Source organism: Anaerostipes sp., from assembly GCF_018381315.1.
In the GTDB taxonomy this organism is placed as follows: domain Bacteria; phylum Bacillota; class Clostridia; order Lachnospirales; family Lachnospiraceae; genus Anaerostipes.
Window position 1 is genome coordinate 1 of sequence record NZ_JAGZSD010000004.1, and the last position, 57,671, is coordinate 57,671.

Sequence of the window (57,671 nt, forward strand, 5' to 3'; positions counted from 1 at the left end):
CGCCTCACATTCCCTGGAAAACAGGGGATGCTTATAAAATGGATTGATTCTTGGATGGGGAGACTGTTCAATATACTTGTAGCCCCAGTCTGCCACCTGGTGTACCATCCGGTTGATATCCATCTGTTTTGCCAGAACGTCAACGTCAAATGCTATCTTCATAAGACATTTCTCCTTTCATAAGATTTATAAACCTGTCTTTTCTGCAATATATTTTCTTGCTTTTACTGCATATTCCAGAGGATTGGCAACTGCAGGGTCCTGCTCTGCTTCCACTACCACATATCCTTCATAACCGCTTTTCTCAATAATATCAAAGATCGGAGCGAAATCTACATCTCCGTCTCCCGGCACTGTAAAGGTTCCTTTTCTGACTCCTTTTAAAAAGCTCCAGCTTTCCTTTTTGGACTGTGCCACCACGTCAGAACGCAGATCTTTTAAATGTATATGCCTTGTTCTGTCTATGTATTTTCCAAGCACTTTGACAGGGTCGATTCCTGCAAAAGAACAGTGTCCGCTGTCAAACAGCAGATAAACAAGATCCGGGTCAACTTCCGCCATAAAACGGTCAATTTCTTCCTCCGTCTGAACCACAGTTCCCATATGATGGTGGAAAGTAAGCGTCATGCCTTTGTCTTTTGCGATCTTGCCAAGCTTATTTAATCCTTCTGCCAGCAGTTTCCACTCCTCATCATTCATCACATATTTTCCTTCAAAAATAGGCTGATCTTTTCCCTGGGTGCTGTAGCTCTGCTCTGATACACCGATTACTTTTGCCCCCATTGCTTTGAGAAAATCTGTCTGAGCGATAAATTCCTTCTCAGTTTCTTCATACGGCCTGGAGATTAGAAAACTGGAAAACCAGCAGTTGCAGATCTCAATCCCTCTGATATCCAATGCTCTTTTTAAAACATCAACATCTTTAGGGTACTTTCCTCCGATCTCTGAACCTGTAAATCCAGCCAGGGCCATCTCACTGACACACTGCTCAAAGGTATTTTCTTTCCCAAGATCCGGCATGTCATCATTGGTCCACCCAATCGGTGCGATCCCTAATTTTACTTTGTTCTTATCCAACATTTCTATCATTACCTCTTTCCTGTTTTCCTAAAGCTTCCCTGAGAGTTCCCTCACAGTCAGTTCTGCTATCATTTCTTTATATGTCTTATCCAGTTTATAGCACAATGCGATCAGCATCATCACAACCCATACCACAATCGGCACATACAGGTAAGTAGCTTTGATGACTGCAATAGCAGCCGGTGCCTGCTCAGCCGCTGTCTGGGCCATTCCGTTATATCCCACATAGGACAATGCAGCTCCAAGTGCGGCATTGGTAATGCCTGCCCCAAACTTCTGTCCAAAACTCATGGATGAGAACATAAGACCCTCAATCCGTTTTCCTGTCTTCCACTGTCCATACTCTATGGCATCACTGGGCAGTGAATACTGAACTCCATAGAACGGTGACATTCCGATACCACGAATGATAGAAGAGAAAATCGCCAGCGGCACACTGGTAATGTTAAATAAAAAGACAATCTGTCCGGCAATTCCCAGAAAACATCCGGCCACGATCATATTCCTTTTTCCATACTTGGGTATAAGTTTTGGAAGAAGAAGGATCACAAAGATCATTGGTACTTTCTCTGCCATTGACAGCGGCATAACCAGGTTTACATCGTTCAGTACATACTGGCAGTAATAGGTCAGGTCGATTCCAAGAATGATCTGGTAAATTGTATAAAACAGCATCAGTCCCAGAGAAATCAGAAAATATCTGTTTTTAACCATAAGCTTCAAAGCAGTAAAAACCGGAAGCTTTTCTTCTGTTTTTTCAGAAACCTTAACACGTTCTTTACAGCAGCGGAATGTGTTTAAAAGGATGAGGACAGAGATGACAGAAAACACTGCTGTGACAATAATCCAGGCAAGCTGGGTATTGTCAATTTTTACTGCCACCCAGTTGATGATCGGAAGCGTAAGTGCTGTAACGACCATACTTGCTGTAATGGACAGAGACATACGAATGTTGCTGATGGTCTCTCTCTCATGTTTGTCCCGGCTCATCAGAGACCCGAGGGTGTGGAACGGCTGGCTGATTCCCGTATACATAACTGTATTAAGTAAGTTATATGTAATGAACACATATGCTGCCTGCACAGTTTTTGTACCGTGCGGTACTGTCATCAACAGTACCGCGGCAATTGCATAGGGAATGACCAGCCTTAAGATCCAAACTCTGGATTTGCCATATTTGGAATGAGTCCGGTCGATGATCGTTCCCATAATGACATCAGAAACTCCGTCAAATGCCCGGGAAGCGAGCATGATCATACCAATGACTCCTGCGGAGAGCCCGATAACATTTGTATAGAAGTAAACCAGCAGAGTATTGGCCAAAGTATACACAACGGTCAGTGCAGGGTCACCTACACAGTACGCAAGCTTCTCTGACAACTTTACCTTGGCAAACTCGCCCTCTAATTCTTCATAATTTTCTTCCGCATTCATGTTCATCTTTAAAGTTTGTTCACTCATAGACATCTTTGTCCCCCTTATGCTTTATGCAAAGTATTTTGCTACGAAATCCCTTGTCACCTCAGCAGACTTTTTCACATTTTCGTCATGGGACATTTCATAATATTCCGGACGGAATTCTTCGATTGTACATACTCCGTCAAATCCGATCTTCTTTAAGGCAGCTGCGATTCCTGCATGATCTACTACACCTTCTCCCGGCCACAGACGTTTGTCATCGCCGCATGATCCAAGCGGCAGGTCTTCACAGTCATTCAGGTGGTATGCAAAAATCTTCCTGCCGTCTGCTGCTTCTAAATCTTCCAGCTTAGAACACATCTCATGGAAATGGAAGGTATCTACTGTGACACCAACATTGTCACGGTTTACAGTCTTTACTACATCATAAGCAGTGCCAAACTGATTGATAGAGCAGTTTGGTGCTCCGCAGAATTCCAGAGAAATTTTGATATCTTCCCCGACTTTATCAGATAAATAACGGAGACGTTCTGCAGCTTCTTCCTTAATTTCCGTAATGCTCTTATCCTTTACATCAAAAGAAGGAACTGTAATCAGCATCTTCATGCCGATAGCCTTGCATACTTCAATGATAAAATCAGTCTCTTCATCGATCTCTTTAACACCGGCTTCATCTCTCTGGTTAAAGAAAATCAGAGTATTGTAAGCCCATGGCTTTAAGTTGTGGTTTTTAAACCAGTCAGCAAGATCTTCCAGTGTATGTTCTTTCAGGTAATCCTTCACACAGTCAAATCTGATCTCTATATAATCAAAACCATATTTTTCACAAGCTTCCAGGTCTGCCATTAAAGACTGTCCTTTACACTCTAATGCAGTTGCTTCATTAAATCCAATTTTCATTTCTAAATCCTCCTGAATTATGTATAGATCCTGTATATGCCCTTGGGGCGGTACCGCGGCCTTTCCGTTTTATTTATAAAAATCCGGTTTTTCAGCTGTCACGATCGGTTCAATCTGCCCTGTTTCCTGAGCTTTTACCAAAGCGTCTGCTGTCACAGCTGCCAGATATCCGTCCCAGGCAGTAGGTCCGTTAATCACTCCCTGCTCTGCACAGTCAACCCAGTTCTGCACTTCTGTATCATAAGCATCTTCAAATCTTACAAAACAGTCTGTATCAATCGCCGCAGATACAGATGCATTCTTTCGGATGCTCGGATAAGAAGGCTCAGCCATCTTGATCGCACCGTCTTCACATACGACTTCACAGTTAATGTCATATCCAAATTTGCAGTTAACAAACACTTCTACATCGATGCAGATTCCCTTTTTTGTACGGAGAAGCATGATCTGAGGATCCTTTAATTCAGAATGAGAGTATTTTGTTACTTTCGGCATGATGACCTGAGCACTTTCATATTCATCATCTACCAGCCAGTGCAGTGTATCAATCTCGTGGATCGCTGTGTCATGAACTGCCATCGGAGTGTTATAGTTTGTGCCGACTTCCGGATTTCTGTGTGTACAGTGGAGAATCAGCGGCTCACCGTATTCTCCGGACTGAAGTGCCTCTTTTACCTGAACATATCCTTTATCATATCTTCTCATAAATCCAAGCTGAATCAAATGTTTTCCTGAAGCAGCCTCTGCATCTACAACCTTCTTGCAGTCGTCTGCTGTTGTTGCCAGAGGTTTTTCACAGAAAACTCTTTTCCCAGCCTCAATTGCCTGAAGCAAAGAATCTGTGTGGGCAAAACCAGGGGATACGATAAATACAGCGTCCACGTCAGGATCATTGATCAGATCTTTTCCGTCTGTATATACCTTAGCTCCTCCAGCCAATGCAGCTGCTTCCTTTGCTCCTTCTTCAAAAACATCAGAAACTGCTGTTACTTTTGCTCCCTGGATCTTGTTTGTAAGCCGTTTGATATGGTCTTTTCCCATTCCGCCGCATCCGATTACACCTACATTTAACATTGTTCTACCTCCATATGTTTGTTTATTGATTACTTGTTTCATTTAGATTGTGAATTCATGATAACATTGCGTGCGCGTGCACGCAATCAACAACATGCACAATAATTCCAATAAATCTTTAGATAATTTCACCTATACTATTCTATTTGCACAAAAAAATACAACACCAGCAGCTGATATTGTATTTTTATTTATACAATTTGTATAAACCTTCTCTTTTATATGGTTATATTTCGATAATATTTATATTATATTTTGATTAACATTATAAATTACATCTTGTTTTAATCACAATATCCGTATACCAAAACTCTCCCTGTCTTGTAGGATTACCGCAGAGCGTATGAAATAATTCCATAACAGACTCATATCCCTGGACATAGGAATTCTGTCTCAGGATAAAGTTAATCACGCCGTGTTTTAAGTTTTGGCGGTTCTCGCCTTCATAGTCATGTGCGATTACTTTGATCTTCTGGTCAAGCCGATACTTCTTCAACGTATCACAGACCCCGCTTTCTCCCTGGGCTGTAAGATAAATCCCGGCAAGATCCGGGGTCTCTTCCAGCTGTTCTTCCAGAAGCTTTCCCGCCACCCAGTCGTCATCATATGCGTATCTCGGCTCCATTACCTGCACTTTGGGATAATGATGTACAAGTTCATCCATAAACCCTCTTGTACGCTCCATAGTCGCCACATTTTCCTGAGATCCCGACAGAATCATTACTTTGGCGTCCTCCGGAATGATTTCTCCCATAAGCCCCCCGGCTACCCGCCCGCTGGCATAAGAATCCTGTCCGATAAAACAAAGTCTCTTTGTATCTTCCAGATCAGAGTTAATGGTTATGACGGAGACCCCGTCTTTTTCTACGAACTCATCAATGGTTCTTTTCAGCAGTTCATCATCGGCGGGAACCAGCGCGATTCCTTTTACTCCGGCCTCCCTGAAATCCTTCATTGTCTTCAGAAGTTTTTTTACATCTCCGCCGTGAATACGTTCTACAAACACATGTCCCCCAAAGCGTTCCACCTCTTCTTTTGCAGATTCTGTCCCTTCCAGCACTGCTTTCATAAACGGGGTCTCTGCATATTGTATGATAACTCCGATCTGCAGGGCATAATTGGCTGTAGAAAGTGCCTTTGCCGCCATGTTGGGCTGATACCCAAGTTCTTTTGCTATTTCTTTGATCCGTTCTGCCACTTCCGGCCGGATTCTTCCCCTGTTGTTCAGTGCCCTGTCCACCGTACCTCTGGATACACCGGCCAAATCTGCAATCTGCTGTATTGTTACTGCCATTCTTCCTCTCCTCCCGCGTTCCCGTGCACGCATTTCTGGTATTATTATATCACAGCGTGACAAATATGCAATAACAAAGCGGGCATGTCCACCTCAGCTCCCCAAACACTCACTCTTTCAGGGACTTGTTCACTTTGCGCACCTAATGCGGTTTGCCAAAGGCAAATAGTTTCTCTGTACATTTGTGCGCATCCTGCACGAAGCGTTTTTTATTTCATAGGACGCACTTTCCTATGAAATAAAAAAAGAAGTCCGCTGTTTCATCAGCAGACCTCTTCTTTTAACAAAATATAATTTTAGTACATAGCTGTACGTACTGACATGATATGTAAGTTAAGCGTATTTCATAAACTCTTATTTACAATTAAAAATCCCGATATGGCGTTTTACATTGTCATAAACGCCTTTTACCATAGCTTCGTTCATATCAAAATAATTATGTTTTCCCTCTGTTTTGATATATTTTTCTACTTCCTTTGTCAAACTGTTGAAACTTGCCGTTGCAATATTGACTTTACAGATTCCAAGAGAGATCGCCTTTCTGAAGTCATCATCTGTAATACCGCTTCCCCCGTGGAGTACCAACGGTTTGTTTGTGATGTTCCGGATCTCCTCCAACACACCGAACTCCAGTGTCGGTGCCACAGGATAGTCTCCATGTGCATTTCCGATAGCTACAGCCAATGCATCTACACCAGTCTCCTCACAGAACACTTTGGCGTCCTGAGGATTTGTACACTGGATTCCGTGATCACTCTTTCCATCTTCACTTCCGCCCACAAGTCCCAGTTCAGCTTCCACTGTAGCTCCATACTGGGCTGCCAGTTCCGCCACTTCTTTTGTCTTTCTTATATTTTCTTCAAACGGATCTCTGGAAGCATCGAGCATGACAGAAGTAAATCCTAATTCCAACGCTTTTTTTACAGTCTCAATCGTCAGTCCATGGTCCAAATGTACTGCCACATCCACTTTTGCTTCCTTTGCAGCCTGCACCATCATAGGCCCCATAAGATGCAGAGGTGAGTGGGCAAGACGTACTTCTGCAATCTGAAGAATGATCGGCGTATTCATCTCTTCTGCTGCCATGACTGCCCCTTTGACCATCTCCATATTTCCAACACTGAATGCACCGCATCCTCTGTTTTCCTGTTTTGCCTGCTCTAATAACTGTTTCATTTTTACTAATGCCATAATCAATACTTCCTTTCTTTTTTATACCTACTGTAATTTTATCTGTGGCTGTAATTCCTGCCCCTCATGCTGCAGGGCCTCATGCTTTATCTCTTTTTCCAGCCTGCATAAAAACATAAACGCTGCTGCTGAAAAAATAAAACCAATAACAAATGTAGTGTTCACAGGATAATGCCCTGCGGAAATAACGTTTGTAATACATGGAGACAGTGCAGTGACAACAATGATCCCAAACATTACAATCCCATAGTTCTGTCCGGAATGTTTCAGGCCAAAAATAGAGCTTGAAAGGGATGGAAAGCTTCCCATAATACCTCCGAAACATCCATAAATCAGAATCACTGCCAGGGTAGTGAGCAGTCTCTGACCTGTCACTAGAAACAGCATTGCTGCCATAGAGAGCAGAATCACACCTTTGATACACCGGATTCTGCCGATTTTATCTGAAAGGGACGGAAGCACCAGCCTCATCCCTGCATTCAATATAGAGCCTGTCATAACTGATCCCACTGCAAGGGCTGTGCTGACACCCCGGTCAATCTGAAGTGTCTGTGACAGCGGCGAGGTCAGATAATATGCCATAAGCCCGCACATCATCGTGCATAAAAGATAGTAGAACTTCTTAGTTTTTACCATTTCTGCAGAAGTGTACTGATGACTCTCTCCGTAAGATACGGTTTCTTTATCCTCTGCAGCTGCATCCGGTTTCCTGATAAATAATGTACCCAGAATCCATGAAACTCCAATCAGAACCCCGACGATCAAAAACGCCAGCTGCGGTCCTCCTGCTTCCAGAAGACTTTTACTGACCGGTGCCATAATAAGACCGCAAATCCCGTTTGCCGTTATCACAACGCCGGAAGCAAAACCTGTTCTTTTCGGAAACCATTTTTGTGCTGTGGAAAGAATCGGTGCGTAGATCATGCCTGATCCAATACCCTGCAGTACTCCAAATGTTATGTACATCCATATAGGTGAAGGCAGAAGCATGTACCTTGAACTCAATACTCCAGCAGTAAGGATGGCCCCTCCTATAAACACAGCTGGTACAGGACCTTTTCTATCCTGAAGCCTGCCTCCTAAAATATTCCCCAATACAAAAAACATAGTAGGCAGATAAAAGCATATGGATGCCTGACCAGTGCTCCATCCTGTGGTTTTCATTACATACGGCTGATAAATAGACCAGACATGGGGATATCCGGTAAACAATATGGCGAAGGCTCCAAAGGCCATCATTACATTTCGTTTTTTACTGTTCATAACACACTTCCCAACTTTTATGGTTATATTTTGATTATCTTTTGGTATAATATTATCACTTGTTTTGTAAGTTGTCAATCACAAATCAAAAAATGGATTGTAATCTTGTGTTAAGATTACAATCCATTTTTATATCTATATATTTATTTAGCCTTTACCGCCCTAATCGCTTCCGTAAGTTTTGGTACGATCGTATTTAAGTCTCCAACGATACCAAGATCTGCAATATCAAAGATCGGGGCATCCTCGTCACGGTTGATCGCTACGATAAACTCAGAGTTTTCCATACCAGCTGCATGCTGGATAGCCCCTGAAATACCGCATGCCAGATATAATTCCGGACGTACTGTTTTTCCTGTCTGTCCTACCTGGCGGTCTGCGCTGATCCATCCTGAATCTACACATGCTCTGGAAGAAGATACCTCACCCTCCATTACATCCGCAAGTTCCTCTAACATTTTGAACTTATCGGCACTTCCGATTCCGCGTCCGCCGGAAACCAGAATATCAGCCTCAGTAATGTCAACGGATTTATGTACTGTCTTTACAGTCTCACGTACTTTCACATTCATATCTGCATCAGAAAATTCCACTTTAAATTCTTCAATTTCACCGCTTCTGGATGCATCACTTTCTAAGGCTTTCATAACACCCGGGCGGACTGTCGCCATCTGAGGACGGAAGTCTTCACATACGATAGTCGCCATAATGTTTCCTCCGAATGCCGGACGGGTCATCATGAGAAGTTTTGTCTCTTCATCAATAGCAAGTGCAGTACAGTCTGCTGTCAATCCTGTATGAATTCTCGCAGATACTCTTGGGGCAAGGTCACGCCCGATAGAAGATGCTCCGTAAAGCACGATCTCAGGATCTTTTGCATTGATTACAGCAGTCAGTGCTTTTGTATATGGCTCTGTCACATAATCTGCCAGCATGGCGTCATCTACAACAACGACTTTATCTGCTCCGCAGGCAACCAGTTCCTGTGCTTTTGCTTTTACGCCTGATCCAAGCAGTACAGCAACAACCTGCTGTCCAAGATCATTTGCCAATTCTCTTGCTTTGCCAATTAATTCGATTCCGACTTTCTGAAGTTCGCCGTCTCTCTGCTCAGCGAATACGTATACGTCTCTGCTCATTTCCTATTCTCCTCCTTGCTTAAATGATGTGCTTTTCCTGAAGTTTATCAACAATAGATGCCACTGCTTCGTCTGCTGATAAATCTTTTAAAATGGTTCCTGCACCTTTGGCCTGTTTTGTAAAGGATTTCTTTACTCTTGTAGGAGATCCTTTTAATCCGATATTGGCCTGATCCACAGTATCTTCTAAGTCTGCAAGTCCCCAGACTTTCACTTCTTTTTCTCTGTATGCATCAAATGCACCGTGAACTGTCATATATCTGGGAGCTGCCAATTCAGCCAATGCTGTAATCAGACAAGGAGTCTTTACTTCAATGATCTGGTGGCGGTCTTCAAACTGTCTCTGCACAACCAAAGTGTCATCCCCTTCAACATTCAGTTCTTCTACATAACTTACCTGAGGGATTCCAAGGTGTTCTGCGATCTGCGGACCTACCTGAGCGGTATCTCCGTCGATTGCCTGGCGTCCTGTAATAATCACATCATAATCTAATTTTTTAATTGCCGCTGCGATGGTGGAAGATGTCGCCCATGTATCTGCTCCCCCGAATGCTCTGTCAGATACAAGAACAGCATCATCGCATCCCATAGCCAGTGCTTCTCTCAGGGCTACATCTGCCTGAGGAGGTCCCATAGAAACAACAGTAACTGTGCTTCCCGGGCATTTTTCTTTTAGCTGGAGGGCAGCTTCAATTCCTGCCTTATCATCCGGGTTTATGATACTCGGAACACCATCTCTGATCAATGTGTTAGTCTTTGGATCTAATTTTACTTCAGTTGTATCTGGTACTTGTTTTGCACAAACAACGATTTTCATCTTTTATTCTCCTTCCGCTTTAAGCTTATCTTAATAATCCGCCGCCTACGATCATCTTCATAGCTTCAGATGTACCTTCGTAGATCTCTGTGATCTTGGCATCGCGGTACATTCTTTCAACCGGATATTCTCTGGAGTATCCATATCCTCCAAGAAGCTGTACAGCCGCTCTTGTCACTTCCACTGCCACATCGGATGCAAACAGCTTGCAAGCTGCTGCCAGCGGAGCATAATTTTCATGGTCATCTTTTGATTTTGCCGCTCTCCATACCATAAGGCGTGCAGCATCGATCTTCACCTGAAGCTCTGCAATCAGGAACTGTGTATTCTGGAATTTAGAAATTGGTTTCCCGAACTGTTTTCTTTCCTTAACATATTTGATCGCTTCATCTAATGCACCCTGTGCGATTCCCACAGACTGAGCTCCGATTCCGATACGTCCTCCTGCCAGTGCTGACATGGCGATCTTGTATCCTTTTCCTTCCCCTGCAATCAGGTTCTCTTTCGGTACTTTTACATCAACCAGTGCAACTTCACAGTTAGATGCAGCGCGGATGCCCATACGAGGAATATTTTTGCTGACTTCTAATCCCGGTGTGTTTCTGTCAACGATAAATGCAGACATTCCCCTGGTTCCTGCAGTTTTGTCTGTAATTGCAAAAATGATGAAGGTATCAGCAAATCCTGAATTTGTTGTAAATACTTTCTGACCGTTCAATACATAATGGTCACCGTCTAATACAGCGCTTGTCTTGACACCGCTGGCATCTGTACCTGCTCCAGGCTCTGTAAGTCCGAAGCATCCCACTTTAGAACCGTCAACCAGCGGACGCAGGAATTTCTGTTTCTGCTCTTCTGATGCAAAATCATTGATGCAGGAACAGCATAATGATGTATGTACGGAAATTGTGATTCCTGTGGAAGCATCTACTTTAGACATCTCTTCCATACAGAGTGTGTATGTTAATACATCTGCGCCTTCTCCGCCGTATTCTTTGGAATATGGAATTCCCATAAGACCGAATTTTTTCATTTTCTCAAGCAGTTCCATGCTGAATTCTTCTGTTTCATCCATGTCCCTAGCAATTGGCTTGATTTCTGTCTCTGCGAAATCTTTGAACATCTGCTGTGCAAGCAGCTGTTCTTTTGTCAATTTAAATTCAACCATTTTCTTTTTTCCTCCTGTTTGCTCTTACATTAGAACTTATTAGCATCCCTACTATTAGCCCGCCAATACTTTGTAAGCTAAATATTTGTGAGCTAATAGTATCACTTTGTGAAAGTTGTGTCAACAGCTTTCGTTAAATTATTGTCTATTTATATTGTATACATATCATCTTTGTGCAAACTGTTGAATATATTAAGGTAATCTTGTGAGAAAATACTATGATTACGCCATACAAATGTGAAATCATGAACTACTGAAAAATCTCTTAATTCCAATTTTCTCAAACTTCCGTTTTCTAATTCCTCTTTTACTGCTGCCTCATAAAGAAATGTAATGCCGCAGTTTTCTGATACGAGTCTTTTTATCATATGAAGACTGCTGATTTCGTGTTTTCTTTTAAAATCCCGCACATTTAAATTCCGCCCCTCCAGGCTTTTTTCCAATATCTCACGAGTACCGGACCCCGGCTCCCTCATGATCAAGGTCTCTCCCAACAGATCCTCCAATACATCCGGTTCCTTTTGAAAATGATAGGAACTTCCGCATACGGCCGTGTACGCTTCTCTGGAATAAATTCTGTAATCATACTCTCCTTTTTCAAAATATCCCTCAACCATGGCAAAATCAATCTCTCCGCCGTCCAGCTGTCCGAGAAGATCCTCTGTATTAGCGATTTTTACTGAAACCTCCGTATCCGGATTCTTCCTTATGTACTCTGCAACTGCTTTTGACAGGATAAAGTCTCCGATGGTTAACGTGGCCCCAAAATTTATTTTTCTTTTTTCCTGCTTCATCTCCTGAATGCTGCGTTTCAGATACATCTCATCATGATGAAACGTCATAGCTGCATTTCGAAACAAATCCCCTTCGGGAGTCAGTCTAAGTTTTTTCCCTGACATCTCAAACAGCTTGATCCCGTATTCCTTTTCCAGCCACTTTATATGCTGAGATACTGCCGGCTGTGTAATATTCAGCTGTCTGGCAGCCTTTGTAAAATTCATCTGCCTGCACACTTCAAGAAACGTAAAAATCCTAAAATCCAGCATTCCGCACTCCTTTGTAATTGTTTATACGTCTATGTCTATTATAACATACTGCTGTAATGAAAAAAGACATTCAGATACATGAATGCCTTTTGAATAATATGACTATTTAATAAAGTTTTTCTCCACTATCTCCAGTCGGCTCTGGAAAGGCCTCCTTCCGACAGTGAAGAAAAACTTATCTCTAAAAGGAACCTTCTGTTTTATGGCTGCCCTTCTCCAGCAGACATTACGTCCATTTTATATCCTTCGGATGAGCGTGCTCCGCACGATAAGGTATATATTACTGAACGTCCAGTTCGTCCAACAGCTGATTTAATCTCTTCGCTTCTTCCTCTGACAGGCTTTCGCTCAGCGCACTGATTAAACTGCCGGCTGAGCCGTCAAACCAGATATCCAGCATTGCTTCCGCCTGAGCTTTTCTGTAATCTTCTTTTTGAACCAGCGGAATAACATATGAAAATTTGCCCCGTCTCTCAACTTTCACGTATCCCTTTTCTTCTAAATCAAATAGAAATGTGCGCACTGTTGTCCTTTTATAATCTTTATTATAATTTTCCCGCAATTCTTCTATGAGAGTTAAGAAAGGTATTTCATCCTCTCCATAATTCCATACACATCTCATAACGACTTCTTCCGCATAGGTCAGTTTTCTTTCTTCCATCTGATATTTCTCCTTATTCCTTCTCACACATTTGCTTCACAGTTTAATTTTATATCTTATGGTTATACTATCATATATTTTTACAAATTTCAACTATTGTCATAGTCTTTTCACATTTATTTAGCCACCTCTGCTTCTGAATTATATCAATAATAATTTATTATTTAAATATAAAAATATATAATTTTATCTTATTATTCTCCCATGATATACTCATTTCTGTTGAAAATATTGTAAAAGAAAGAGGTTTATATTATGAATGTTATAAAAGAACACTTAACCGGAATCCTGCTCTGCATCGGAATCTCTGTGCCTGCATGGTTTCTTGGAAATCTGTTTCCGGTGATCGGGGGTCCTGTATTTGCAATCTTAATCGGTATGATCTTAACACTGCTTATTGAAGATAAAGGCCCAATGCAGCCGGGGATTACCTTTACTTCAAAAAAGATTCTGCAGTATGCAGTCATTCTCCTGGGGTTCGGGATGAACCTTACAGATATACTGGCAAAAGGAAAACAGTCTCTGCCCATCATCATATCTACAATCGCCACTTCTCTGATTGTGTCTTTCCTCTTATATAAGCTGCTTCACATGGACTCCAAGGTTTCCACTTTGATCGGAGTGGGCTCTTCTATATGCGGAGGTTCCGCCATTGCAGCCACTGCTCCTGTGATTGAAGCAGATGATGAAGAAATTGCCCAGTCCATTTCTGTCATATTTCTGTTTAATGTGATTGCAGCCCTGGTATTTCCTGCCCTTGGAAATATGCTGCACTTATCAAACGAAGGTTTCGGACTGTTTGCCGGTACTGCTGTCAATGATACTTCCTCTGTCACTGCCACTGCTTCTGCATGGGACGGGATTCACGGGAGCAATACTTTAAATGCAGCCACTATCGTAAAGCTTACAAGAACTTTGGCAATTATACCGATTACCCTTGTACTGGCCATTTACCGTGCCGGCAAAAAGGAAGAGGCTTTGGAGGAAAGCGGTTCTTCTTTCAGCTTAAAACAGGTTTTCCCGGTTTTTGTGCTGTTTTTTATTCTTGCCTCCGTGGCTACAACTGTTTTCTCTCTTCCTGCTGCCGTGACGGATCCGTTAAAGACATTGAGTAAATTTTTTATTGTCATGGCTATGGCTGGCATCGGTCTGAATACTCACATTGTGAAGCTCATAAAAACCGGAGCAAAGCCCATCTTTATGGGATTTTGCTGCTGGGTTGCCATCGCAGCTGTGAGTTTATTAATTCAAAGCATGATAGGTATATTGTAACATTTACATTGCTTCTCCTTCCGGCTCAAAGAAATAATACAAAACGGAGGCCTCTGTTCATTCGCAGAAGCCTCCGTTTTTTCTTCTTTTCCATTTTTACCATAATATAAGCCTGCCGGCTGCAAAGTTACAGCGTACTGGCTGAAACTGCCGGAACTACTTTGCTGATACTAAATCTCTGATGACCTCCCCGGCCGCGATAAGTCCTGCCACAGAGGGCACAAACGCAACACTTCCAGGAACTGCTCTTCTTCCTTCTTCTTCTGAAAGGTCAATCTTCGGCTCCAGTGCCTTTTCTGTGGAATAGACTACCTTCAGTTTTTTTACACCCCGCTTTTTCAGCTCTTTTCTCATAACCTTTGCCAGCGGACAGACTGATGTGTTATAAATATCTGTGACTTCAAACTTTGAAGGGTCCAGTTTGTTGCCTGCTCCCATGCTGCTTATAATCGGGACTCCGGCTTTCTGTGCCTGAAGTACAAGTTCAATCTTCGCAGTAACCGTATCTACCGCATCCACCACATAAGAATATCTGCCAAAGTCAAACTCCTCTGCGTTTTCGGGCAGAAAAAAGCATTTGTGGATATTTACCTTTGCCTCCGGATTAATATCCAAAATTCTTTCTTTCATTACTTCCACCTTCACCTTGCCGACAGTACTGTGGACAGCAATGATCTGCCGGTTGATATTAGAAACAGAAACCGTATCTTTATCGATCAGATCAAAGGTTCCGACTCCTGTTCTTGCCAATGCCTCTGCCACGTAGCCTCCCACGCCGCCGACTCCGAATACAGCCACATGAGAGTTTTTTAATTTTTCTTCTGCCTCTTTCCCTAAGAGCAGTTCCGTCCTGATCCACTGACTTTCCATGTCAATCTCCAATAATTTTAATCAGCACACGCTTGTCCCGTCTGCCGTCAAATTCATAATAAAATATCTGTTCCCAAGTTCCAAAATCCAGCCGGCCTTCCGTCACAGCTGCCACAGATTCCCGTCCCATGACCGTGCGCTTTAAATGTGCATCTGCATTATCCTCAAAGCCATTATGCTGATACTGGCTGTACGGCTTTTCCGGGGCCAGCTTCTCGAGCCACTTCTCATAATCATGATGCAGCCCGGACTCATCGTCATTGATAAAGACACTGGCTGTAATATTCATGGCGTTCACTAAAACCATGCCTTCTTTGATCCCGCTTTTATCTACAGCAGCCTGGACTTTATCCGTAATATTCACGATTCCCCGCCTCGAAGGCAGGTGAAAATGCAGTTCTTCCCTGTATGATTTCATAAAACCTCCTGGATATGATAACTGATGTATTTATAATTTTTTCTTGCTACATCATTTTAACGCATCCAATATTCATCCGCAACAGGAAAGAATTCTCCAGTTTACAGTTTCTTAGCTTCTGTTTCCGTATAAAAATTATCCTTATTTTCTTCTAAAAACTTTTGTGCTTTGCGCTGAGAGAAAAACCGGATTTTCACGCCCGTCAGATATCTGACTGCCTCATTCCATTCTTTCAGGCTATATTGGTCCGGCTGAACAGATCCTGCAATAAAACAAGCCACAGGGAACCAGAAAGATGTAGGCAGATCTGATAACTCCTGACATCCCGCTTCCTCTGCCAAATATTCAAGAAGATTGTTATTTTGCTCCTTATTCTTTCGTATCATTACTTACCTCCAGAGAACGATAAAGCAGACTTTTTCGTTCGCTCAATGTATACTGAAAGAAGCGGCATTATCTCTTATAAATTGGTTATTTTCAGCAGTTTTATGTATAAAATGAACTGAATGATAATCTCTACCATTTCATTTATTTCTTTCTGCGTGCCCACCTGAGGAATGTGTCCTGGGCGATATGCAGCTGCATGGCAGCTTTTCTGGAAGATATCTCACCGTTTTCCCACTGCTGTTTTAATTCGCCGAAGTTTTCCGGCACAGGCTTCCTGGGCCTTCCGAAATGGACTCCTCTTAATTTGGCCGCCCTGATTCCCTCCTTCTGGCGTTTTTTGATATTCTCCCTCTCTGTCTGAGCTACATAGCTGAGAATTTGAAGTACCAGATCCGCTATAAAGGTGCCTGTGAGATCATCCTGTTTTTTCCTCGTGTCCAGAAGCGGCATATCCAGCACCACAATATCTGCATGAATCTGCTTTGTGACAATCCTCCACTGTTCCAGTATTTCCCCGTAATTGCGTCCCAGCCGGTCAATGCTCTGAATCACCAGGACATCGCCCTCTCTGAGCTTTTTCACCAATTTCTTATAATTTGGCCGTTCAAAATTTTTTCCGCTCAGCTTATCCAAATATATTTTTTGTTTCTCCACCGCAAATGCTTCCAGCGCCAGAAGCTGCCTTGTTTCATTTTGGTCTTTTGTGGATACGCGGGCATACCCATATACATTTGATGCCATAAAGATCACCTCCAAAAAAATAGTATCCTGACTTGGCAGGATACTATTTATTATGGATCTTTATCTTTCTTTTATAAACATATGCTCCAGATACTCACCCTGGAATCTTTCAACAAAATAATCACATTTGCACAAAAACATGTAATAAACATTCAGCCCGCATCCGGACATTGTCTCGTAATTCCCCTGTCCCTTGGCAATGATTACATCGGCTTTTTCCAGTATCTCTCTGGCCTCACGGCTGATCTTATTCAGGCTGGTGCCCGCAATCCTGGTACCGTTTCCTATGACGTCGGCCACGTCGGACATTCCAACATGTTCTGCATCTTCTATGGAAGCATCGTTGGCCACGCCGGCTCCCCGCACAATGACTGTGACATGAAGCCGGGGATATAGTTTTTTCAGTTCCCGTATTAAAATTTTGTCTACTACGATTTCACCGCAGTTGTCTGTGACATAGACAAGGTTTTTGGCTTCCGAGAGATCCTTCCGGAAGGCCTGATAAACCTCCGGCTTAAGATCCTTGATCCCATTCTTAAATAAAAGGCTTTCCAGCTGCCCGCTGTCAATCTCCCCAAGAGCTATGTAATCAATATAATTCCCCGCCTGGGCCGCCTGAATGGCAGTGACGACAGGATCGTCAGAGGCTTCGATCCTCTGCTGAATCTCCTGTTCCTTTGAAAGCATCAGATCATTAAAATGCCGTTTCAGCGGATCAAAAGATGTCTGGCTCCCAAAGTACTGTTCATACACTTCTGTAAATTCAGCCAAATATTCCGGCGGAGACAGTTCCATCTCCTCATCCTCTAAAATCTTCTTAACCTGATCGAGAAACTGCTGTTTTTTTTCTTCCTCATGCTCCTGTTCCACTTTTCTCACTTCACTCTTAAACAGGCATTGCCTGCAAAACGTCCCTGTCCTCATACTATTCCTTTCCCTTATCCCTGAATCACTGCTTCATAAAAATCATAGAACTTTAACAACCGCATAAAAGTCAGCCGCTGCCGGACATATGGGGATACTCTTGCTGTCTGTTCTTTCATGTTCTGTTCCAGGCCAAGTTCCTTAAGCGAACAAACTCCGCCGGCCTGTTCCAGGTATGTCCTTAACTGTCCTGCCTCCGGCACCTGGCTCAGGATCTCTATAAGCTGGCCCTCTTTCTGTCTCAGAATAGAAGGAGATATGCTGTCCAGCAGGTTCGGTTGATTCTCTTCTATAATAATATCATCCAATTTTCTGCCTGCAAAGCACTTTCGTATCAATTCTTCCTCAAAAGGTACAGCATTTTTCAGCTGATACTCACCCTGTTTCAGATATTTGGCTGCTTCATGGTAGATGCCCGATGAAAGGATCAATCCAACCCCTACTTTTTCTCCGTGGTAAAAATCAAGATGGGGGTTGATGGCCTCCATCTCCCACAGATGGGACATGTGATGTTCTGTCCCTGAGGCAGGTCTGGAATTCCCGGTCATCTGGATTGCAAGCCCGGAAAGCAGCAGGCCGTACATCAGCTGTTCATAGGAAGAAACACTTCTTTCTTTTAATCCGGAGAGACTTCTGCACATGATTTCAAGAGCTTCCTCCTCCATTCTGCAGATCTCCGGACAGAAATACTCCCCTGTAATCAAATGTGCGATCTTCCAGTCTGCCAAAGCCGTATATTTCCCCAGCAAATCTCCCACACCGGAGGCTGTCAGCCGGAGCGGTGCGTTTTTAAGAATGGTGCTGTCCGCCACAATGATTTTCGGTGCGCAGGAAGGAACTGTCTTTTTAAATCCTTTGAGTGTCATCGCTGCCACAGTCGAAGTATATCCGTCTACACTGGCTGCCGTAGGAATGGATACAAAAGGGATGTCCAGTTCAAATGCACAGTATCTTGTAATATCGTGAATCGTTCCGGAACCCGCCGCCGCAAGTGCATCCGGCCGTTCCTGCCCCTTTAACTGCTCCATCACGTATTCCACACTGATTTCATCGGCATGGATGTCTGTACCCCTCAGCAGGATTTCAGAAAGCCCTGGAAACATACATGCCGCCTGTTTACCCGCAGCTTCATACGTATTCTCATCACAGATCATCGCAAGTCTTTGAAATCCCGCTTCTTTCAGGACCTCGGGAAGTTTTTGGACTGCACCTTCCTCCAAAAGAATTTTGTCAATCTCAATGCGGTGTTCTCTTTTACAGGAACAAGCCCCTTTAAATTGGTTTAAATCAACCTCCATTTTGAACCTCCTTTCATAGAGACAACAGGGACCTGCACCGCAAGTCCCTGGAAAATCGTGTCCGGTTATGTTATAATACTATCTGTAAGAAAGAAATGCTCTGCAGACGCTTCGCCCCAAATGAAGACTGTCTATGAGTGTTTCTTTTTTCTTTCTCATGATAACATTCATAATAACCCTTTCTGCATATGATCTGTAAAAAATTGATTTAACAGAGTACTGATCTGTTTCGGTGACTCTAAAACCTGCAGCTGTTTCATCTCATCTTCATCAGAGATCAGCTGGACTAATGTACTCAGCACCTCTACCTGCTGGCTCGGCTCCTTGACTCCCAGAACAAAGGCAAACTTGGCATTCACCTGTATTTCCGGCTCTCCCATATGCGAAAACAAAACCGTTTCTTTAAACCTGACAAAGGAGATCGATGCCTCAATTACATGCTCCACATCTGTATGGGGGATTGCAATCTCAAATGCCTCCGTCTTAAGCCCCGTAGGATATACTTCTTCCCGTTTTTTCAGCGCATCAGCAAAGCTTTCCCTGACCATGCCTTTTTTGCAAAGCCTGTTTCCGATCACTTCAAAAAATTGATTCCTGTCTTCAAACGTCTCATCAAGCCAGATGAAATCTTCTCTGAAAATCTGCTCCATGCTGTGCTCCTCCTTTATCTGCCGTCAAGATTCTTTTCCACTTCTTCATACAATTTTTCTGTTCCCATCCACGGATACAGAAGACACAGTCCCTGCAGCACCGGAAGAGATGTATTCAGATTGCCTGTGGCTGTGGAAATCACCATATCATGTCCCTGTTCCAGACCTTTGATATCGGTAACTTCGTATGTATTTACAAAAGTCACCTCAGCCTTTATGTCTTTTGTTTTCAAACCTTCCTTTAAAAGATCTGCTGCTTTCTCTGCTTTTTCTTTTTTCATGCCTCCGGCCAGCAGTAAAGAAGTCTCTCTCATAACATCACGCTCCTCTTAGAATTCTTCCAGGATGGCTTTTGTCCTGCTGATGCCGATCCGGTCAGATCCTGCTTCAATCATTGCAATGCAGTCTGCCAGATTGTTAATTCCCCCTGCGGCTTTAACGTGTACTTTCTCAGATACAGTCTCTCTCATCAGCTTAATATCTTCTGCCGTAGCTCCGGACGGTGCAAATCCTGTGGAAGTTTTGACATAAGCAGCTCCCGCTTCTTCTGAAAGCTCACAGCCCTTTTTAATTTCTTCTTTTGTGAGGAATGCGGTTTCCAAAATCACTTTCACAATCCCGGGTGTGGCGCTTACAACTGCCTCAATATCTTTTTTCACATCTTCATATTCGCCGTTTCTCAGAGCTCCGATATCAATGACCATATCCAGTTCCACTGCCCCTCTGGCATATGCATCGACAGCTTCCGCTACTTTTGAAAATGTGGTGTGTGCCCCGGAAGGAAATCCAATAACGGTTCCAATCTTTACATCGGTACCGTCCAGTACCTCTCTTGCCATATCCAGGTTGCATGGATTAATGCAGACAGATGCGCAGTGATTTTCCTTTGCAAACTGAAGTCCTTCCATGATCTCTTCTTTTGTCAGCTGCGGTTTTAACAGAGAATGGTCCACTTTGCTTAAAAACTCTTGTTTTGTCATCTTCATAATCTTTTATCTCCTTTTAATTATAATCTGTGTTTTTTAGCCAAATAACGAGAATATCTTAACGAACAGCCACGATATCAAATTGGCCCGGTCCAGGTTTCCGATCTGTGATGCTCCTGCCGGCATTTTGATTCCCGCGGTCAGTGCCATCTGTGTCTCGATTGGTGCCAGATTTGTAGCCATGAGCAGTACGCACGCCATAACAACAGTTCCCACGATCAGTGCCCGGATGACATTTCCTTTTGACATGGCCGTAATCAGGCATACGATAAACGGTATAACCGCCAGATCCGCAAAGGGCAGAAGCTTATTGCCGGGCAGTATGATTGCCAAAAATATGGTAATCGGCACTAACAAAAGCCCTACAGCGATAACGGACGGTTCCCCCAGGGATACTGCGGCATCCAGGCCGATAAAAATCTCTCTGTCTCCGAAATGTTTTGCCATAAACTCTCTGGCAGCTTCTGAGATCGGGATCAGCCCTTCCATCAGAATCGCTACCATCTTTGGCATTAAATACATAACCGCTGCCATGGTAATCGCAAGCTTTAAAACTGCATCTATTTTCTGTCCTCCCAGGATACCAAGTGCAAGACCGATGATCAGCCCCATTGACATTGGCTCTCCGAAGATACCGAAACGTTTTCTGATGGTCTCCGGGTTGGCATTCAGCTTATTCAGCCCCGGAATCTTGTCAATCAGCCAGTTCAGCGGCACTACAAGCGGCAGAAATCCAAGTGCTGTCAGGTGTGGAAAAGAAATGCCCGGCATTCCGAAAAACTTCTCCACATAGGGCTGAGTATAATCTGCCAGTATAAGCGCAAGAATGGAAAGTGCGCTGGCTGCAATAATTCCCATCGGAAGACTTCCGCTCACTGTTGTCACGGCATATCCTACGAATGCAAACTGCCAGTAGTTCCAAATATCCACGTTCATGGTTTTTGTAAGCTTCAGAGTCAGCATGGCGAAGTTGATCACCAGTCCGATTGGTATCATCAGTCCTGCTGCCGCCCAGGCCCAGGAAATGGATGACATGGCCGGCCATCCGATATCAATGACCTGCAAATCCAGCCCCAGCCGTTCGGTCATTGCCTGAGCCACTGGTCCCAGCTGATCCGTCAGCAGGGTGATAACCAGATTGATTCCGGTAAATCCGATTCCAATGGTAACTCCGGACTTAAATGATTTTGAAAACCCTGCCCTCATAATCAGTCCGAATACGAAAATAATAATAGGCAGCATAACCGTGGAACCTAATCCTAATATAAAATTTAATATTTCCATACAATTCCTCCCGTTGTACCTTTCAATCGTTTATGGTACTTTATGGCCCTTAACTGCAGTCCAGACCATGAACCACTGTTCCGGTGTAAGCCTGTATTTGAGAGCCTTGACCGGCCTCTCTGCCAATCCGATCTCCCCTGATCCTGTAATCGGGATCGGTTTTGCAGGATGTGAAAACAGCCATGCAAAGGCCACTTCATCAATATCCTCAGCCCCGATTTCCTCCCTGATGATTTCCAGTACCTCTCTGAGCCTTACCTCTTCCTCTCCCTCGCCTGTAAAGATTCTTCCTCCTGCAAGCGGAGACCAAAGCATCGGGTGGATCCTCTCCTCCATGCAGAGGTTCATCACACCGTTTTCCATGTTTTCCATCCTGAGCGGGGAAAGTTCAATCTGATTTGTGATCAGAGGCACGGTGAGATAAGATTTCAGCAGCCGGAATTCATCCGGCAGAAAATTAGATACCCCAAAGGTTCTGACTTTTCCTTCTTTTAAAAGAATTTCAAATGCTCTGCTGATCTCCTCCGGATTCATAAATGGACTTGGCCTGTGCAGAAGCAGTGTGTCCAGGTGATCTGTTCCCATATATTGAAGTGATTTTTCCACCTGCCCGATGATGTACTCTGTGCCGTAGTTATAATATTTGACACGCGCAGTCTCTGATTTGTATACGATGCCGCATTTTGAAATGATCTGCATCTTCTCTCTTAAATCCGGCCTTTTTTTGATGGCTTCCCCGAATTTTTCTTCTACTGTGTAGTCTCCGTAAATATCAGCGTGGTCCATCGTGGTGATTCCCAGATCCAGGCATTCCTCCAAATAGCGGATCAGTTCATCTGTGGAAAGATTCCAGTCCAGAAGTCTCCAAAATCCAAGAACGACTCTGGAGAATTCAAGACCCTCTGCCATAGTTACATATTCCATACTCTACCTCCATAAAATAGCCTTATTCTTTGAGCTTGTTTAAGATGTCCAGTATCTGCTCGTCCACTGCTTCCGGTTTGATCCCTGTCAGATAATTGATCGCAAACACGGATGGTGTTGTTACTGTTTCCGGAACTCTTGTGCTGGCAACAATCAGATCAAATTCCGGAGCCATTTTTTCTACCTCCACGATCTTGACCTGCTGCACCTTCACGACAAACCCGTTTTCCTCACACAAATTCCTTACCCGGTTGGCAATCACTGTGCTGGTAGCGATACCGCTTCCGCAGGCGATCAAAATATGATATTCTTTCATGCCTTCCACCTCCTTTCTCTTTTCTTCTTCTATTTTTAAAACTATACAACAGTCCTAAAAATCATTTGCTCAGATACTCTGCAGTATTCTGGTCTGTAATCAGAATATCAATGTATCCGGCCTCCAAAGCTGACTTGACGGAGGCATATTTTTCTTCACTCTCAACCACACAAATTTTATTCGGTATCTGTTTCAGCTGTTTCTCTGTAATTCCGATACAGCGTTCGGTAATATTTTCACAGCAGATCTCACTGTCTTTGTCCAAAAAGACTACAGAGACTACATCACAGATGGCGTCTTCTTTTCCAAGCTGTGCAAGGTCCTGTTCAGATATATAGCCGGATTTGCTGATGCTGCTGTCCTTGGCCAGAGGATTTCCGAGACTGAAGACTGCATATTCTGCCTGGGATGTCTTCTCGATCACTTTCTTCACCTGACCGTCATTGATCAGAAATTCCTTTTCCTCTTTACTGTTTACCAGAGCCGGGGCGATCAGGGACAATGATCTGCCTCCGGTCCTCTTAGCCAGCGTGGATGCTATGGTTGTTGCATGCATATCCAGCTCACTTTGTCCGTGTCCTCCGATGATAGGAGAAAATAAAAGGTCAGGATTGTTCATTTTCTGGATATAATCCGGTACCAGCCTCATAGTGGATCCCCATCCCACAGCAACCGTCACCTGTCCTTCCAAATGTCTTTCCAGGTAATACGCAGCTGCGGATGCCACCTGTTCTTTGGAAGAAGTTCCAATGGATGTGTCTATGATTACCACATCCTTTAACCCGTACTTATCCTTGACATCCTGTTCAAGCTCCGGATATACACCGGAGTAATCTATAATAATCCTTACAACCTCTTCTTCTTTAGCCTTCTGGAGAATCCGGGAAACCTTCATTCTGGACAGCCCTGTCTGTTTTGCAATCTGCTGCTGGGTCATATTTTCCTCGTAATATAGCTTGCTTATCAGCGTCATAGTTCTTCTCTGCATATCCATGTCATCACCCCTTTTTGTTCATTTGAACATATACTGTTATTTTGTTCATCTTTATAATATAACAGTTATGTACAAAAGTCAATACAATTTTATTTTCCAAATAATACCTCAACAAAAAAAGCATGAGCTTCTGTGAACTGCACAGATCTCACGCCTTTTTGTTCATGTATGTAATCTTAAAACAGAGAAAGAGAATGGCAGGCATACCTTAAGTCTGCCTGCCGCTCCTTGTATTATTCATTTTTCAGCAGATTTTGATATTCCGGATGCTTTTGAAACCAGCTGACTGCATAAGAACAGGTGGGGATCACCTTCATTCCTCTTTCGGCAAGCTGTTCTGCCGCTGCTTCCACAAGCTTTCCCGCAACGCCCTGACCTCTGAGGGAATTATCCACAAATGTATGGTCAATAACCGCTGTATCCACTGAAACTTCTGGAAAGGTGATTTCTGCTGTCATCTTTCCTTTTTCATCTTCAGCAAAAATCCGGTGTTCTTCATATTGAAATTCCATAATCGTCATCTCCTATTGAATTTAATTATAATCTATAGAATAGACACCATTTGTATTCTTCCCAATCTTGGAGACTTTAATGTAGTAGGTACCTGCCCCGTTTTTCAGCCGGTATCTCTTTTCCTTTTGTCCTGACAATTTATAAGTTTTCAGCGGCTTTTTTCTGCCTTTTTTGTAAATTGAAATCTTCAGCCTGCCGGAATTCATAACAACAGCTGTCTCAATATAACGTTTCTTCTTGGCAGTCTTTCTGTTTACCCGGTACCATCTGGAAGCTTTTTCTGTATCCGTGTAAAGATCTATCATCTGGGAATACAGGCTTATTTTCTTTGCCTTGGATTTTTTGGTCTTATATTTTTTTGGAATCGGAGCTGTAGAATAACCGACGATATACGGTTCTCCGGACTTTATTTTTACGGCAACTCTGTAGCTTCCCTTAGAAAGTCCATAAATAGATTGAACCAGGGCTTTTTCATCAGAAGCGGCAGCTGATTTAACCTTGGACAGCTTTTTCCATCCTGATTTTGTCTTTTTTTGTACATTATAGGATAATCGCTGCCCGCTTAGTGGAAGAGAAGGCTGAGTTACCAGAGCTCTTTTTTTGACTGTAAATTCATGATGGAAATAGTTTCCGCTTCCCGTCTGTAAATATAAATCATCTGGCTTTATAGTTTTGACATGATCTGTTGTCAGGATTGCTTCCACAGTAAAACTCTTACATTTGTCAGGGAGTTTCAATGAATATACGGTTCCGGCAGGAACGGACTTTATCAGGCCTCCTTGCTTCCGGTATTCCCTGACCTCTTTTCCGGAGGCATCGTACAAGGTTCCAAATGCTTCCACATCATCATCAGATTCTCCTGCGATCATTAAAACTCCTGCCTGATCTGCATATATTTTAACTGTTTTTCCCTGCCATGCTGAATTATATACATATCCATCCTCATCCGGAATTACTGCTAAACTGTTGTATCTCTTAACATGAATTTCGGCCTGATTTTTTCCTGAAACCTTCTTTCCCTTTTGGAAAATCTTTTCCCCATTTACAGATAGAAAATCCTTCCAATCTGTCTTGTCTTTTGCTGAAACCGGAATTCCAAAACTGCCTGCCGCTATCACAGCAGATAACAAAATCCCGGCCAGTTGTTTCCATCTTTTCTTCATAACCATTCCTCCTGTCGGCTTGTCTATTTGTTCATTATATCAAAGTCAAAGGAGAAATTTGTAACAAAACTGTGTTGGATATATTACAAATCAGTCAGGCTCCGTCCCTCCGAATGAGAGCAGATAAACCCCGTTTTTAAGTCTGATACCTACCCACGCCCCGTGCTCTCTTACATGAACTGTCCGGTACCATTTAGGCTGTCCCTGTTCTTTCAGGTTTTCAGGCTGAAAATCTGCCATTCCCCATCCTGCGCCGATCAATATCATTCCAACAATTAAAAATGCTGCTCCCAGCATTACACCTTTCTTTTTCATATTGCTGATACTCATGCTTCTGCACCTCTTTTCCTGATAACCACACCTGCCAGCCATCTGCTGAATCTTATGGTGACTCCCGTAAAGATCTTTGCTAAGATCCATGTCAGCAGGCCAAACAAAACAAAGATTCCTGCTAATGCCATTCCAACTCCAAGCTGCAGAACTCCTGCCGCCGGATTCTGAAATACAATAACAGCTGCACCTCCCATGCTGACCACCGAGAGCACCAGTCCCGCCGCTGAAAAAGCACCGGTACATACCGGAATACACCAGATCACAATATAAGCAGACAGAACAAGCAGTACAGCGGCCAGCAAAAGACATATTCCTGCCAGCGCCAGGGAACCCCAAAGCGGAAACCCAAGAATCAGCAAAACGCCAATCAGCCCTTTCATTCCCCGGGACATCCGGCTCCCTGCCTTATCTCCCTGTTCCTCTAATATCTCCTGTGCAATCAGCCCCGGATTACCGACTTGTTCTACGGCGTCTTCCTCCGTGTAACCGTCTTCCATATAATCATCAATCATTTCGCTGTAGTAAGAAAGAGACTTTTCTCTCTCACTTTTTCCAAGACTTTTCAAAAGCCGCTTCAGGCTCTCTAAAAACTCTCCTTTACTCATTCTCCACTGCTCCTTTCACAAACTCATAAATCCCCGTAATCTGCTGCCACTCATCTAAGAATTCTCTTGTATGATCTCTTCCCTTTTCTGTGATCCTGTAATACTTTCTCAGCCTGCTGTTATGCTCCACTGTATAGGTATCCAAATATTTATTGCTTTCCAGCCGCTTCAGAATAGGATACAGTGTAGATTCTGAGATCTTGATACATCCCGATACGTCTTTAATGATCTGGTATCCATAAGAATCATCCTTACAAAGGGCGGCCAAAATACAAAACTCTAAAAAACCTTTCTTCAACTGTGCATTCAATCTATCGCCTCCTTATGCATTATACTATATATTACATAGTATAATGTGTCAAGAGGTAATTTCATTATTATTTGTGAGCATCCTGCATGGAGTGCTTTTTATTGGATAGGGGATTCTGAGGGAATTTCCTATCCAATAAAAAGGCCATAGTTCTTCTGCGAACCATGGCCTAACCTAAATATATCTTTAATAAAAACTTAATCCATTAACTCATATACTGCATTTCCATATGCATCTACATAAGATATATAAGTTCTTCCCCTGAAATCAAAGTTAAAGAAAAAAATGGAATTATCATCTGCATAAAAAGAACCAAAAGCAAGCTCAACAAATGGTAATAATACAGTCTCTCCCGGATCTACCCTGTAATATTCCAGAAAAGATATACTATCCTCATCAGGATCGCATAAATAAACATACTGATCCAAACTGCTGTATCTAGGGTTTGTCACATATCCTAATTCATTTACAAAGATTCCTGTCCTGGACCGGTTATTAATATTTAACCCTACTACCCGTGTATTTGCCCCGTCATCTGTATGTATAAATTGTACAGAAAAATTTGGAGATTCCTGCTTCACCGTAACTTTGCATTTATATTTCTTACTAGAAATATTTACTGTTATATATGCTGTTCCTGTCTTCTTGCCATAAATATATCCTTTGTTGTTTACTGTTACAATGCTTTTATTGCTGGAAGTCCATTTGACTTTCTGTGTATTCCCCGATACCTTGAGTTGATAATAGGTATCCTCACTGATTGATATAGAACTTTTATTTAATTTTGGCGTCTCTACCTTTACTTTGCATTTATATTTTTTTCTGCCGATCTTTGCTGTGATTGTAGCAGTTCCTTTTTTCTTGGCAGTTACTTTTCCCTTTTTTGAAACTGAAGCAACAGACTTTTTGCTGCTGGACCATTTAGGCTTTTTCTTTGTCCCCTTTACCTTTAATGTTTTGCTCTGTCCTTTAATTAGTGTTATCTTTTTACTTGAAATTTTAATTTTTGCAGCATACACCTGCTCTGTTCCCGCAGCGATTGATGTTATACCAAAAGACAACACCAGTAAAAATGCTGCTGCCAATTTAAATATCTTTTGTTTATTTCCTTTCATTTTCTACCTCTTTTCTTTCGTATTGCTCTAAAATTTTGTTACTATATCTAAAATCCCCCTTCCTATCTACAATTATAAATACTTATAAAATTGTTACAAGTCTTGACTTTCCTATACATATCCAACTTTTTGTTCAAATAAAAAAGCCATTTAATTCTGCACCCCGCAGTCTTAAATGGCTTTTTTATTTTGATTCTACAGTATTCTTACAGGCTGTTTTTAAACATTTCCAGTTCTTCTGCCGTAGCCATAGCTGCCAATGCTCCCTCTTTCGTAGTCGTATAGGCCGCATATGCATTTGCAAAATCCAGATAACTTCTCAGTGTATCAAAATCCACAGCTTCCAAATCCATGACATCATCTCTCAGAAGCTGGTACAAAAATGCTCCGATAAAGGAATCTCCGGCTCCGGTTGTATCTCTGACCTCAATGGCATAACCTGGTGCTTCTGTCATTCCGTTCTTCGTGTAGATCTCTGCCCCGTCTTTTCCTTTTGTATAAATCACATACTTGGTTCTTCCGTTCAAAAGGTCCGGCACCGCTTCTTTTATATCTGTGTGCCCTGTGATAAATTCCAGCTCTTCATCGGAGATTTTGATGATATCTGCAAAAGGCAGAAACTCATTGACTGTTTCTTTCAGTTCCTGTAAATCGTCCCACAGAGAAAAACGAAGGTTTGGATCAAATGATACAAGCACTTCTTTTCCGTTGGCCATGTCGATTAACTTCTTATGCGCTTCTTTCATCGGAGATTTCACCAGATCTACGCTGCAGAAATGAATCATTCCGCAGTCATCCAAAACATCCGGTTCAATATCATATACACTATAGTTAAGGTCCGCACTGTTCTTACGGTAAAATTTAAAATCCCTGTTTCCGTCTGATGCAAGAGAAACAAATGCCAGCGCTGTCTCCGCTTCCTTATCTCTTTTGATCTGGCTGGTATCAATACCGGCCTGATCGAGCACCTCCACAATGTAATCTCCAAACGGATCATCTCCAAGCTTAGTTAAAAACTTGGACGGAATCCCCAGCTTTGTTACCGCTCCCACTACATTGGCAGGCGCCCCGCCGGCTACTCTCGTAAATGACGGCACATCCTTTAATCTCTGTCCCTTAACTTCCGGTATAAAATCAATCAGTGCTTCACCAATCCCGCATAATTTTCTGCTCATTCTCTTTCTCCTATCTCTAAAGGCCGCAGGCAATAGATCTTCATGGTTCCCGCACAGTCCCCATCTATGCTCAGCTCACCCTGGCTGCTGTATACTCTGGTAGTGAAAACTTCTTCACCGCCGTTTACAAAAATCTCAAGAGAAGTTGTATCCGCAAAAATCCGCAGGTCCTTAAGTTCATTGATCCGGACGCTTCTGGCTGTCCTTCCGGCTCCGCAGTCACCCAGATCAAGCGTCAGCAGTCCGTCTCTGTAGGACAAGGTTACATCCTTCTTTAATGTCAGAACCGCGTCGGTACATTCATTAAAATCGACTTCCGCCTCATAAATCTTCAGATTACTCTTCATTCTGCCCTTATCAGAGAATGAACAGATCAGTTCTCCTTTTCTCATCTGTTCCATTTCACGAATCGGCTGCTGAATAATTCTTCCATCCTTCACATGAAGTTCCCTGGGAATCGTCAAAGCATGCTGCCATCCCTGCTCTGTAGTAGGATTCGTATACTCGGCATCAGGGATCCCCATCCACCCAATCAGAATCCTCCTGCCCTGTTCATCCTCAAAAGTCTGCGGCGCATAGAAATCAAACCCTCTGTCCATCTGCTGAAACTCCTCATTCCCACAGATCTCATATGACTTATTGTCAAAATCATAATCAAGCTTAACTGCAGTGCACTGATGGACATTCTGGTAGTTGATCCCCTCCGGCTTTACCCCCTGAGGACAAGTGATCAGCATCATCTGTCCGTCCAGTTCAAACAGATCCGGACACTCCCACATGTAGCCGAACGGCTCCTTCGGAACAATCCTGTCGAAATACTCCCAATGGGTCAGATCTTTGGAATGAAATATAAGAATCAGTCCCCGGCTGTTTACATCCCTGGCTCCCTGAACCATATAGTAGTCGCTGCCTTTCTGAATAATCTTAGGGTCACGCACGTGACAGCTCATATCCTCAGGATAATCTTTGGTAGTCATCAAAAGCTCTTTTTCAGAAAACTGATATCCGTCCCTGCTGGTCACATGGATGGTGTTGCTGCCTCTGCCTGTGTTGATGTAATCATAGTCATCCCTGTCAAAATACTTTATGTTTCCGGTGTAAAAGTAATGAATCACGTCATCTTTTACAAAGGCGGAACCGGAGTAGACGCCGTGGGCGTCATACTCCGAATCCGGGAATAGGACCGGTCCTTCATCTGCAAATGAAACAAAATCTTTTGTCGTATAATGTCCCCAAAGCTTAAGCTCTCCGGTGGGTTCAAACGGGGTGTACTGATAATAGATATGGTAAGTCCCGCGAAACTGACACAATCCGTTAGGATCATTGAGCCATCCGGTCTTCGGCATCAGATGAAACTTAAGCCGCATTGGATCTTTTGCTGCTGCTTCTCTTTCGTTTTCATGTTCAGCATACCATTTTTCATAGTCTTCTTTCAATACTTTATTATACTTTTTAAACATGATTTCCCTCTTATCTCACGATCATAACTTGTGTTTTTGTGTCTGCATCCTTCCTTGAAAAGACTTCTACCTGGCCGTCTCCCTCTGCCAGCATCATCATTGTCTGGACACTGTAGCCTTTTTCTTTTACAAGGTCCATGTCAAATGTAAGGATTTTATCTCCCTGCTTTACCTTTGTTCCGGCCTCTACAAAAGTCTCGAAACCTTCTCCTTCCATTTTTACCGTATCAATACCTGCATGGATCAAAAAACTTCTTCCTGATTCCGTCTGTACAGCAACTGCGTGCTTTGTCGGGAAAATCATACTGACTGTGCCGTCACACGGAGCATAGACCGTACCCTCAGAAGGATTCACAGCGATTCCGTCTCCCATTGCTTTGGAGGCAAATGCCGGATCCTCAGACTCTGTAATGGAAAGCACTTCTCCCTTCATTGGAGAATAAAGCACTGTTGCTTTTGCTGCTGCCTGCTCACCTTCTATTGCCGCTGGTTTTTCTTCTGTTTCCGGTACCGGTTTTACAGCTTCCCCGCTGCCTCCCAGATTGTATTTTTTCCAGAAGAAAATGGTGAGTCCTGCTGATACTGCCATAGATAGAACCAGCCCGATCCCGAAGTGAAGGAAGTGATCCGGTTTCATGGAAATGAACCCAGGCAGCCCCGCTGCTCCAAGGGCCTGTGCCAATGTCTTTGTCGCCGCTGCATATGCGCTTCCCACTGCTGAACCGATAATGGCTGCATAGAATGGATATTTTAATTTCAGTGTCACACCGAACATTGCCGGCTCTGTGATTCCGAGCAGTGCTGATACTCCGGACGCAGAACAGATGGATTTCAGTTTCTGGTCTCTGGTAAGGAACAGAACTGCCAGTACTGCCGCTCCCTGTGCCACATTATTCATGCTTGCTGTTGTAAAGATAAAGCTTCCGCCGGTAGCTGCCTTTGCTGCCAGCAGCTGTGTTTCAATGGCAATAAAGCTGTGATGAAGCCCTGTCATTGTAATCGGTGCATAGGCAAGCCCGAAAAGCCCTCCTCCGACTGCCCCCAGTGTGTTGTATACCCATGTAATGCCGTCAGCCAGTAAGTTGCCGGCTTCTCTTAAGACAGGTCCTACGCAGATAAAGGTCAAAAATGCAGTAACAATGATGGATAACAATGGAGTTGTAAGATTATCAAGCCAGGTAGGCGTCACCTTGTGAAGCCTCTTTTCAATCTGTGCCAGGATCCAGGATACTGCCAGTACCGGAAGTACAGTTCCCTGATAGCCGATGGCCTGGATATGGAATCCAAAGATATTCCATACCGGCGCCTGACCGATACCAATCTGATAAGCATTTAAAAGGTCCGGATGAACCATAATCATCCCCATGGCTGCTCCTAAGAACGGATTTCCTCCGAACTTCTTCGTCGCACTGAATCCGATCAGTACAGGAAGAAATGTAAACGGTGCATTTGCAAAGGTATTGACTGCATCTGTAAGCCCCTTCCACTGGGGATATAATTCAATAACAGATTTTCCGTCAAACAGTCCTGCTGTCAAAATGTTGTTAAGCCCCATCAGCAGACCGCCTGCAACAATGGCCGGGATGATCGGCACGAATATATCGCTTAACATTTTTACGAAACGCTGTACTACAGATCCATGTTTTTCTTCTTTTTCTTCTTCTCCTGCTGAGACAGAGATATCGCCAATCTGCTTCTGTACCTCATCACAGATCAGGTTTACAAGGCCTGATCCAAAGATGATCTGAAACTGGGACTGGGTCAGGAATACCCCCTTCACTCCCTCCAGATCACTGATGGCATCCTCATTTCTTAAATCATTATTTTTCAGCTGAAAACGCAGCCTGGTCGCACAATGTGCCACAGATTTAATATTTTCTTTTCCGCCCACATTGGCAATGACCTGGCCTGCAATCTTTGCATAATCCATAGTTTTTCTTATCCTCCTTAATCATTTATGGTATCGGTTCCATATTTGTATTATAGGACTATTTCCATCTCTCGTCAATACTTTTATGGTATCGGTTCCATAAAAACTTGCACAAAATATAAGACCCCTTTTCAGGAGTCTTATACAAAAGCCTGTGTTTTTTCCAAAATGCTATGTTCGGTTTTTGACGCTTTTCCCTTTAATAAATTCGTACTCTACGATCTGTTTTTTGGATACCGGTTCTTCCTTTATCATCTTCAGAATAGTTTCAGCCCCAAGATATCCCATTCCATATGAGTCAAATTTCAGCGTTGTAAGTTCCGGCGTCAGAAGGCTGCTCTCATCATATCCTCCAAATCCGGCTACAGAAATATCCTCCGGTATACGAAGTCCTCTCTCCTGCAAAACTTTATAGGCACCAAACGCCAGACGGTCAGTAGCACATATAATAGCGTCCGCCTGAGTTTCCTCCAGAATCTCTATGGTATTCTTCTGCCCTCCGAGAAAGCTGTAGTCGCTTTTCTTTATTACCGGATCCATAATTCCATATGCTGCAAGCCCGTCCAGAACCCCCTGGCGCCTTCGGACCCCCACGGCCTCATCCGTCTCATAAACACCAATATATCCGACCTTCTTATGCCCGGTCTTTCCAATATATTCTCCTACACACTTTCCTGCGTTGTAATCATCATCAACGATAGAAATTCCATCCTCATAATCCTGGGCCAAAACCACAATCGGAATCTGTGTCTGGTCAAAAATTTCCTTATGGTCTTTTGTGATTGCAATGGAACTGATTAAAATGCCATCCACATTTAAATGAATCAACTTCTGTATGTTTAAAAGTTCTAAATCAATATCATGATCCGAGTTTTTGATCAGCGTCGTATAATTCCGTTCCCTTAAATACCGGTCAATGCTGGTGATGACACGGCTTGTAACCTTAGAATTCAGCGTGGGCACTACAACCCCGATCACACTGCTTTCCTTTGCCTTCAGCCTTGCAAATGTATTCGGTGCGTAATTATACTGTTCGATCACTTTCTGGATCTTTTCTCTCGTAGCTTTTTTAACATATCCCCCATTAAAATAACGGGAAACCGTACTTTTGGTCACTCCCGCCATCTCAGCCACGTCAGCCATTGTTATTTTTTTTGGCATTGTGTATCCTGCCTTTCTCTCATACTTGACTTTATTGTAAGATGATTTCCCCGATTGTGCAACCAAAATCAAATTTCTTTCTTCTTTCATTGACATTTCAGTATTTATGTAATATGTTACATATAGGAGGTGAAGAACAGCATGAAACTGGAAGACTATGACAGCAGACACCAGCTGTTCGGAACTTTATTTATCATAAGCAACAAACTTCAGTCCAGCGGAGACCGGTTTTACAAAGAGATCACCACGAAACAGTGGTTTCTTCTGGCGGCTCTCCAGTCCTTTGAATACGCTCCCACATTTAATGAGCTTTCAGCCCTGATGGGCAGTTCCCATCAGAATGTAAAACAGATTGCCCTTAAACTTGAGCAAAAAGGCTATGCAGAAATTGAAACTGATCCTGATGACCGCCGCAAAAGCCGCATCCGGCCTGGCGAAAAATTTAATGGGCTGCAGGCCGCATATGCCTCAAAGGAAGAAGATTTTTTAAACCAATTATATAAAGATATCCCGGAATCCAAGCTGAAAACCACGATTGATACATTAAATACAATGCTGAAAAATATGGAGGAATGTGATTTATGAAAAAAGCTGCAGTTGTCTATGGATCTGTATACGGCTCCACAAAAGAATATGCACAATGGATCGCCGAAACACTGTCTGCTGATCTGTATGAAAACAAGAATCTGGATGTCTCTGTTCTGGAGCCCTATGATGTCATTATTTATGGCGGAGGCCTCTATGCCGGCGGCGTAAGCGGCATTTCACTGATCTCACGCCATCCAGACCTTATTCAGAATAAAAAAGTTTTTGTCTTTACGTGCGGAATCGCTGACCCCGGCAATCCGGAAAATACAGAACATATTTTAAAAAACTTAGATTCGGTATTTTCTCCTGATTTGAAACAGCAAATTTCTTTTTATCACCTGCGGGGGAGAATGGATTATAAGCTCTTAAGTAAAAAGCACCGGGTTATGATGTGGATGATGAAAAAAATGCTCTTAAAGAAAAAACCAGAAGAGCGGACGGAAGAAGACCAGGGAGTTCTTGATACCTATGGGTCGCTGGTTGATTTCACTGACCGGGACAGCATACTGCCTCTGACGGCAGATGCAGAATCATTTTTATAACATTCTGCTCTTATTCTGTCCCTCCCGTTTCATTTTTTTGAAAGAGGATTGGTTCAATAAATTTAAGAATTCTTCCAAAGAATTTTGCAATGATTCCTACAATAAGCGCTGCCACAATGGTGCCTTCCCTGACACCGTTTAATGTATGAAACAGAACAAAGGACATCAGCCCTGCAAAAACAGTCATGGAAGCGTCAAAGCAAACCTTGGTTGCTCCGAAATCTGTATTCCATGTGGATGAAACTGCCCGGACAAACGATTCGCCGGGCAGCATCACTACATTTGCCAGCACTTCTACATAGACACCAAATCCTAATATCAGGCAGCCTGCCAGCAGAGATAAAAGTTTCACAGCATAAGTTTCCGGCTGAAAATCCCGAATCATCACCATCGTACAATCAATAAAATATCCGAACAGCACAGAAACCGGTATCTGCAGAAGATCCTCCTTCTTAAACCGGCTTCTTAATATTATCACCTGAAGAATAATAAGAAAAAGACTGAATATAATCGTAAACTGGCCTAAAGTAAACCTGCAGCCCAGGCTCATAACATATGGTATTGATGAGATCGGTGATGTACCAAGATCTGCCTTCGTAATCAGGCTGACACCAAATGAACTGATGAACAATCCAACCAAAAATAAAACATATCTTTTTAACTTCTCCATATAATGATTCCTCACTTTCTAGTCATTCTTCATCTCATTCATATTCTGCAGATTATGATATATTCTTGAGAAAACATTCATAAAACAGCTGACTTCTTCGGTGCTCATCCCATAAAACGCTTCTTGTTCAAGTTTTTGGAATGCTTCTTCTACTTCTCTTTGAAGCTTCTGTCCTTTTTCTGTCAGAAAAACATGCAGCGATCTTCTGTTTCCGTTCAGCATCTTCCTCTCAATCATACCTTTGTCTTCCATGCCTTGAAGCACTCTGGCCGCTGACGTTGGCTCTATTTCGCATGCCTTTGCAATATCCTTCTGTGTCATGCCGTCATGATCTTTTAAATAATCCAAAACCTTAGGCTGTCCTAATGTAAGGTCAGAAGGTTTCAGATAAGAAAACAGCTTTTTGTGAAAGATGGCCTGGCTGGCCATTAACATATAATGAAAAGAATAATCCATAATAGTTCTCCTTAATATAATGAGCTTTCTCACTATTAGTATTCTCATTATTATAAATCTGGTCTTCATTATTGTCAAGAAAAGACCCTCTTTATAAAAAGAGAGTCTTTTCCTCCTTACCTTCTTCTATTATAATTTCTGCGCAGCAGATAAAAACTGATGCTGCCGCTGGCCGCCAGTACGATCAATGTTGGGGTTGGAACCTTGCTGTCAGATGTCTGTGCTGCATTTTCACTCCTGCTTCCATCCTCATTTCCGCTTCCTTTCATCTCGTACTGCCCCCATTCAGGCAGTTCTTCTTCTTTCTCTGTCTTCTTTTTTGATGTTGACTTTGTCTCATTTTTAGGCTTGTCTGCCTCTGTGTTCTTGGATGTCTCGCTGTTTTTCTTCCATTTTGCCTTTAATTCGATTCCCTGATGCAGCGGATCATCAAAATTCCATTTCTTTTCCTTCCCATCCTCATCGGTGTAATACCAGCCTTCAAATGTGTATCCGTCTCTCACAGGGTCAGCAGGTTTCTTTATCTTTTCTCCTCCGATGACAGTCTGGGCCTCCGGCTGTCCTTTCCCTCCGTTGGAGTCAAATGTCACCTTATGTTCTCCGGTAAGCGTAACATTGACTGTCACGGATGTACCATCCGACATGGAAAAGGTCATAGGAAATACCCCGGTGTGCCCTGCCTGTTTTGCACGGTTGATCGCTTCCAGCTGCTTTTCGTCTGCATTAACCGGCATTGTATCCCCATATTGATTCTTCCCTTTGACATCACACAAGGTTATAATCTCTTCTTTGCTGAATTCATTTCCGCCCGTCTTATGGGCTGCATGGTTTGCTGCAATGCTGGCGCTGTCATTCCCATGGACTGACCCATCAGTTCCCTCATCTCTGAGAAAGATCTTCACTGTGACTTCAGTTCCGTTTTCGGTTGTAAATGTCAATGGAAATTCCCCAGTTTTTCCGGATTCTTTTGCTTTATTTATGCGATCTAACTGGTCATCCTCTGAGAGAGTAAGCTTATCTTTTGGTATTTCATTGCCCGCCTGATCTACTATTTTAATAAAAGATAGTTCTTTTAGCTGCTCAGCTGTAAATCCTTTTCCGCCAGTCTTGCTGATGACATTCTGTGCTTTAATGATCTCATGGTTTGAAGGATTTTCTGTGATCTGATCAAACTCTCCTGTTAAGGTGACTTTAACGACTACGGAATTTCCCTCCGGGTCCGTGAATTTCAAGTCGAATTCACCTGCTTTTCCAGCAGTCTTCGTCTTATTAATCTCATCCAGCTGCCCCTGGTCTAAACTAAAATCATCCAATGCAATATCATTGCCTTCAGAATCCTTTCCTTTTAATCCGGCAAACTGCTTGACATCGTCTTCGGTCCACTCTGTGCCTCCGGTCTCTTTTACAAAGTTGTCCGCTCCGATAACAGAAGACGGATTCAGAGGGTCACACTCCACGCCGTCACTTCCCTGTTCTTTCAGATACACCTTAATGGTTACCTGTGTTCCGGCAGATGTTTGAAATGTAAGAGGGAATTCTCCGGTCTCACCTTTCGTCTTCGCCTTGTTGATTGCTTCCATCTGTGTTTTATCTGCTACTGATAGTTCATCCAAAAGGTACTCGGTTCCATCTTGCTTTTTTCCTGTCACTTTACTTAAGATTTTGAGCTGGTTTTCGGTAAAGACTTCACCCCCGCTCTTACTGATAATATGGTTGGCACCAGCCTGCTCTTTGGTATCATTATCCACCAGATTTTCATCTCTATGAGGTCCAAAATATACTTTCGTGTAATATTTACCTACCACAATACTTGTACTTACCTGAAACGGTGATTCCGCCGTAAACGTATACTCTTCGGGCTTTAATCCGGTGCCGTCCTGTATGTAGCCCTGATATCCCGGATCCGGAACTGCAACAACATTTGTCGTGGTACTTGTGGAAGTCCCTATTCCTGGTTTTCCAGTGGACTTGTCCCCGATTGCCGTTACAACGGTATCACCGCCGCTGATAATAATATTTTTTGACGGATATTCTATGGAACCGATTCCCGGAGCGTTTTCTCCTCCTTCTGCTTCAACGATTCCTCCGGTGATATAAAGTCCGTCTACTTCACAGTGAAAGCCTGCGCCCAGCCCTGCACAATATTCATTGCCCTTTGTTTTAACATTTCCACCGGTTATTCGAATATTTTTTACTAATTTTCCTGTATCTTTTGTTGTACAGCAAGCACCTCCCAAACCCGGGGAATGTTTTCCTCCCACTGCTTCAATGTTGCCTCCTTCTATTGTAAAGTTAGCAAACCCTGCTTCTAAAGAATTTTTTGCATTTCTCCTGGTACTCCCTATGGCGCCTGCATGAAATAAATCCCTGTTTCCTTCTGCATATAATGATCCGCAGCCATCATCACATATATGTCCTTTTTGTCCAGCCTTTTGACATTTGATCGTCAGCTCTCCGTCCATTCCATCTTTTGCCAATGCATTCCCCGAATCATATGCCTCATTATCCTCAAGATCTCCTGCATAACAAATCAGACGGTTTTTACCCATCAAAAGCATGGTGACATTGGCATGAGATACATTAATACAATCAAGCTTCGTATTTGTTGTAGCCCCGGCGGTTTGTTTTGCACAGGTGATATCAACATTGTCTAAAGTCAGCTTTGTTGTAACACCAGGATTTACTGTTACATTGTAGTCCTCTGTCGTACCTGTGATCCGGTATCCCTCCGGATTCAGCTCGGTTTCATCTTCCGCCAGTCCGCCCCCTGCTGCCCCGGTTTCTTTGATTACAATATCTCCTTTACTCACATCCAGCAGAGTCTGTCCATTTACTAATTTCTTTTTTGCAGTACTGCTGTTTGATTCTTTTAATTTTAACCCTTTTTTCTGGAATTTTGAATGAACGCCATTCTTTTCTTTATCTTCAGACTCTTTCTCTTCGGTTTCTGTTTCTGATGTTTCTATTTCAGATGCCTCTTCCAGATTCCCCGTTTCCGCTGTGATCTCTGTCTGTTCTGTATTGTCCGCTGCATCTATCATGCCCAAATCCTGAATAAACCCAATAGAAAAAACTGCTGCTAAAACCAGTACCAAACCCTTTTTCCATCTTCTCATTTTATTCATTATTGTCTTCCCCTTTACTCTGCATATTATAATATTTGTACACAAAAAGAATACGCATAGAAAAGAGTCAGACGTTGTCATATATTAATTCATACACCACAAGCAGCTTATATCAAGTGATGCAGCCATTCTCTTTTCTATCCTTATTCACGCTTTTTCTTACTATATTTGTATATTAAGTAAATCCCCCCCCATGCTTCCGCTTGCTATAAATAGATTCAGCATTCCGTGTATATTCGTAAGATCAGATGTTTTAGATAACATACCGTCCTTTGCCTCGCTTCCTGTAATCTGGTACTGCCCCCATTCCGGCAGTTTTTCTTCTTTCTTCCGCTTCTTCTTGGATGTCTGTTCCCTGGATTGCTTTTTCTTAGATGTCTGTTCATTTTTTGATGTAGGTTTTGTCTCATTTTTAGGCTTGTCTGCCTCTGTGTTCTTGGATGCCTCGCTGTTTTTTTTCCATTTTGCTTTCAGTTCAATTCCCTGATGCAGCGGATCATCAAAGTTCCATTTCTTTTCTTTCCCATCTTCATCGGTGTAATACCAGCCTTCAAATGTGTATCCGTCTCTCACAGGATCAGCTGGTTTCTTTATCTTCTCTCCTCCGATGACAGTCTGGGCCTCCGGCTGGCCTTTTCCTCCGTTGGAGTCAAATGTCACCTTATGTTCTCCGGTAAGCGTTACATTGACTGTTACCGATGTGCCGTCAGTCATAGAAAAAGTCATAGGAAATACACCCGTCTTTCCTGCTTTTTTTGCCTGATTGACAGCTTCCAGCTGTTTCTCATTTGCCTTTACCGGCATTGTATCTCCGTATTGGTTTTTTCCTTTGGCATCACATAACGTTATCATTTCTTCCTTGCTGAATTCATTTCCGCCAGTCTTATAGCTTGCATGGTTTGCCGCAATGCTGGAGCTGCCATCTCTGTGATCTGTCCCATCAGTTCCTTCATCCCTGAGGAAAACATATATTTCTACTTCGGTTCCATTCTCGGTTTGAAATCTCAGCGGAAATTCTCCGGTTTCCCCTGCTTCTTTTGCTTTATTTATGCGATCTAACTGGGTACTGTCTGACAGACTCAGCTTGTCTTTCTGTATCTCGTTTCCATCTTCATCGACAGCTTTTAATAAAGAAAGATCTTTTAATTGCTCCTTAGTAAATCCTTTTCCGCCAGTCTTGCTGATGACATTCTGTGCTTTAATGATCTCATGGTTTGAAGGATTTTCTGTGATCTGGTCAAACTCTCCTGTCAAAGTTACTGTAACTGTAACTGAATTTCCTTCCGGGTCAGTAAATTTGAGATCAAATTCACCGGCTTTACCAGCGGTTTTTGCGCTGTTGATCTTAGCAAGCTGTTCCTGATCCAAGCTAAAATCATCCAGTGCAATATCATTTCCGGCTGAGTCCTTTCCTTTTAATTCGGCAAACTGCTTGACATCGTCTTCGCTCCATTCGGTGCCTCCGGTCTCTTTGGCGAAATTATCTGCCCCAAGGACTGAAGACGGGTCCATCGGATCATACTCTACTCCGTCGCTGCCCTGCTCTTTCAGGTATACTGTGATCTCCACCATTGTCCCATCGGATGTTTTGAATGCCAGCGGGAACTCTCCGGTCTCACCTTTAGACTTTGCCTGATTAATTGTATCCATCTGTGTTTTATCTGCAACGAATAATTCATCCAAAAGATATTCCGTCCCATCTTTCTTTTTCCCGGTGACTTTGCTGAGGGTCTTCAGCTGTTTTTCTGTAAAGGCTGTTCCCCCACTTTTGCTGATGATGTTGTTGGCACCGATCTGTTCTTTGGTTGTGTTGTCTACTGTATTTTCATCCCGGTAAGGACCAAAATATACTTTTGTATAAAATTTTCCTACTACAATATTTGAATTCGTCGGGAATGGAGATTCTGCCGTAAAATTGTACTCTTCCGGATTTACTCCAAACCCGTCCTGTATGTACCCCTGATATCCATGCTCCGGGACTGCGACCACATTTGTTATTGTGCTTGAAGCAGTACCTATTCCCGGTTTTCCAGAGGCCTCATCTCCAATCGCAGTGACAACGGTATCCCCACCGCTGATAGTAATATTTTCAGATGTATAATCTACGGAGCCGATTCCCGGAGCATTTTCGCCTCCTTCTGCTTCTACAATCCCTCCACTAATGTATAAACCATCTAGTTTACACTGAAGTCCTGCACCTAAACCTGCACATGAAAAATTCCCTTTTGCTTTTACATTTCCACCTGTTATCCGAATATTTTTTGCAGATTTTCCTCCTACTCTTGTTGCGCAGCAAGCACCTCCCAGCCCTGGAGAATGTTTCCCGCCCAGCGCTTCAATGTTTCCTCCTTCAATAGTAAAATTACAAAAACCTGCTTCTGAAGAACTATTAGAACTTCTTCTGGTACTTCCTATGGCTCCTGCATGGAATAAATCCCTGTTGCCTTCTGCATAAAGTGACCCGCAGTTTTTATCACACTTATGTCCTTTTTGACCAGATTTTTCACATCTAATTGTCAGTTCACCGTCCATCCCGTCCTTTGTTAATGCATTACCTGTATCACCACCATTTGAATCCCAGGTATTCCCTGCATAACAAATCAGACGATTATTACCAATCAACAGCATAGTGACATTGGCATGTGATACATTGATACAATCTAGCTTTGTATTAGTTGTAACTCCGGCTGTCTGTTTTGCACAGGTGATGTCTACATTATCTAATGTCAAACTTGTTGTAACACCCCGTTCAACAGTTACATTATAATCCTCTGTCGTACCTGTGATCCGGTATCCTTCCGGATTCAGCTCGGTTTCATCTTCCGCCAGTCCTCCGCCCGCTGCCCCGGTTGCTTTAATTACAATATCTCCTTTGCTCACATCCAGCAGCGTTTGTCCGTTTACTAATTTCTTTTTTACAGTACTGCTGCCTGATTTTTTTATTTTTGAGTCATCATTATTCTTTTCTTTGTCTTCAGCCTCTATCTCTTCTTTCTCTTTGATCTCTGGATTTTTAGTCTCTGCTGCAGTTTCTGCTGTTGCCTCTGTCAGTTCCGTACTGTCCGCTGCATCTATTCTTCCCAAATCCTGAATAAACCCAATAGAAAAAACTGCTGCTAAAACCAGTACCAAACCCTTTTTCCATCTTCTCACTTTATTCATTACTGTCTTCCCCTTTAATCTGCATATTATAATATCTGTACACAAGAAGAATACGCATAGAAAAGAGTCAGACATTCTCTTTCCTATCGTTATTCACGTTTTTTCTTACTATATTTGTATATTAAGTAAATCCCCCCCCCATGCTTCCGCTTGCTATAAATAGATTCAGCATTCCGTGTATATTTGTATAATCAGATGTTTTAGATAACATACCGTCTTTTGCCCCGCTTCCTGTAATCTGGTACTGCCCCCATTCCGGCAGTTCTTCCTTTTTCTCCGGCTTCTTCTTAGATGTCTGATCCTTAGATGTCTGTTCATTTTTTGATGTGGATTTTGTCTCACTTTTAGTATTCTCTTCCTCTGTGTTCTTGGATGTCTCGCTTTTCTTCTCCCATTTTGCCTTCAGTTCGATTCCCTGATGCAGCGGATCATCAAAATTCCATTTCTTTTCCTTCCCATCCTCATCAGTGTAATACCATCCTTCAAACGTGTATCCGTCTCTCTCAGGATCAGCCGGTTTTATTATCTTCTCTCCTCCGATGACAGTCTGGGCCTCCGGCTGTCCTTTTCCTCCATTAGAGTCAAAGGTCACCGTATGATCTCCGGTAAGTGTTACATTAACTGTCACGGATGTACCGTCCGACATGGAAAAGGTCATAGGAAATACTCCGGTGTGCCCCGCCTGTTTTGCGCGGTTGATCGCTTCCAGCTGCTTCTCGTCTGCATTAACTGGTATAGTATCTCCATATTGATTTTTCCCTTTGACATCACACAAGGTTATAATCTCTTCTTTACTGAATTTATCTCCGCCGGTCTTATGTCTTGCATGGTTTGCTGCAATGCTGGCACTGCCATTTCTGTGGTCTGTTCCATCAGTTCCCTCATCCCTGAGAAAAACATATATTTCTACTTCGGTTCCATTTTCAGTTTGAAATGTCAGGGGAAATTCTCCGGTTTCCCCTGCTTCTTTTGCTTTATTTAAACGGTCTAACTGGGTACTGTCTGACAGACTCAGCTTGTCTTTTTGTATCTCGTTTCCATCTTCATCAACAGCTCTTAATAAAGAAAGGTCTTTTAACTGCTCCTTAGTAAATCCCTTTCCCCCAGTCTTGCTGATCACATTCTGTGCCTTGATGATCTCATGGTTTGCAGGATTTTCTGTGATCTGGTCAAACTCTCCTGTCAAAGTCACTGTGACTGTAACTGAATTTCCTTCCGGGTCAGTAAATTTGAGATCAAATTCACCAGCTTTACCAGCGGTTTTTGCGCTGTTGATCTTATCAAGCTGTTCCTGGTCCAGCCTAAAGTCATCCAATAGGATATCATTTCCGTCTGAATCTTTTCCTTTTAAGTCGGCAAACTGCTTGACATCGTCTTCAGTCCATTCGTTGCCTCCGGTCTCTTTGGCAAAATTGTCTGCCCCAAGCACAGAGGACGGGTCCATCGGGTCATACTCTACTCCGTCACTGCCCTGCTCTTTCAGGTATACTGTGATCTCCACCATTGTCCCGTCGGATGTTTTAAATGCCAGCGGGAATTCTCCAGTCTCGCCTTTAGACTTCGCCTGATTGATTGCATCCATCTGTGTTTTATCTGCTACAGATAATTCATCCAAAAGATATTCTGTCCCATCTTTCTTTTTCCCGGTGACTTTGCCAAGGATCTTCAGCTGTTTTTCCGTAAAAGCTGTTCCCCCGCTTTTGCTGATGATGTTGTTGGCACCGATCTGTTCTTTGGTTTCATTATCGACTGTGTTCTCATCCCGGTGAGGGCCAAAATATACTTTTGTATAAAATTTTCCTACCACAATACCTGTACTGACCTGAAACGGTGATTCTGCTGTAAAAGTATACTCTTCTGGTTTTAAACCAGTACCGTCCTGTATGTATCCCTGATATCCCGGATCCGGAACTGCGATAACATTTTCTGTTGAACTTGAAGAAGTCCCTATTCCCGGCTTCCCGGTGTCCTTATCTCCGATTGCCGTTACAACAGTATCTCCGCCGCTGATGGATATATTTTTTGTCGGATATTCTATGGAACCGATGCCCGGAGCATTTGCTCCTCCTTCTGCTTCAACGATTCCTCCGGTGATATAAAGTCCATCTAAATCACAGTGATATCCTGCTCCAAGTCCCGCACAATATTCATTTCCTTTTACTTTTACATTTCCGCCGCTGATGCGTATATTTTTTACTGATTTTCCTCCAAGCAGCGTTGTGCAGCAGGCACCGCCCAGCCCTGGCGAGTGTTTTCCACCAACAGACTCTATATTACCGCCTTCAATGGTAAAGTTTACAAACCCTGCCTCAGAAGAGTTTTGAGCATTTCTTCTGGTGCTTCCTATGGCGCCTGCATGATATAAATCCCTGTTTCCTCCTGCATAAAGCGATCCGCACTCATCATTGCACTTATGGCCTTTCTGCCCTGCCTTTTGACATCTGATCGTCAGCTCTCCGTCCATGCCGTCTTTTGCTAAAGCGTTGCCTTCATAACCGTCAAAAACATCGGCAGGATTTCCGGCATAACTGGTCAGCCGATTCTTTCCGATCAGAAGAATGGTAACATTGGCATGTGATACATTAATACAGTCAAGTTTCCGATTTGCCGTGCCCATAGGCTGTTTTCCACAGGTAATATCTACGTTGTCTAAAGTCAGATCCGTTGTAACACCACGTTCAACAGTTACATTATGATCCTCTGTCGTACCTGTGATCCGGTATCCTTCCGGATTCAGCTCGGTTTCATCTTCCGCCAGTCCTCCGCCCGCTGCCCCGGTTGCTTTAATTACAATGTCTCCTTTGCTCACATCCAGCAGAGTTTGCCCATTCTCTGCTTTCTTCACTGTAATTTTCTCCGCCTTTTTCTTATTTGTTTTTGTATTTTTTATTTTTTCCGTCTTCTCATCCGGCTCGCTTTCCTCTTTCTCTTCTGCCTGCGAACTTTTCTGTTGTGTTTCTTCCTGTAAAACTTCCGTATTTTTATTCTCTGATATTTGTCCTTCTTCGGTTTCGGACGAAATCTCTGCCTTGTCAGCCGCGCTGTCTGCCGCCTCCATCACCCCAATCTCCTGAATCATCCCCAAAGAAAAAACCGCTGTCAAAGTAAATACTAATATTCTCTTCCATTTTTTCTTGTCCATAACAAATTCCTTCCTCCACAGTTTATTTTGATGCTTGTCAACAAGAAGAACTCCCCAAAAAAAGTGTTAGATCTTTTTTTTAAAAATTTCGGCCCGGACCAGTATTTTATCAATACTGATCCGGGCCTTTCTTTTTTGCTGCTGAAAGCTGCTATTTTTTATAAAACCGATACATTTTCGACCGGCCGTCTTCTGCCATAAGATGGAGAACAAAATTTTCTGCTCTTGCAGGGAAATACAGCATTCCTTCAGAAGCGTTATATTTCAGAGGATACACGATTTCTCCAGAGTCTGTTTTAGTGTAAGTATTTTTATAATCAATTTTTCCCTTTACATGAACCTCCAGAAGTTTTGTTTTCTTATTTACGTTCATTGAACTGTAATCTACCGGAACCGGAGCAGCCCGTTTTTTTTCTTTTGGTATCTCTATCCCTTCCAGTTCCTCCGTCTTAAGAGATACTTCCGGCAATACAACCGAACGAAAATTTGCCGCCGGAACCGGATCTGACTGCCATAAAGCCAGTGCCGCTGCCCCTGAGCATGCAGCCAGTACAGTGACCGCTGTCTTTTTGGCCAATGCTGCATACCTTGATATCTGTTTAGAAGATGAGACTACACAGTTCCGAATTGAAGGATAAAGAATAATAAAACCAAAACTCCGGATTCCCAATGCTTCCCTGTCTGCTTTGGCCAGTTTCTGAATCTCTTTCTTTAAATTTTTTCTGCCATGATATAAAAGATTTTTCACTGCATTTATATCACAATCCATAACTTCTGCTATCTCTCTCATTTTCATCTGCCAAAGTCCGCTCATTATAATTGCAGCTCTCTGCTTTTCCGGCAGCCTCGTTATACATTGAAGAAGCAGCTGGTTTTTTTCTTCATTCAATATCATTTCCTGCGGTTTATTCTCATCGGCAGAAATTTTTTCCATACTTTCTATTGCCTGATCTCCAACCACAACATCTTTTTTCTGCCTGGCGAATTTAATACAGCAGCGGTATGAGATCTTTCTCTGCCACGCACAAAAAGCCAGATTATTTTTCAAATCCGGCAGATATCGGTAAACATCCAAATATATCTCCTGCAGTATGTCTTCCGCTTCATTTCTGTCCTTGCAAAAATTTAAAACAAACCATTTGGTCATTTCATATGTAGACTGATATAAATGCGCAAAAGCATCCTGATCGCCATGCTTGGCCCTCTCTACATACGGACTCAGCTCTTCATAAAACTTTTCTTCTCTCATCTCTTTTAGCTCCTAGTGTTTTTCAGCACTAACTATAAAGTAGAATTTCCAGAAAATCAAGTGGAAAAAAATGTATTATCCCTCCCAAAAATTAGTATTTTATTCAATAAATCAAAAAAAGGAATACCCCTGCCTGTCACAGTTGTATCCCTTTTTATCCTCTATTCTGCTTCTGCTGCTGTCCTGCTTTCCAATTTCTCTTCTTTGCTGTTATCTCTCTGAAGATAGATTCCTGCCAGGATAGTACCAGATATGGAATGCCATACACAAGAAACAGCACTGGCCATAGCCGCCTGAGGTGCTGCCGCAAAATGGGCAGTTGCCAGATTTGTAGCCAAACCTGCATTCTGCATACCAACCTCGATGGAAATAGTACGTTTCTTTGCCATGTTCATTCCAACTAATTTGCCGACTCCGTAGCCGAGAAGATATCCCAGACTATTGTGCAGTAAAACTGCAATAAAAATGATAACGCCGGATTTAAAGAAATTTGCTCCCTGAAGCGCAATGACTCCTCCGACAATCAAAGCCAGTCCAATCACTGAGATGCCCGGCATAACCTGCTGTGCCTCCTTAAATGCTTCCTTTTTTCCAAACAGCGTATTGAGGATAAATCCAAGAAGCACCGGAAGCAGCACAGATTTTACGATTGACATAAACATAGAAGCCGCATTGACTTCAATCCTTGCCCCTGCTAAAAACAGTACCATCATAGGTGTCATAACCGGTGACAGCAGCGTAGATGCTGTCGTCATTCCCACAGAAAAAGGTACATCACCATGACACAGGTATGACATAATATTCGATGATACCCCTCCCGGACAGCATCCAACCAGGATCAGCCCTATGGCAATCTCATTGGGCAGTCCCAAAATTGTTGAAATTCCATAAGCCAGAAACGGCATAATTAAATACTGTGCCGCCGCTCCGATAAAAATGTCCAAAGGACGTTTTGCCAGCACTTTAAAGTCCTCTGTCGTCAGTGTCAGTCCCATTGTAAACATAATCACTCCCAGGACAAGACTCTGGTTGTTTCCCTGCACCCAGGAAAATACATCCGGGACAAAGAAAGCTGCGATTGCTACTAAAATAACAAAAACAGATGTCTTGCTGGACAGCGTACTGCTGATTTTTTGTAAGGTTTTCATATGTATCCTCCATTTTCCATATATAAGTCTATTGCATATTGTATTTCAATCTGCACAGCATGTCAAGAATGGAGTGTACAACTGTTTTTCCAGGAAAGACACTACCATCATAGCTGGCCAAGTTTAGATATATTTGGTATATATTTTTCCATTTAGAAATTGTCTTGTTGGATACATTAAAATATTCTGTAAGCTGTCACTGTATTAAAAGGCAATATCCTTTCAAAGCAGAAGATAGCGACAAATCCCAAAATCTTTCAACTAAATATGGTCAAAGATTCATAGGTAATTCAGAGCAAATTGATATTAAGTAAAATTCTGATTCATTTCGCTATATATGCACCATTTATCAAAAGTGAAGCGCCAGAGTTATGTGCAGTTTCTACATAGACTGCTCCATCATAAGTTACCTTTGCACGTGAATAAGTAGATGCTGAACTATCGTATACATTTATTATTGCTAATTCAGAAAGTGGTTTCGGTAGTCCGCTACATAAAACTCTTCCGGCAGCAATATTGGTTGCGAGTAACACTTTAAACGATACGCAAACTGTCTTCCCTATTAGCACGTAGCCATTAGAAAAAGTACCATATCCAAAACTATTATTAACCGTCTTTACTTCTGTTGCTATATTATCTAAAGCCGAATTTATCCCATCAATTTTCTCACTTATCTCATGAATTGCTTCTGTATGCACTTGATACGCTTCTATATTTACCAACCCGGCAGAATTCAGCACCACCTCAAATGGTACGGTATCTGATGTATTAAAACAAAACTCCCATGTGATAGAAAATCCAGGGCTTTCCGCTTCAGAAGGAACGTGTTTAGCCTGGGATGCCTGTGCAAGGCAGAACAGAATGTCTCCTTCTTCCGGATCTTCTGCATAAAACCCGACCTGCCACAATTCATAACTCTCTTCTAACCCTTTGTTTTCAAGCAATACTGGAAGAATGGTAGTACCACCTTCGGTCCTGGCCGGCTGAAGTGTGATATCATATCCGCCCTCCGTAACGCTGGTCTGCTGCCGCAGATCAACGACAGGCACCTTTTTTGTTCCTGTCGTTACTCTTTTAATTTTTAATGTTTCTCCTTTCAGAAGTTTTGCCTGCAGCGCCCTTCCCTGATCTGTTAATACTGTGTTTTCCCAAATATTCATACCTTTACCTCCTGGTTTTCAAACCTTTATAAAGCCAATGATTAAATGCGTCAAACTTCAGTTACTTTTATGATCATGATCTTTATAAAAAATATACCATGATGACCGCGGGCAATGTGGGCAAGTTATATATGGGACATAATGTCTGCCGGAAACGGACATCTCATTGGAGAAAACAAAAAAATACCTCCTAAGCAGATGTGTGTTCTTTCACTTATCTGCTTAGAAGATATCATGTCATGTTCCTAATGTACTTTTAAATGTTCAGCAGTATACACTTTTTTATTACAGGTCAAAGTATCGCTTTAAGTACCCTTCAAAAGCTTTTCCATGCCGTGCTTCATCTCTTGCCATCTCATGGACTGTATCATGGACTGCATCCAGCCCTTCTGCTTTGGCCCGTGCTGCAAGTTTTGTTTTGCCTTCTGCCGCACCATTTTCTGCATCCACACGTAATTCCAGGTTTTTCTTGGTGGAATCTGTAACTGTTTCGCCCAAAAGTTCCGCAAACTTTGCTGCATGATCTGCTTCTTCTCTGGCAGCCTTTTCATAATATCTGCCGATCTCCGGATAACCTTCCCGGTGGGCTGCCCTGGCCATGGCAAAATACATACCTGTCTCCCGGCATTCTCCCTCAAAATTGGCACGGAGATCTTCTAAAATATCCTCCCGGACTCCTTCTGCAGCCCCGGTTATATGCTCCGCAGTTTTTCTTTCCGGCCTCTTTCCAAGTTCACTGCTCCGGTCATGGTACATGGTATGCAGCATCTGCTCTGCCAGCTCACTTAAAGGCTCTCCATAAAACTCCTCGTACAGTTTTTTAATCTGTTTATTTTCGTGACTCGCCCGGACCTTCATCCCGCTGTCTCTCCTGTACAGGCTCTCGATTCTCTTTTCCTGTATGATCTGGCCTTTGAATTCTTTATCCTTCGGCTGTCCTCCGCCGCCGATGCAGCCTCCGGGACAGGTCATCACCTCAATAAAATGATACTGTTTGTCAGCAGATTTTACTTTCTCTATGATTTTTCTGGCATTTCCTGTTCCGTAAACGACTGCCACATTGACTGTGAGACCGCCGATATCAAGACTTGCTTCCTTAACTCCGTCCATACCTCTGACAGGTTTCAGATCGTAGAGCAGTTCCGGGGATTTTTCCTTCGTGATGAACTCATATGCAGTCCTCAGGGCAGCCTCCATAACTCCCCCGGAATTGCCGAAGATAACTCCCGCTCCGGAACCTTCTCCCATAAATTCATCAAACTCAGAATCCTTAAGCCCCATAAAATCAATATTTTCTTCTTTGGCCCAAAGTGCGGCTTCTCTTGTAGTTATCACGTGGTCCATATCCCGCATGTCTTCTATTCCGCAGTAATTTCCTGCATCCTTCATTTCTTCCCTGCGGATTTCAAACTTTTTAGCCGTACATGGTGTCAGTGCCACATTTACAATCTTCTCAGGATCAATGCCCATGAGTTTTGCAAAGTATGTTTTAATAGTGGGCCCCTGCATGCCGATCGGGCTTTTAGCCGTAGAGATATGGTCCAAAAGTTCCGGATAATAGATCTCCGCAAACTTCACCCATGCCGGACAGCAGCTCGTAAACTGGGGCAGGGGCCTGGTCCCTTTTGTGATTCTCTCAATCAGCTCACTTGCTTCTTCCATAATCGTCAAATCAGCACTGAAGTTTGTGTCCAGCACATAGTCAGCTCCGAGAGCTCTGAGAAGCGCAACCATCTTTCCCTGGACAAACGCCCCTTCCTCCATTCCAAACTCCTCTCCCAGAGCAGCTCTCACCGACGGAGATGTGCTGACAACTACGATTTTTTCCGGATCCCTGACTGCTTCTCTGATCTCTTCATACTCATAGGTTTCCGTAATGCTTTCAACCGGACAGACGTTGGCACACTGACCGCAGTTGATACAGACCGCCCTGTCACCTGTCTGTTCCAGAATATAGGTCCCAAGAACAGAAATATAATCTTTGCAGATATTTTTACACTGGCCGCATTTTATACACTTTTCTTCATGCCTCATAATGGATGGATTATCAAGGTCTATTGGTACTCTGACATTGGTTGGTAAATGTTTGCTCATTCGTTCCTCCTTAGAAAGATAATAAATAGTAATAATTACTATTATTATATATGATCTTCCAGCAAAGTACAACGTTTATTTACAATATCCGGTCTGGAAATCCACTACATGGCAGAGTTCTTCTCCCTGCAGATATCTTCTGACATTTTCCACGGCAATGTCCCCAATAAAATCCAGTGTCTGAGGAAGATGGAAGTCTCCTGAGATATGGGGTGTAATCACCGCATTTTTAATATTCCAAAGCCGGTGTTCCTGCGGCAGCGGTTCAGGATTTGTCACATCCAGCCCTGCCGCATAGATCTCTCCTGTGATCAGTGCATTGCACAGTGCCTCCGTGTCCACGGCATTTCCGCGTCCTGCATTCATAAACACAGCGCTCTTTTTCATTCGTTTAAACTGCTGCCCGCTGAATACACTGCGGGTCACAGGTGTGTTGGGAAGAATGGAGACAACTACATCCGCCTTTGGCAGCAGCTCATCAAGTTCCTCCATCGTATGCAGCTCATCAATCCCCTCCGGGCACTCACCGATTCTGCGCTTTATTCCAATCACATAAGAATCCAGTGCCTTCATCATTTTGGCAAATGATAATCCGATATTTCCAAGGCCTGCAATCAGCACTGTGTTCCCGGTCAGTGATAAAACCTGCCCTTCATCTGCCCAGTCACAACGGTTCTGGTTATCCCGGTATACATGCAGTTTTTTCTGTATAGACATCAGTACAGCAAACAGGTGCTCTCCCACGGCTTTTCCGTATGCCCCGGTAGCACTGGTCATGATGGTTTTGTCATGCAGGATATTTACCCCCATATAGGCATCAGTTCCGGAGGAATTCAGCTGTAAAAGCTCCAGATTTTCTGACATGCCGATCATCCAGGCCGGAACGTTCCCGATGATGATATTCGCCTGCTGTACCATCTCTTTGCTGACATCCTCATAGGAAGAATAAATTATTTCACATTCCGGAGAAACTTCTTTCAGCTTTTCTTTATATGTATCTCTCATAGGAACTACGGTCAAAATCTTTTTCTTTATCATATCGATTCTCCTCTATCCTGTTTTATTTTTAGGGATTTTATTATATCATAAGGCATGGAGGAAAAAATATGAACCAAAAAAAGAAAATTTTAATCATCGGCTCATCTGTTGCCGATGTTCTTATAGATGTGGAACGGTTTCCTGCGCCCGGAGAAGATTTGCATATCTTAAATCAGCAGCTCTGCATCGGCGGATGTGCCTTTAATGTATCCGATATCATCCGGCATTTTCAGGTGCCGCATCTGCTGTTTTCTCCGGCAGGCACCGGAATCTACGGGGATTTTATCAGAAATGAATGGGAAAAACGTGGAATTGTCTCCATACTGCCAGTGCCGGACCTTGACAACGGCTGCTGTTACTGCTTTGTTGACCAGTCAGGTGAGCGGACCTTCGCTTCTTATCACGGTGCTGAATATCTGTTTGAAAAAGAGTGGTTTGAGCTGATCGATGCTTCCCAATACGACACAGCCTATGTATGCGGGCTGGAAATTGAAGAAAAAACCGGGGAACACATCGTTTCTTTTTTAGAACAGCACACGCACATCAGCGTATACTATGCCCCGGGCCCGAGAATTGATAAACAGCCGAAAGATCTGATGAGGCGCCTGTTTGCCCTTCATCCCACCGTACATTTAAATAAATCTGAAGCCATCCTGCTGTCGGGTGAGACGGATCCGCAGCATGCTGCCATGGCCGTCAGCCAAATGACAGGTCAGGATGTGATCATCACTTTGGGAAAAGACGGGGCTTACTGCCTGGAGAATGGCAGCGGAGTCTTTCTTCCGTCCAGAAAGGCAAAACAAGTGGACGCCACCGGAGCCGGTGACGCCCACATAGGAGCTGTTATGGCACTTAAAAAGCTTGGATTTACGCTTTCCGATGCGGCCGCCAAAGCCAATCTGGTTTCTGCGGCTGTTGTTGAGAAAAAAGGTGCTTCCTTGGATCATAAAACATTTCTTCAATGCTTTACAAAATGACGGTCCCCAGGTTTTCAAAGGCTTCCCTCAGTTCATCTTCCAGCGGTTTGTCCAGGATAAAGCCGTCAAACTCTTCTATTTTTGCATAGGAGCAGATGGTCCGTTTTCCAATCTTGGATGTATCGCAGACAAGATAATTCTGGTCTGCAGAGGCCATCATTTCTTTTTTGATTTCTGCCTGGTCCATATTAGGAGTTGTCGCTCCTTTAGACAGGGAAACACCATCCGATGACATAAAGGCTTTTTCAACGGATATATTTTCAAGAAATTTCATCCCCATACTGCCCACCGTACTTTCAAAGGCAGTCCGCACATGCCCTCCGATGAGGATTAGATAGATCCCTTCCATCTTTTGAAGCTCCATGGCAGCGGGCAGGTCATTGGTCACAACTGTCAGTTTCTTTGCATCCTTTAAAAGCTTTGCAAGTTCCAGCATGGTTGTTCCGCTGTCTAACAAAATTGTATCCCCATCCTTTATCATTGTTCTGGCTTTTAACGCTGCATTCTGCTTTTCTTTCAGATATTTCTGCTTTCTTGCGGCGATTGATTCTTCCACGTTTAAAATATCATCATTGAGCAGTGCTCCTCCATGGGTCCTCGTAAGCCTCCCTGCCTTTTCCAGTTCCATCAGGTAGGTGCGGACCGTCGTTCCGCTCACATGAAACCGTTCAGAAAGTTCAGCGCTGCTCACCCTTTTATTTTCCTTTAATAGTCTCATGATCTCTTCTTTTCGTTCTTCTGCAAACATACGGTCCTCCTGTCAGTCTCTTTTTTATAATTCTACAATCTTTTTATTCACAATAGATTCATTTCCGGCTTTTACGATCCTTACGGCCATCTTTCCGTCATAACCGCTGCACTCCACAGGTGTATCGTTTATAATAGAACGTATAAAGCTCCGGTCTTCAGCTAAATAAGCATCCTTGAACAGGAATTTCCAGCTCCTTGTAGTCGGGCGCTTCAGTTCATGGTTCGGGGTACAGGTAAGGATTTTCTTTTCATGGATATCTCCAAGACAGATCACTCCCTTTGTTCCCAGGATCTCCACCCTTGCATCATATCCGTACTGGACATACTGGGCTCCTTCCACACAGGCATGAATTCCGTTTGCAAACTCCCCGGTCATGATGACATTGTCATAGAAGTCCGGATACTGTTCGGCAATCTCTTTATTTCTGAAATTCCCTCCTATGGCGTAGACGCTTTTAAGCTCACTTTCTGCAAACCACCGGACGGTATCAATGTCATGGCTGCTTACCTCTGCCAAAGGCCCGTTGCTCTTTTTAATATCGTACATCCATTCTTTGGGCTTGCTCGGCCCTCTGGAATGAGATTTCACTAAGACAATATCTCCGATCTCCCCTTCTGCGATCATCCGTTTTGCCTCCTGGAAGCTCTCATCAAAACGGCGCATAAATCCGATCTGCAGCTTTACTTTGTTTTCTTCTGCAGCCTTGATCATCTCATCGCATTCTTCCTCATTCATAGCCATCGGCTTCTCGCAAAAGATATGTTTCTTTGCTTCGGCTGCAGCCACTGCAATCTCTTTATGGTACTTGGTCGGCGTTACAATATACACTGCATGGATCTCTTCATTTTTCAGAACTTCCCTGTAATCTGTGTAATACAGCTCAATGCCAAGTTCCTCTGCCGCATTTTTTGCTGTTTCTTCCACCGGGTCACAGACTGCGATTATTTTCGCATTAGGAACACTTCCTGTATAATTGTGCGCATGGACCATACCGGCCCTTCCGGAACCAATCAGACATACCTTGATTTCTTTCATTCTCTTTTCCTCCCCTTATTTCTGCATCTCTTTTACAATCTCAACACCTGCACTCGTTCCAAGCCGTTCTGCACCGGCTTCGATCATTGCCAATGCAGTTTTAAGATCTCTGATACCTCCTGCAGCCTTTACTTTTACTGCATCACCCACAACAGATTTCATCAGTTTCACATCTTTCACTGTTGCTCCTCCGGTTCCAAAACCTGTGGAGGTTTTTATAAAATCCGGCCTTACTTCTGTTGCAATTTCTGCAGCTTTTTGTATTTCTTCATCCGTAAGATAGCAGTTTTCAAAGATCACTTTGCTGATGACTCCCGCTTTTCTGCATACGTCCACGATCTGCTTCATCTCTTCTTTTATGTACTCATAATTCTTATTTTTTACTTCCGCCACGTTGATCACATAGTCAATCTCATCGGCTCCTTTTTCTATGGCGTCTTTCGTTTCAAAGACCTTACACTCAAGTGTGGTCTGACCTAATGGAAATCCGATGGCTGCTCCCACATGCACAGGACTTCCGTCCAGCAATTCTTTGCAAAGTTTAATCTGTGCCGGATTAATCGCTACCATCTTAAACTGGTATTCCCTCGCCTCGCTGCAAAGCTTTTCAAACATTGCAGTATCTGCAAATGCTTTTAAATTTGTATGATCCACCATGCCTGCCAACTGTTCTGCCGTAATCTCCATTTCTGCGCCCTCCATTTCGTTTACCTGCGTTATATTTTGTTTACTTGTGTTTATAACCTTATGTTACCATAGGTAATATACAAAAGCAATACATAATAGAACAAAAGAAAACAAAAGTTTTCGTAAGTACTTTTAAACACAGAATTCAATAAGTATGTAAGAAGAAATGACGGTATTATCCTAGCATGATATAGTTATATTATAAAAAGGGGATTTGCGGAGGAAATATTATGATAAGAAAATCAACAGTAAATGACATTGATATTATTATGGATATTTGGTTAAGTACAAATATAAAAGCCCATAGTTTTATATCTGATGAATACTGGAAAAACCACTTTGAAGAAGTGAGAACTGCTATTTCAGAAGCCGAAGTATATGTTTTCGAAGATGTTGTAATAAAAGGATTTGTAGGGGTAATTGAAAACTATATTGCGGGTATCTTTGTAAAAGAAGAATTTCAATCCCAAGGTATAGGAAATGAGCTTATTCAGTTTTTACAGAATTCGAAATGTGAGCTTGTTTTGGATGTGTATGAAAAGAATAAAAAGGCAGTTGATTTTTATATAAAACACAATTTTAAAATATCTCAAAAGGGAACCGAGAAAGAAACAAATCATATGGAATATCAAATGATTTGGAAAAAATAATATGAAGAAAGAAGAGTCCTGAAAGGTTTTCTCTCACAGACTCTTCTTTTGTAAATTATTTTTCAGTTTTGTTATCTGTCTTTCATTCCCATATAGATCTTCTCAGCCGTGACCGGAAGTTCTCTGACACGTACTCCTGTCGCATTATATACTGCCTCTGCAATAGCCGGGTTCGGAGTATTAATGACAATTTCTCCTATGGATTTTGCCCCAAACGGCCCGGTCGGCTCATAGCTGCTCTGGAATTCTACCCGGATATTTCCGATATCCTGTCTTGTAGGAATCTTATACTGCATAAAAGAATTGGCTGATGTTTTTCCTTTCTCATTGTAAAGGATCTCCTCATATAAAGCCATTCCGATTCCCTGTGCCAGGCCTCCCTCGGTCTGAACTCTTGCCAGATTTGGATTAATGACAGTTCCGCAGTCCACAACGGCAGCAAAATCAATCAGCTCCACTGCCCCTGTCTCCATATCCACTTCCACCTCTGCGGCTCCTGCCATAAACGGCGGCGGAGATGTAGGAGAATAGTGGGATTCGCTGGCCTGAAGTGCTTCCTCATTTCCGCACATAACCTGATTCCCTATGTCTTTTAATGAAACTTCTTTTCCGCTTTCCGGGTGGAACACTCTTTTTCCGTCAAACTCTGCTTCCTCCAGAGGACATGACAAATACTGGGCACCTTTTTTAAGGATCTTTTCTTTTAATACCTCACAAGTCTTCACCACTGCCATCCCGGTCACATAGGTGGTACTGGATGCATAAGAACCCGTGTCATACGGAGAGACATCCGTATCCACTCCATGTACCACAATCTGATCCATATCACAGTCCAGACAGTCTGCCGCCATCTGGGCAAGAATTGTATCACATCCGGTTCCCATATCAGAAGCCCCGATGATCAGACTGTAAAAGCCGTCATCATTTACTTTAATCGTAACCGCAGCTGTGTCCACGTTGGAAATTCCGGAACCCTGCATAGCCAATGCCAGTCCCACACCTCTGACCTTCCCGTTGCCCATGTCTTTTCTTGGATATTTTTCATCCCATGAGATCATTTCTTTTACACGTTCTACGCATTGGTCCAGTGCACAGCTGGTGGCTGTCTCTCCATAGTAAGCAGGCATCTTCTGCCCTTCTCTCACCATGTTCAGCTCTTTTAATCTGACCGGATCCATTCCCATCTTGTGGGCCAGTTCATTTACCGCAGATTCAACAGCAAAAATACCCTGGGTGGCTCCGTATCCCCGGTAAGCCCCAGCGGACATTACATTCGTATAAACTACATCATAGGCAAAACGGAATGCTTCGGTCTT

Annotated in this window: 54 protein-coding genes and 1 pseudogene (1 of these 55 running past the window's edge); 5 read left to right on the forward strand and 50 right to left on the reverse strand. The window is 43.0% G+C overall.

Features of this window, described 5'->3' with window-relative positions; all coding sequences use genetic code 11:
• The 13 genes and pseudogenes from KH180_RS16825 to KH180_RS03565 form a co-directional block, all read right to left on the reverse strand.
• A pseudogene (locus KH180_RS16825) lies at positions 1-162 on the reverse strand (sugar phosphate isomerase/epimerase); the annotation flags it as partial.
• 24 nt (positions 163-186) lie between these two features.
• Positions 187-1,080, reverse strand: a complete 894-nt coding sequence (gene iolE, locus KH180_RS03510; protein ID WP_290757228.1) for a myo-inosose-2 dehydratase — start codon at positions 1,078-1,080, stop codon at positions 187-189.
• Between the two features lie 27 nt (positions 1,081-1,107).
• Positions 1,108-2,541 (reverse strand): MFS transporter, encoded by a 1,434-nt coding sequence (locus tag KH180_RS03515; RefSeq protein WP_290756450.1) that lies wholly within the window; start codon positions 2,539-2,541, stop codon positions 1,108-1,110.
• Positions 2,542-2,565: 24 nt separating this feature from the next.
• Positions 2,566-3,399 (reverse strand): sugar phosphate isomerase/epimerase family protein, encoded by an 834-nt coding sequence (locus tag KH180_RS03520; protein WP_290756453.1) that lies wholly within the window; start codon positions 3,397-3,399, stop codon positions 2,566-2,568.
• 69 nt (positions 3,400-3,468) lie between these two features.
• Positions 3,469-4,473 carry a Gfo/Idh/MocA family protein gene (locus tag KH180_RS03525; protein ID WP_290756456.1) on the reverse strand — a complete coding sequence of 335 codons (1,005 nt, stop codon included), beginning with the start codon at positions 4,471-4,473 and terminating at the stop codon, positions 3,469-3,471.
• A gap of 265 nt (positions 4,474-4,738) precedes the next feature.
• The gene (locus KH180_RS03530) at positions 4,739-5,767 is read right to left on the reverse strand and encodes a LacI family DNA-binding transcriptional regulator (protein WP_290756457.1); all 1,029 of its coding nucleotides are present in this window, start codon (positions 5,765-5,767) and stop codon (positions 4,739-4,741) included.
• A 354-nt stretch (positions 5,768-6,121) separates the two neighbouring features.
• Positions 6,122-6,958 carry a class II fructose-bisphosphate aldolase gene (locus tag KH180_RS03535; RefSeq protein ID WP_290756458.1) on the reverse strand — a complete coding sequence of 279 codons (837 nt, stop codon included), beginning with the start codon at positions 6,956-6,958 and terminating at the stop codon, positions 6,122-6,124.
• A gap of 27 nt (positions 6,959-6,985) precedes the next feature.
• Positions 6,986-8,221 carry an MFS transporter gene (locus KH180_RS03540; protein WP_290756460.1) on the reverse strand — a complete coding sequence of 412 codons (1,236 nt, stop codon included), beginning with the start codon at positions 8,219-8,221 and terminating at the stop codon, positions 6,986-6,988.
• A 143-nt stretch (positions 8,222-8,364) separates the two neighbouring features.
• Positions 8,365-9,360, reverse strand: coding sequence for an electron transfer flavoprotein subunit alpha/FixB family protein (locus KH180_RS03545; RefSeq protein WP_290756463.1), 996 nt, complete (start codon positions 9,358-9,360; stop codon positions 8,365-8,367).
• A gap of 19 nt (positions 9,361-9,379) precedes the next feature.
• Entirely contained in the window at positions 9,380-10,177 is a 798-nt protein-coding gene (locus KH180_RS03550) for an electron transfer flavoprotein subunit beta/FixA family protein (protein WP_290756466.1), read from the reverse strand.
• Positions 10,178-10,202: 25 nt separating this feature from the next.
• Complete coding sequence (locus KH180_RS03555; protein WP_290756469.1) at positions 10,203-11,345, reverse strand: acyl-CoA dehydrogenase family protein; 1,143 nt, start codon at positions 11,343-11,345, stop codon at positions 10,203-10,205.
• A 149-nt stretch (positions 11,346-11,494) separates the two neighbouring features.
• Complete coding sequence (locus KH180_RS03560) at positions 11,495-12,391, reverse strand: LysR family transcriptional regulator (RefSeq protein ID WP_290756472.1); 897 nt, start codon at positions 12,389-12,391, stop codon at positions 11,495-11,497.
• A 280-nt stretch (positions 12,392-12,671) separates the two neighbouring features.
• A complete protein-coding gene (locus KH180_RS03565) occupies positions 12,672-13,052 on the reverse strand; it encodes a BlaI/MecI/CopY family transcriptional regulator (protein WP_290756475.1) in 381 nt (126 codons plus the stop codon).
• A gap of 255 nt (positions 13,053-13,307) precedes the next feature.
• Between KH180_RS03565 and KH180_RS03570 the strand changes: the two genes are divergently transcribed.
• Positions 13,308-14,324, forward strand: a complete 1,017-nt coding sequence (locus KH180_RS03570; RefSeq protein ID WP_290756478.1) for a YeiH family protein — start codon at positions 13,308-13,310, stop codon at positions 14,322-14,324.
• A gap of 156 nt (positions 14,325-14,480) precedes the next feature.
• Here KH180_RS03570 and KH180_RS03575 read toward each other — a convergent pair whose 3' ends face one another.
• From KH180_RS03575 to KH180_RS03685, 23 genes are all read right to left on the reverse strand, one after another.
• Positions 14,481-15,194 (reverse strand): tRNA threonylcarbamoyladenosine dehydratase, encoded by a 714-nt coding sequence (locus KH180_RS03575; protein ID WP_290756481.1) that lies wholly within the window; start codon positions 15,192-15,194, stop codon positions 14,481-14,483.
• A 1-nt stretch (position 15,195) separates the two neighbouring features.
• Positions 15,196-15,612: a secondary thiamine-phosphate synthase enzyme YjbQ gene (locus tag KH180_RS03580; protein ID WP_290756484.1), complete on the reverse strand. Its 417-nt coding sequence runs from the start codon at positions 15,610-15,612 to the stop codon at positions 15,196-15,198.
• A 101-nt stretch (positions 15,613-15,713) separates the two neighbouring features.
• Entirely contained in the window at positions 15,714-15,998 is a 285-nt protein-coding gene (locus KH180_RS03585; protein ID WP_290756487.1) for a hypothetical protein, read from the reverse strand.
• Positions 15,999-16,140: 142 nt separating this feature from the next.
• On the reverse strand, positions 16,141-16,740 hold the full coding sequence (locus KH180_RS03590; protein ID WP_290756490.1) for a recombinase family protein: 600 nt from the start codon (positions 16,738-16,740) through the stop codon (positions 16,141-16,143).
• Positions 16,741-16,800: 60 nt separating this feature from the next.
• On the reverse strand, positions 16,801-17,664 hold the full coding sequence (locus KH180_RS03595; protein WP_290756493.1) for a damage-control phosphatase ARMT1 family protein: 864 nt from the start codon (positions 17,662-17,664) through the stop codon (positions 16,801-16,803).
• Positions 17,665-17,678: 14 nt separating this feature from the next.
• On the reverse strand, positions 17,679-18,962 hold the full coding sequence (locus KH180_RS03600; RefSeq protein ID WP_290756496.1) for a sn-glycerol-1-phosphate dehydrogenase: 1,284 nt from the start codon (positions 18,960-18,962) through the stop codon (positions 17,679-17,681).
• A gap of 167 nt (positions 18,963-19,129) precedes the next feature.
• Positions 19,130-19,612 (reverse strand): PTS sugar transporter subunit IIA, encoded by a 483-nt coding sequence (locus KH180_RS03605; protein ID WP_290756499.1) that lies wholly within the window; start codon positions 19,610-19,612, stop codon positions 19,130-19,132.
• 14 nt (positions 19,613-19,626) lie between these two features.
• The gene (locus tag KH180_RS03610) at positions 19,627-19,926 is read right to left on the reverse strand and encodes a hypothetical protein (RefSeq protein WP_290756502.1); all 300 of its coding nucleotides are present in this window, start codon (positions 19,924-19,926) and stop codon (positions 19,627-19,629) included.
• 15 nt (positions 19,927-19,941) lie between these two features.
• Positions 19,942-20,598, reverse strand: coding sequence for a deoxyribose-phosphate aldolase (gene deoC / locus KH180_RS03615; protein ID WP_330624387.1), 657 nt, complete (start codon positions 20,596-20,598; stop codon positions 19,942-19,944).
• A 36-nt stretch (positions 20,599-20,634) separates the two neighbouring features.
• Entirely contained in the window at positions 20,635-21,882 is a 1,248-nt protein-coding gene (locus tag KH180_RS03620; RefSeq protein WP_290756505.1) for a PTS galactitol transporter subunit IIC, read from the reverse strand.
• Positions 21,883-21,912: 30 nt separating this feature from the next.
• A complete protein-coding gene (locus tag KH180_RS03625; RefSeq protein ID WP_290756508.1) occupies positions 21,913-22,806 on the reverse strand; it encodes an aldo/keto reductase in 894 nt (297 codons plus the stop codon).
• Between the two features lie 22 nt (positions 22,807-22,828).
• Positions 22,829-23,122 carry a PTS sugar transporter subunit IIB gene (locus tag KH180_RS03630; RefSeq protein WP_290756511.1) on the reverse strand — a complete coding sequence of 98 codons (294 nt, stop codon included), beginning with the start codon at positions 23,120-23,122 and terminating at the stop codon, positions 22,829-22,831.
• A 61-nt stretch (positions 23,123-23,183) separates the two neighbouring features.
• On the reverse strand, positions 23,184-24,116 hold the full coding sequence (locus KH180_RS03635) for a sugar-binding transcriptional regulator (protein WP_290756514.1): 933 nt from the start codon (positions 24,114-24,116) through the stop codon (positions 23,184-23,186).
• 233 nt (positions 24,117-24,349) lie between these two features.
• Positions 24,350-24,628 carry a GNAT family N-acetyltransferase gene (locus KH180_RS03640; RefSeq protein ID WP_290756517.1) on the reverse strand — a complete coding sequence of 93 codons (279 nt, stop codon included), beginning with the start codon at positions 24,626-24,628 and terminating at the stop codon, positions 24,350-24,352.
• Positions 24,629-24,649: 21 nt separating this feature from the next.
• Positions 24,650-25,792: a hypothetical protein gene (locus KH180_RS03645; protein ID WP_290756520.1), complete on the reverse strand. Its 1,143-nt coding sequence runs from the start codon at positions 25,790-25,792 to the stop codon at positions 24,650-24,652.
• Positions 25,793-25,882: 90 nt separating this feature from the next.
• Complete coding sequence (locus KH180_RS03650; RefSeq protein WP_290756523.1) at positions 25,883-26,122, reverse strand: hypothetical protein; 240 nt, start codon at positions 26,120-26,122, stop codon at positions 25,883-25,885.
• The gene (locus tag KH180_RS03655) at positions 26,119-26,730 is read right to left on the reverse strand and encodes a DUF1700 domain-containing protein (RefSeq protein ID WP_290756526.1); all 612 of its coding nucleotides are present in this window, start codon (positions 26,728-26,730) and stop codon (positions 26,119-26,121) included. Before KH180_RS03655 ends, KH180_RS03650 begins: the two co-directional genes overlap by 4 nt.
• Positions 26,723-27,040 carry a PadR family transcriptional regulator gene (locus KH180_RS03660; RefSeq protein WP_290756529.1) on the reverse strand — a complete coding sequence of 106 codons (318 nt, stop codon included), beginning with the start codon at positions 27,038-27,040 and terminating at the stop codon, positions 26,723-26,725. Before KH180_RS03660 ends, KH180_RS03655 begins: the two co-directional genes overlap by 8 nt.
• Positions 27,041-27,237: 197 nt before the next feature.
• A complete protein-coding gene (locus tag KH180_RS03665; protein ID WP_290756532.1) occupies positions 27,238-28,155 on the reverse strand; it encodes an Ig-like domain-containing protein in 918 nt (305 codons plus the stop codon).
• A 206-nt stretch (positions 28,156-28,361) separates the two neighbouring features.
• On the reverse strand, positions 28,362-29,330 hold the full coding sequence (locus KH180_RS03670; RefSeq protein ID WP_290756535.1) for a carbohydrate kinase family protein: 969 nt from the start codon (positions 29,328-29,330) through the stop codon (positions 28,362-28,364).
• Complete coding sequence (locus tag KH180_RS03675; protein ID WP_290756538.1) at positions 29,327-30,790, reverse strand: glycoside hydrolase family 32 protein; 1,464 nt, start codon at positions 30,788-30,790, stop codon at positions 29,327-29,329. The genes KH180_RS03670 and KH180_RS03675 overlap by 4 nt, the downstream gene beginning before the upstream one ends.
• 10 nt (positions 30,791-30,800) lie before the next feature.
• Complete coding sequence (locus KH180_RS03680) at positions 30,801-32,720, reverse strand: sucrose-specific PTS transporter subunit IIBC (RefSeq protein ID WP_290756541.1); 1,920 nt, start codon at positions 32,718-32,720, stop codon at positions 30,801-30,803.
• 171 nt (positions 32,721-32,891) lie between these two features.
• Positions 32,892-33,881, reverse strand: a complete 990-nt coding sequence (locus KH180_RS03685; protein WP_290756543.1) for a LacI family DNA-binding transcriptional regulator — start codon at positions 33,879-33,881, stop codon at positions 32,892-32,894.
• Between the two features lie 141 nt (positions 33,882-34,022).
• On the opposite strand from KH180_RS03685, the gene KH180_RS03690 reads away from it, so the two are divergent.
• Both KH180_RS03690 and KH180_RS03695 read left to right on the forward strand, forming a co-directional pair.
• A complete protein-coding gene (locus KH180_RS03690) occupies positions 34,023-34,466 on the forward strand; it encodes a MarR family winged helix-turn-helix transcriptional regulator (RefSeq protein WP_290756546.1) in 444 nt (147 codons plus the stop codon).
• The gene (locus KH180_RS03695) at positions 34,463-35,011 is read left to right on the forward strand and encodes a flavodoxin domain-containing protein (protein ID WP_290756549.1); all 549 of its coding nucleotides are present in this window, start codon (positions 34,463-34,465) and stop codon (positions 35,009-35,011) included. Before KH180_RS03690 ends, KH180_RS03695 begins: the two co-directional genes overlap by 4 nt.
• A 10-nt stretch (positions 35,012-35,021) precedes the next feature.
• On the opposite strand, the gene KH180_RS03700 is transcribed toward KH180_RS03695, so the two are convergent.
• The 10 genes from KH180_RS03700 to KH180_RS03745 all read right to left on the reverse strand — a co-directional run bounded on the left by KH180_RS03700 (position 35,022) and on the right by KH180_RS03745 (position 52,255).
• On the reverse strand, positions 35,022-35,681 hold the full coding sequence (locus tag KH180_RS03700) for a YczE/YyaS/YitT family protein (RefSeq protein WP_330624389.1): 660 nt from the start codon (positions 35,679-35,681) through the stop codon (positions 35,022-35,024).
• 18 nt (positions 35,682-35,699) lie between these two features.
• Positions 35,700-36,137 (reverse strand): MarR family winged helix-turn-helix transcriptional regulator, encoded by a 438-nt coding sequence (locus tag KH180_RS03705; protein WP_290756551.1) that lies wholly within the window; start codon positions 36,135-36,137, stop codon positions 35,700-35,702.
• A gap of 116 nt (positions 36,138-36,253) precedes the next feature.
• Positions 36,254-39,253: an InlB B-repeat-containing protein gene (locus tag KH180_RS03710; RefSeq protein ID WP_442859902.1), complete on the reverse strand. Its 3,000-nt coding sequence runs from the start codon at positions 39,251-39,253 to the stop codon at positions 36,254-36,256.
• A 171-nt stretch (positions 39,254-39,424) separates the two neighbouring features.
• Entirely contained in the window at positions 39,425-42,424 is a 3,000-nt protein-coding gene (locus tag KH180_RS03715; protein WP_290756557.1) for an InlB B-repeat-containing protein, read from the reverse strand.
• A gap of 121 nt (positions 42,425-42,545) precedes the next feature.
• Positions 42,546-45,566: an InlB B-repeat-containing protein gene (locus tag KH180_RS03720; RefSeq protein WP_290756560.1), complete on the reverse strand. Its 3,021-nt coding sequence runs from the start codon at positions 45,564-45,566 to the stop codon at positions 42,546-42,548.
• 151 nt (positions 45,567-45,717) lie between these two features.
• Positions 45,718-46,815, reverse strand: a complete 1,098-nt coding sequence (locus KH180_RS03725; protein ID WP_290756563.1) for an RNA polymerase sigma factor — start codon at positions 46,813-46,815, stop codon at positions 45,718-45,720.
• Positions 46,816-46,976: 161 nt separating this feature from the next.
• Positions 46,977-47,963 (reverse strand): bile acid:sodium symporter family protein, encoded by a 987-nt coding sequence (locus tag KH180_RS03730; protein WP_290756566.1) that lies wholly within the window; start codon positions 47,961-47,963, stop codon positions 46,977-46,979.
• Positions 47,964-48,286: 323 nt separating this feature from the next.
• Positions 48,287-49,123 (reverse strand): hypothetical protein, encoded by an 837-nt coding sequence (locus tag KH180_RS03735; protein WP_290756569.1) that lies wholly within the window; start codon positions 49,121-49,123, stop codon positions 48,287-48,289.
• 285 nt (positions 49,124-49,408) lie between these two features.
• On the reverse strand, positions 49,409-51,217 hold the full coding sequence (locus KH180_RS03740) for a [FeFe] hydrogenase, group A (RefSeq protein ID WP_290756572.1): 1,809 nt from the start codon (positions 51,215-51,217) through the stop codon (positions 49,409-49,411).
• Positions 51,218-51,292: 75 nt separating this feature from the next.
• Positions 51,293-52,255, reverse strand: coding sequence for a D-2-hydroxyacid dehydrogenase (locus KH180_RS03745; protein WP_290756575.1), 963 nt, complete (start codon positions 52,253-52,255; stop codon positions 51,293-51,295).
• Between the two features lie 68 nt (positions 52,256-52,323).
• On the opposite strand from KH180_RS03745, the gene KH180_RS03750 reads away from it, so the two are divergent.
• Positions 52,324-53,232, forward strand: a complete 909-nt coding sequence (locus KH180_RS03750; RefSeq protein WP_290756578.1) for a PfkB family carbohydrate kinase — start codon at positions 52,324-52,326, stop codon at positions 53,230-53,232.
• Here the strand turns inward: KH180_RS03750 and KH180_RS03755 are convergent.
• Genes KH180_RS03755 through deoC (KH180_RS03765) form a run of 3 tightly spaced genes read right to left on the reverse strand, consistent with a single transcriptional unit; the run spans position 53,222 to position 55,720 of the window.
• The gene (locus KH180_RS03755; protein ID WP_290756581.1) at positions 53,222-53,980 is read right to left on the reverse strand and encodes a DeoR/GlpR family DNA-binding transcription regulator; all 759 of its coding nucleotides are present in this window, start codon (positions 53,978-53,980) and stop codon (positions 53,222-53,224) included. The two genes, KH180_RS03750 and KH180_RS03755, sit on opposite strands and share 11 nt — an antisense overlap.
• Positions 53,981-54,004: 24 nt before the next feature.
• Positions 54,005-55,018 (reverse strand): Gfo/Idh/MocA family oxidoreductase, encoded by a 1,014-nt coding sequence (locus KH180_RS03760; protein ID WP_290756584.1) that lies wholly within the window; start codon positions 55,016-55,018, stop codon positions 54,005-54,007.
• A gap of 15 nt (positions 55,019-55,033) precedes the next feature.
• Complete coding sequence (deoC, locus tag KH180_RS03765) at positions 55,034-55,720, reverse strand: deoxyribose-phosphate aldolase (protein ID WP_290756587.1); 687 nt, start codon at positions 55,718-55,720, stop codon at positions 55,034-55,036.
• A gap of 215 nt (positions 55,721-55,935) precedes the next feature.
• Here deoC (KH180_RS03765) and KH180_RS03770 point away from each other — a divergent pair, with 215 nt between their 5' ends.
• Positions 55,936-56,355 (forward strand): GNAT family N-acetyltransferase, encoded by a 420-nt coding sequence (locus KH180_RS03770; RefSeq protein ID WP_290756590.1) that lies wholly within the window; start codon positions 55,936-55,938, stop codon positions 56,353-56,355.
• A gap of 71 nt (positions 56,356-56,426) precedes the next feature.
• Here the strand turns inward: KH180_RS03770 and KH180_RS03775 are convergent, their stop codons facing one another.
• Positions 56,427-57,671: the 3' portion of a xanthine dehydrogenase family protein molybdopterin-binding subunit gene (locus KH180_RS03775; protein ID WP_290756592.1), read on the reverse strand. Its footprint extends 1,032 nt past the window's final position; the window shows 1,245 of its 2,277 coding nt (coding positions 1,033-2,277); the start codon falls outside the window, past its right edge; its stop codon occupies positions 56,427-56,429.

Bases quoted from the DNA above. Each gene is read 5' to 3' on its own strand.
- KH180_RS03725 (WP_290756563.1), bottom strand. From the start codon at position 46,815: ATGAGAGAAGAAAAGTTTTATGAAGAGCTGAGTCCGTATGTAGAGAGG.
- KH180_RS03740 (WP_290756572.1), bottom strand. From the start codon at position 51,217: ATGAGCAAACATTTACCAACCAATGTCAGAGTACCAATAGACCTTGAT.
- KH180_RS03570 (WP_290756478.1), top strand. From the start codon at position 13,308: ATGAATGTTATAAAAGAACACTTAACCGGAATCCTGCTCTGCATCGGA.
- KH180_RS03730 (WP_290756566.1), bottom strand. From the start codon at position 47,963: ATGAAAACCTTACAAAAAATCAGCAGTACGCTGTCCAGCAAGACATCT.
- KH180_RS03665 (WP_290756532.1), bottom strand. From the start codon at position 28,155: ATGAAAGGAAATAAACAAAAGATATTTAAATTGGCAGCAGCATTTTTA.
- KH180_RS03525 (WP_290756456.1), bottom strand. From the start codon at position 4,473: ATGTTAAATGTAGGTGTAATCGGATGCGGCGGAATGGGAAAAGACCAT.
- KH180_RS03520 (WP_290756453.1), bottom strand. From the start codon at position 3,399: ATGAAAATTGGATTTAATGAAGCAACTGCATTAGAGTGTAAAGGACAG.
- KH180_RS03770 (WP_290756590.1), top strand. From the start codon at position 55,936: ATGATAAGAAAATCAACAGTAAATGACATTGATATTATTATGGATATT.
- KH180_RS03750 (WP_290756578.1), top strand. From the start codon at position 52,324: ATGAACCAAAAAAAGAAAATTTTAATCATCGGCTCATCTGTTGCCGAT.
- KH180_RS03675 (WP_290756538.1), bottom strand. From the start codon at position 30,790: ATGTTTAAAAAGTATAATAAAGTATTGAAAGAAGACTATGAAAAATGG.
- KH180_RS03605 (WP_290756499.1), bottom strand. From the start codon at position 19,612: ATGGAGCAGATTTTCAGAGAAGATTTCATCTGGCTTGATGAGACGTTT.
- KH180_RS03670 (WP_290756535.1), bottom strand. From the start codon at position 29,330: ATGAGCAGAAAATTATGCGGGATTGGTGAAGCACTGATTGATTTTATA.
- KH180_RS03690 (WP_290756546.1), top strand. From the start codon at position 34,023: ATGAAACTGGAAGACTATGACAGCAGACACCAGCTGTTCGGAACTTTA.
- KH180_RS03655 (WP_290756526.1), bottom strand. From the start codon at position 26,730: ATGAGTAAAGGAGAGTTTTTAGAGAGCCTGAAGCGGCTTTTGAAAAGT.
- KH180_RS03700 (WP_330624389.1), bottom strand. From the start codon at position 35,681: ATGGAGAAGTTAAAAAGATATGTTTTATTTTTGGTTGGATTGTTCATC.
- KH180_RS03695 (WP_290756549.1), top strand. From the start codon at position 34,463: ATGAAAAAAGCTGCAGTTGTCTATGGATCTGTATACGGCTCCACAAAA.
- KH180_RS03560 (WP_290756472.1), bottom strand. From the start codon at position 12,391: ATGCTGGATTTTAGGATTTTTACGTTTCTTGAAGTGTGCAGGCAGATG.
- KH180_RS03555 (WP_290756469.1), bottom strand. From the start codon at position 11,345: ATGGTTGAATTTAAATTGACAAAAGAACAGCTGCTTGCACAGCAGATG.
- KH180_RS03745 (WP_290756575.1), bottom strand. From the start codon at position 52,255: ATGATAAAGAAAAAGATTTTGACCGTAGTTCCTATGAGAGATACATAT.
- KH180_RS03590 (WP_290756490.1), bottom strand. From the start codon at position 16,740: ATGGCATCAAATGTATATGGGTATGCCCGCGTATCCACAAAAGACCAA.
- KH180_RS03755 (WP_290756581.1), bottom strand. From the start codon at position 53,980: ATGTTTGCAGAAGAACGAAAAGAAGAGATCATGAGACTATTAAAGGAA.
- KH180_RS03575 (WP_290756481.1), bottom strand. From the start codon at position 15,194: ATGGAAAGTCAGTGGATCAGGACGGAACTGCTCTTAGGGAAAGAGGCA.
- KH180_RS03620 (WP_290756505.1), bottom strand. From the start codon at position 21,882: ATGGAAATATTAAATTTTATATTAGGATTAGGTTCCACGGTTATGCTG.
- KH180_RS03595 (WP_290756493.1), bottom strand. From the start codon at position 17,664: ATGAGGACAGGGACGTTTTGCAGGCAATGCCTGTTTAAGAGTGAAGTG.
- KH180_RS03540 (WP_290756460.1), bottom strand. From the start codon at position 8,221: ATGAACAGTAAAAAACGAAATGTAATGATGGCCTTTGGAGCCTTCGCC.
- KH180_RS03535 (WP_290756458.1), bottom strand. From the start codon at position 6,958: ATGGCATTAGTAAAAATGAAACAGTTATTAGAGCAGGCAAAACAGGAA.
- KH180_RS03600 (WP_290756496.1), bottom strand. From the start codon at position 18,962: ATGGAGGTTGATTTAAACCAATTTAAAGGGGCTTGTTCCTGTAAAAGA.
- KH180_RS03650 (WP_290756523.1), bottom strand. From the start codon at position 26,122: ATGAGTATCAGCAATATGAAAAAGAAAGGTGTAATGCTGGGAGCAGCA.
- KH180_RS03610 (WP_290756502.1), bottom strand. From the start codon at position 19,926: ATGAGAGAGACTTCTTTACTGCTGGCCGGAGGCATGAAAAAAGAAAAA.
- KH180_RS03710 (WP_442859902.1), bottom strand. From the start codon at position 39,253: ATGAGAAGATGGAAAAAGGGTTTGGTACTGGTTTTAGCAGCAGTTTTT.
- KH180_RS03635 (WP_290756514.1), bottom strand. From the start codon at position 24,116: ATGGATATGCAGAGAAGAACTATGACGCTGATAAGCAAGCTATATTAC.
- KH180_RS03720 (WP_290756560.1), bottom strand. From the start codon at position 45,566: ATGGACAAGAAAAAATGGAAGAGAATATTAGTATTTACTTTGACAGCG.
- KH180_RS03685 (WP_290756543.1), bottom strand. From the start codon at position 33,881: ATGCCAAAAAAAATAACAATGGCTGACGTGGCTGAGATGGCGGGAGTG.
- KH180_RS03645 (WP_290756520.1), bottom strand. From the start codon at position 25,792: ATGAAGAAAAGATGGAAACAACTGGCCGGGATTTTGTTATCTGCTGTG.
- KH180_RS03640 (WP_290756517.1), bottom strand. From the start codon at position 24,628: ATGGAATTTCAATATGAAGAACACCGGATTTTTGCTGAAGATGAAAAA.
- KH180_RS03625 (WP_290756508.1), bottom strand. From the start codon at position 22,806: ATGGAATATGTAACTATGGCAGAGGGTCTTGAATTCTCCAGAGTCGTT.
- KH180_RS03630 (WP_290756511.1), bottom strand. From the start codon at position 23,122: ATGAAAGAATATCATATTTTGATCGCCTGCGGAAGCGGTATCGCTACC.
- KH180_RS03545 (WP_290756463.1), bottom strand. From the start codon at position 9,360: ATGAGCAGAGACGTATACGTATTCGCTGAGCAGAGAGACGGCGAACTT.
- iolE (WP_290757228.1), bottom strand. From the start codon at position 1,080: ATGTTGGATAAGAACAAAGTAAAATTAGGGATCGCACCGATTGGGTGG.
- KH180_RS03735 (WP_290756569.1), bottom strand. From the start codon at position 49,123: ATGAATATTTGGGAAAACACAGTATTAACAGATCAGGGAAGGGCGCTG.
- KH180_RS03715 (WP_290756557.1), bottom strand. From the start codon at position 42,424: ATGAATAAAGTGAGAAGATGGAAAAAGGGTTTGGTACTGGTTTTAGCA.
- KH180_RS03680 (WP_290756541.1), bottom strand. From the start codon at position 32,720: ATGGATTATGCAAAGATTGCAGGCCAGGTCATTGCCAATGTGGGCGGA.
- KH180_RS03580 (WP_290756484.1), bottom strand. From the start codon at position 15,612: ATGAAATCATACAGGGAAGAACTGCATTTTCACCTGCCTTCGAGGCGG.
- KH180_RS03705 (WP_290756551.1), bottom strand. From the start codon at position 36,137: ATGGATTATTCTTTTCATTATATGTTAATGGCCAGCCAGGCCATCTTT.
- deoC (WP_330624387.1), bottom strand. From the start codon at position 20,598: ATGAAGATGACAAAACAAGAGTTTTTAAGCAAAGTGGACCATTCTCTG.
- KH180_RS03530 (WP_290756457.1), bottom strand. From the start codon at position 5,767: ATGGCAGTAACAATACAGCAGATTGCAGATTTGGCCGGTGTATCCAGA.
- KH180_RS03565 (WP_290756475.1), bottom strand. From the start codon at position 13,052: ATGGAAGAAAGAAAACTGACCTATGCGGAAGAAGTCGTTATGAGATGT.
- KH180_RS03515 (WP_290756450.1), bottom strand. From the start codon at position 2,541: ATGAGTGAACAAACTTTAAAGATGAACATGAATGCGGAAGAAAATTAT.
- KH180_RS03760 (WP_290756584.1), bottom strand. From the start codon at position 55,018: ATGAAAGAAATCAAGGTATGTCTGATTGGTTCCGGAAGGGCCGGTATG.
- KH180_RS03550 (WP_290756466.1), bottom strand. From the start codon at position 10,177: ATGAAAATCGTTGTTTGTGCAAAACAAGTACCAGATACAACTGAAGTA.
- KH180_RS03585 (WP_290756487.1), bottom strand. From the start codon at position 15,998: ATGATACGAAAGAATAAGGAGCAAAATAACAATCTTCTTGAATATTTG.
- deoC (WP_290756587.1), bottom strand. From the start codon at position 55,720: ATGGAGGGCGCAGAAATGGAGATTACGGCAGAACAGTTGGCAGGCATG.